35 protein-coding genes and 1 pseudogene are annotated in these 41,075 nt (G+C 43.8%); 23 read left to right on the forward strand and 13 right to left on the reverse strand.

The window, feature by feature from the left end; genetic code table 11:
* Positions 1-183: 183 nt before the first annotated feature.
* Entirely contained in the window at positions 184-498 is a 315-nt protein-coding gene (locus tag K5R16_RS18505; RefSeq protein WP_259649927.1) for a hypothetical protein, read from the reverse strand.
* A 502-nt stretch (positions 499-1,000) separates the two neighbouring features.
* Positions 1,001-1,975 carry a methylenetetrahydrofolate reductase gene (locus K5R16_RS18510; protein ID WP_220739383.1) on the reverse strand — a complete coding sequence of 325 codons (975 nt, stop codon included), beginning with the start codon at positions 1,973-1,975 and terminating at the stop codon, positions 1,001-1,003.
* Positions 1,976-2,326: 351 nt separating this feature from the next.
* On the opposite strand from K5R16_RS18510, the gene K5R16_RS18515 reads away from it, so the two are divergent.
* From K5R16_RS18515 to K5R16_RS18525, 3 genes are all read left to right on the forward strand, one after another.
* Entirely contained in the window at positions 2,327-3,475 is a 1,149-nt protein-coding gene (locus K5R16_RS18515; protein ID WP_220739385.1) for a serine hydrolase, read from the forward strand.
* Positions 3,476-3,595: 120 nt separating this feature from the next.
* Positions 3,596-4,261 (forward strand): SDR family oxidoreductase, encoded by a 666-nt coding sequence (locus K5R16_RS18520; RefSeq protein ID WP_220739386.1) that lies wholly within the window; start codon positions 3,596-3,598, stop codon positions 4,259-4,261.
* A gap of 434 nt (positions 4,262-4,695) precedes the next feature.
* A complete protein-coding gene (locus K5R16_RS18525) occupies positions 4,696-6,924 on the forward strand; it encodes a TonB-dependent receptor domain-containing protein (RefSeq protein ID WP_259649928.1) in 2,229 nt (742 codons plus the stop codon).
* A gap of 61 nt (positions 6,925-6,985) precedes the next feature.
* On the opposite strand, the gene K5R16_RS18530 is transcribed toward K5R16_RS18525, so the two are convergent.
* Positions 6,986-7,429: a dCMP deaminase family protein gene (locus K5R16_RS18530; RefSeq protein WP_220739390.1), complete on the reverse strand. Its 444-nt coding sequence runs from the start codon at positions 7,427-7,429 to the stop codon at positions 6,986-6,988.
* Between the two features lie 585 nt (positions 7,430-8,014).
* On the opposite strand from K5R16_RS18530, the gene K5R16_RS18535 reads away from it, so the two are divergent.
* Positions 8,015-8,740: a hypothetical protein gene (locus K5R16_RS18535; protein WP_220739392.1), complete on the forward strand. Its 726-nt coding sequence runs from the start codon at positions 8,015-8,017 to the stop codon at positions 8,738-8,740.
* Positions 8,741-8,952: 212 nt separating this feature from the next.
* On the opposite strand, the gene K5R16_RS22700 is transcribed toward K5R16_RS18535, so the two are convergent.
* Complete coding sequence (locus K5R16_RS22700) at positions 8,953-9,135, reverse strand: MBL fold metallo-hydrolase (protein ID WP_374758411.1); 183 nt, start codon at positions 9,133-9,135, stop codon at positions 8,953-8,955.
* 356 nt (positions 9,136-9,491) lie between these two features.
* Positions 9,492-10,052: a CBS domain-containing protein gene (locus tag K5R16_RS18545; RefSeq protein WP_220739396.1), complete on the reverse strand. Its 561-nt coding sequence runs from the start codon at positions 10,050-10,052 to the stop codon at positions 9,492-9,494.
* Between the two features lie 372 nt (positions 10,053-10,424).
* On the opposite strand from K5R16_RS18545, the pseudogene K5R16_RS18550 reads away from it, so the two are divergent.
* The 6 genes and pseudogenes from K5R16_RS18550 to K5R16_RS18575 all read left to right on the forward strand — a co-directional run.
* A pseudogene (locus K5R16_RS18550) lies at positions 10,425-10,547 on the forward strand (IS6 family transposase); the annotation flags it as partial.
* Between the two features lie 241 nt (positions 10,548-10,788).
* Positions 10,789-11,037: a DUF3297 family protein gene (locus tag K5R16_RS18555; RefSeq protein WP_220739398.1), complete on the forward strand. Its 249-nt coding sequence runs from the start codon at positions 10,789-10,791 to the stop codon at positions 11,035-11,037.
* 348 nt (positions 11,038-11,385) lie between these two features.
* Positions 11,386-11,652, forward strand: a complete 267-nt coding sequence (locus K5R16_RS18560) for a DUF3081 family protein (protein WP_220739399.1) — start codon at positions 11,386-11,388, stop codon at positions 11,650-11,652.
* 155 nt (positions 11,653-11,807) lie between these two features.
* A complete protein-coding gene (locus tag K5R16_RS18565) occupies positions 11,808-11,960 on the forward strand; it encodes a DUF2256 domain-containing protein (RefSeq protein ID WP_220739401.1) in 153 nt (50 codons plus the stop codon).
* The gene (locus tag K5R16_RS18570) at positions 11,957-13,564 is read left to right on the forward strand and encodes a cryptochrome/photolyase family protein (protein WP_220739403.1); all 1,608 of its coding nucleotides are present in this window, start codon (positions 11,957-11,959) and stop codon (positions 13,562-13,564) included. The genes K5R16_RS18565 and K5R16_RS18570 overlap by 4 nt, the downstream gene beginning before the upstream one ends.
* 59 nt (positions 13,565-13,623) lie before the next feature.
* Positions 13,624-14,301: a flavin reductase family protein gene (locus K5R16_RS18575; protein ID WP_220739405.1), complete on the forward strand. Its 678-nt coding sequence runs from the start codon at positions 13,624-13,626 to the stop codon at positions 14,299-14,301.
* Between the two features lie 335 nt (positions 14,302-14,636).
* Here the strand turns inward: K5R16_RS18575 and K5R16_RS18580 are convergent, their stop codons facing one another.
* The gene (locus K5R16_RS18580) at positions 14,637-15,833 is read right to left on the reverse strand and encodes a serine hydrolase domain-containing protein (protein ID WP_220739407.1); all 1,197 of its coding nucleotides are present in this window, start codon (positions 15,831-15,833) and stop codon (positions 14,637-14,639) included.
* A gap of 122 nt (positions 15,834-15,955) precedes the next feature.
* Between K5R16_RS18580 and K5R16_RS18585 the strand changes: the two genes are divergently transcribed.
* Entirely contained in the window at positions 15,956-16,831 is an 876-nt protein-coding gene (locus K5R16_RS18585) for a LysR family transcriptional regulator (RefSeq protein ID WP_220739409.1), read from the forward strand.
* Between the two features lie 297 nt (positions 16,832-17,128).
* Positions 17,129-18,214, forward strand: a complete 1,086-nt coding sequence (locus K5R16_RS18590; protein WP_220739411.1) for a DUF3083 family protein — start codon at positions 17,129-17,131, stop codon at positions 18,212-18,214.
* A gap of 196 nt (positions 18,215-18,410) precedes the next feature.
* On the opposite strand, the gene K5R16_RS18595 is transcribed toward K5R16_RS18590, so the two are convergent.
* Positions 18,411-19,346, reverse strand: a complete 936-nt coding sequence (locus K5R16_RS18595; protein WP_220739413.1) for a LysR family transcriptional regulator — start codon at positions 19,344-19,346, stop codon at positions 18,411-18,413.
* A gap of 177 nt (positions 19,347-19,523) precedes the next feature.
* Here K5R16_RS18595 and K5R16_RS18600 point away from each other — a divergent pair, with 177 nt between their 5' ends.
* From K5R16_RS18600 to K5R16_RS18625, 6 genes are all read left to right on the forward strand, one after another.
* Complete coding sequence (locus K5R16_RS18600; protein WP_220739415.1) at positions 19,524-20,981, forward strand: NAD-dependent succinate-semialdehyde dehydrogenase; 1,458 nt, start codon at positions 19,524-19,526, stop codon at positions 20,979-20,981.
* A gap of 90 nt (positions 20,982-21,071) precedes the next feature.
* Positions 21,072-22,355: a 4-aminobutyrate--2-oxoglutarate transaminase gene (gabT, locus tag K5R16_RS18605; protein WP_220739417.1), complete on the forward strand. Its 1,284-nt coding sequence runs from the start codon at positions 21,072-21,074 to the stop codon at positions 22,353-22,355.
* Between the two features lie 127 nt (positions 22,356-22,482).
* Positions 22,483-24,021, forward strand: a complete 1,539-nt coding sequence (locus tag K5R16_RS18610; RefSeq protein WP_220739419.1) for a glutamate synthase-related protein — start codon at positions 22,483-22,485, stop codon at positions 24,019-24,021.
* Positions 24,022-24,307: 286 nt separating this feature from the next.
* Positions 24,308-24,928, forward strand: coding sequence for a DUF1295 domain-containing protein (locus K5R16_RS18615; protein WP_220739421.1), 621 nt, complete (start codon positions 24,308-24,310; stop codon positions 24,926-24,928).
* Positions 24,929-24,940: 12 nt separating this feature from the next.
* Positions 24,941-25,351 carry a DUF2141 domain-containing protein gene (locus K5R16_RS18620; protein WP_220739423.1) on the forward strand — a complete coding sequence of 137 codons (411 nt, stop codon included), beginning with the start codon at positions 24,941-24,943 and terminating at the stop codon, positions 25,349-25,351.
* 240 nt (positions 25,352-25,591) lie between these two features.
* Positions 25,592-26,920, forward strand: coding sequence for an aspartate aminotransferase family protein (locus tag K5R16_RS18625; RefSeq protein ID WP_220739425.1), 1,329 nt, complete (start codon positions 25,592-25,594; stop codon positions 26,918-26,920).
* A gap of 120 nt (positions 26,921-27,040) precedes the next feature.
* Here K5R16_RS18625 and K5R16_RS18630 read toward each other — a convergent pair whose 3' ends face one another.
* Positions 27,041-28,093 (reverse strand): alkene reductase, encoded by a 1,053-nt coding sequence (locus tag K5R16_RS18630; RefSeq protein WP_220739427.1) that lies wholly within the window; start codon positions 28,091-28,093, stop codon positions 27,041-27,043.
* A 141-nt stretch (positions 28,094-28,234) separates the two neighbouring features.
* Here K5R16_RS18630 and K5R16_RS18635 point away from each other — a divergent pair, with 141 nt between their 5' ends.
* The 3 genes from K5R16_RS18635 (at position 28,235) to rihA (ending at position 33,174) form a co-directional block, all read left to right on the forward strand.
* Entirely contained in the window at positions 28,235-28,816 is a 582-nt protein-coding gene (locus K5R16_RS18635) for a TetR/AcrR family transcriptional regulator (RefSeq protein WP_220739429.1), read from the forward strand.
* A gap of 218 nt (positions 28,817-29,034) precedes the next feature.
* Positions 29,035-31,641, forward strand: coding sequence for a [protein-PII] uridylyltransferase (gene glnD, locus K5R16_RS18640; RefSeq protein ID WP_220739431.1), 2,607 nt, complete (start codon positions 29,035-29,037; stop codon positions 31,639-31,641).
* Positions 31,642-32,217: 576 nt separating this feature from the next.
* Entirely contained in the window at positions 32,218-33,174 is a 957-nt protein-coding gene (gene rihA, locus K5R16_RS18645; RefSeq protein WP_220739433.1) for a pyrimidine-specific ribonucleoside hydrolase RihA, read from the forward strand.
* Between the two features lie 365 nt (positions 33,175-33,539).
* On the opposite strand, the gene K5R16_RS18650 is transcribed toward rihA, so the two are convergent.
* Both K5R16_RS18650 and K5R16_RS18655 read right to left on the reverse strand, forming a co-directional pair.
* On the reverse strand, positions 33,540-34,604 hold the full coding sequence (locus tag K5R16_RS18650) for an alcohol dehydrogenase family protein (protein ID WP_220739435.1): 1,065 nt from the start codon (positions 34,602-34,604) through the stop codon (positions 33,540-33,542).
* Positions 34,604-35,119: a TetR/AcrR family transcriptional regulator gene (locus K5R16_RS18655; protein WP_220739437.1), complete on the reverse strand. Its 516-nt coding sequence runs from the start codon at positions 35,117-35,119 to the stop codon at positions 34,604-34,606. Before K5R16_RS18655 ends, K5R16_RS18650 begins: the two co-directional genes overlap by 1 nt.
* Before the next feature lie 136 nt (positions 35,120-35,255).
* On the opposite strand from K5R16_RS18655, the gene K5R16_RS18660 reads away from it, so the two are divergent.
* Complete coding sequence (locus K5R16_RS18660; RefSeq protein ID WP_220739438.1) at positions 35,256-35,645, forward strand: ribosome recycling factor family protein; 390 nt, start codon at positions 35,256-35,258, stop codon at positions 35,643-35,645.
* 46 nt (positions 35,646-35,691) lie between these two features.
* Here K5R16_RS18660 and K5R16_RS18665 read toward each other — a convergent pair whose 3' ends face one another.
* On the reverse strand, positions 35,692-36,141 hold the full coding sequence (locus K5R16_RS18665) for a PACE efflux transporter (RefSeq protein WP_220739440.1): 450 nt from the start codon (positions 36,139-36,141) through the stop codon (positions 35,692-35,694).
* 361 nt (positions 36,142-36,502) lie between these two features.
* Here K5R16_RS18665 and K5R16_RS18670 point away from each other — a divergent pair, with 361 nt between their 5' ends.
* Positions 36,503-37,381 (forward strand): LysR family transcriptional regulator, encoded by an 879-nt coding sequence (locus K5R16_RS18670; RefSeq protein ID WP_220739442.1) that lies wholly within the window; start codon positions 36,503-36,505, stop codon positions 37,379-37,381.
* A gap of 76 nt (positions 37,382-37,457) precedes the next feature.
* Here K5R16_RS18670 and K5R16_RS18675 read toward each other — a convergent pair whose 3' ends face one another.
* Positions 37,458-38,729 (reverse strand): YibE/F family protein, encoded by a 1,272-nt coding sequence (locus K5R16_RS18675; RefSeq protein ID WP_259649929.1) that lies wholly within the window; start codon positions 38,727-38,729, stop codon positions 37,458-37,460.
* A gap of 116 nt (positions 38,730-38,845) precedes the next feature.
* Positions 38,846-40,978, reverse strand: a complete 2,133-nt coding sequence (locus K5R16_RS18680) for a bifunctional UDP-sugar hydrolase/5'-nucleotidase (RefSeq protein WP_220739444.1) — start codon at positions 40,976-40,978, stop codon at positions 38,846-38,848.
* Positions 40,979-41,075: the final 97 nt, after the last annotated feature.

Below are 41,075 nucleotides of genomic sequence, written 5' to 3' on the forward strand. Positions count from 1 at the left end.
ATATACATAAATCTAGATACAGTAAAGGGAACGGTTAAAGCCGTTCCCTTTTTGTTTTAACCGTTTAAACAACATACACAAATAAAATAGGCTGCCACTATTAACTCCACGTGTTGGGCGCGGCCACAAAAAAGCGCAGCTTGTGCCGCGCTTAAGTTTCAATTTGGTTAGCTTGAGCAATCATTAATTCTTCAGTGAAAGCATTTGTTTGATCTGGGCTTGTTCTGCATCGGTAAGCATCGTCTCGTGGGCGACCTGCATGTTAGTTGGGCAACGGCTTTCATTGTCTAAGGCCTTGTCAAACACTTGGAAGTGGCTACCTGATACTGTTTGATATTGGCAAACTAACAAGTTCTGATCCGTTTTTGATTTGACTAAATCAGCGGTTACCGCAGTATTGGGTGAGGCATGCACGCTGCCAATTGAGACAAATAAAGTCAGCGCGATAGTGGTTACTGTTTTCACTGCTGTAGTTAACATATTGGTTAAATTTTTCATCTGTCGCCTCTGCTTAATCATCCTAATTCGATAATTAATATAGCTGCAGAATGCTGTACCGTAACTTAACGATTGATTAACTAGGGCTGTTGACCTTTCACGGTTGTTTTTGCCGCAGTTTATTGGCTATTTTGACAAAGCGGAGGCCATGTCGTTTAGTCATTCTCCACAAATAACCTACAACACAGTCAAAATAGCCAAGAAGTGCGGCCCTTCGGGTTCGTTTCAATGCTTTTATTCTTTTATGACTAGAATGCGTTACGAGATTTTCGCTTAGCCAGCTAAGCAGCATCGCTCAAGTCTGGTACTAAAATAATTATTCCTTACGGTAAAGAATCGAACAAAAACTAAGCTCGAAAGAACAACAGCCCCTGACTAAAAAATAGCAATCAGTAACGCTGTGCTTGTGTCCCTCCGGGCAAGCTTTAGCTGTGATGTAAATCGGGGCGTATGATGCCCCACGGGCAACGAACACCGCAGGGCTTTAACTTTATAGAAGCCGTTATCTGTTCAGCACAAATTGATCAATTTGATTTTGGGCTAAGGCTTGATTCATTGTGCCCTTAAGTAGCTTGTACATTAAAATAGAGGCATCAATCTCAGCTTTACGATTGGTTAAACTTTCAATATTAAGCCCCAATGGGATATTGAGCGGAAGTACCGCCGCCAAAATTTTCAGTAGGTTACTGTGGTTGACCTTGATTGATTCATACAGAGGATCGTCGGCTGACAAAATACGTTCGCGGGTGGCTTCGGGAACTGACACACCTAACCAGTTGATAAACTCTAAGGTTTTAGCGCTACCGCAAGGGGAGAATGTCAGAATGACCCGATTTGGCTTTATATTATTGAGCGCACATTCCTCAGCGTAGCTGGTTAACATATCGATAGTTGCTTGGGCGTTATACACAGCTTGAGTGATGTAGTACTCACAGCCTAGAGTCGACTTACCCAATAGACGAATATGTTCATTCTTCTTACTTAAATGACGCTCCGCAATTGCAATGCCACCAAGATAGAACTTTTGCGAGTGTGCGGCTAACACGCGGTAAGCGTCATTTAAAGGCAATGAACTTGCAGCTTGAGTCGATGGTGAGCCGACTAATACTAAATCTCTTACATTATTTTGATACCAAGCACGCGACAACCATTCATTAAAGCTCTGCTCGTCAAGGCCTGCGACACTTTTATAGGCGATAACAGGTTTAGCCGACTTTTGATTGAGTAGCTGAGCATAGGTGCCAGAATCATATGTGGCCTTAAACGGAAAAGGCCGCGGGGTATCAATGCGGCTGGTTTCATCTTGAATATCGTAAATGATTAAGCCATCGAAACTTATCTCATCAAGACGGGCTAACAACTTATCAGCAATGGTACTGACCGATTCAAAATCAGTATCGATTTTGGGTGGGGTTGTACCAATAAAGTAGATCCCACGGTGGTGATCGGACGAACGCTGTTTCAATGATTTTTTCATGTTTAGCCGTCTAGATGGATATTAGCCCCATTGTGTCCTAAATCGCAACGATTGTTAAGGCTCAATAAGATAAAATTTTTTAATGCAGAATGTAGTGCTACATATGTGGTGATTTACCTTGGAGGATAGCACCTCGTTGCGCCGCTAATATCATGCATGTCTCATGGTTGAGTTCGCTGATACACCGTCCACATGCATAGCGTCAGATATAACATTGGATTACCTTTTGTTACAGAGTTGTATCTTTGGGGATGAGTTTTTATGTTAGTTTGTCGCTGTTTTTAGCAGGTGAAAGACCTATCACCTGATTATCAACAGTCCTAACATAATAATTAAAATAGGAAATTATTCTTGAAACTCAAAATCGTATTGTTTTTTTTGCTTAACCTTGTGACCTCTGTTGTTTTTGCAAATGAAAACGCCGCTAAGCTGGATATCGAACAGCAAGTTAAGCAGTTTATGGCCAAAGAGAATATTCCGGCGCTCGCGGTTGCTATTATTCAAAATCGGAAAATCAATTTCACAGCGGGCTATGGTGTATTAGATAGGGAAAGCAGCTCAGAGATCGATCAGCATACGATATTTCAAATTGGCTCACAGTCAAAAATGTTAACCAGTATGATTGCGCTCGAGCTCGTTAAAGAGGGCAAGCTAGCGTTGTCCGACAGGCTCGTTGAGCTTCTACCAGGTGTATTCCCTGAAGCGTCTATTGCAGAGTTTCAGACATTAACGTTAGAGCACCTAATGGTGCATCGCTCTGGATTACCTAACTACCCTAAGAATGTTTCTCGAATCGATGGTGATGCCTTCTTGGGTGGCTACAATAAAGAGATGTTGCTAAGTGCACTTAAAAGTATTGAGCTGTCTTTTAAACCCAATGAGAAATGGCAATACTCAAACTTTAATTATGCTGTTCTTGGATATGTACTGAGTCAAGTGAGTAACAAAAGCTATGCCGAGTTAGTTCAGTATTATATATCTGATAAATATGACCTTTCGAATACTGTTGTAGCATTAACCGAGCAGCAGAAAACGCAACTGGCAACACCTTACAGAAAAGATAATCGAGCAGTCGCGACCCAACCTTGGGATATGGGCTTGCTAGCACCTCACGGTGGTGTTTATTCGAGTATTAATGATTTGGCCCACCTGATGGAGTTACAGCTGGCAGCCTACTTGGAATACGGTCAAAGTGGGGTGGCAACACCATTGGTTTCTACCCAAATCAAATATGACACAGAGTTTACTCAGGCGGAAACAATCTACCCCGGCCTTATTTATGGACTCGGTATGTTTGAAGCATCTGAAGAGTTCCCTATGTTCTCTAGCACTGTGTTGTTTCATGGCGGCGATCTTGATGGTTTTGGCTGTGAGTATTTGTTCTCTGCTGAGCATGGCGTTGGTGTCGTATTGTTGACCTCAAGCGGAGGTCGGGAGTTTGTCAGTTTTGCTCGAAAATTGATGGAACAGTTACTGCCCAAGCCTGCTAATAAAAACTAGTATTACTTTCATCTTAGTTAGCAAAGTTTTCGATAAAATGTGAGTCATTATCGGCGTTAATTGTGCAACTAACGCTATAATGCGATTTTCAATTCTTCTATTTAGCTTGCAGGAGCAAACATGTCTCACACTGTTGTTATTACTGGTGCCAACCGTGGCATTGGCTTGGCGCTAGCCAGTCTTTATTCTGCTCAAGGTCAAAATGTTTTCGCTTTATGCCGCCACTCTTCTGCAGAGTTAGCTGCATTAAACGTTAACGTAGTGACCGATATTGATGTGGCAACCGATACGGGGATTGCCAACATGAAGCAGGGCTTAGCTAATGCCGACATTGATCTGTTGATCTGTAATGCAGGTATATTGCGTGATGAGAGCTTAGCTAATCTCAACCTTGATACTATTCGTGCTCAGTTTGAAGTAAATGCCGTGGCGCCACTGCGTGTCGTTGAGGCATTACAAAACCAACTGACTCACGGCGCTAAAGTGGCGATGATCACCTCAAGAATGGGCTCCATTGAAGATAATACTTCCGGCGGACGTTACGGTTATCGGATGTCGAAAGCGGCGTTAAATGCAGCTTCAATGTCATTGAGTCATGACTTAGCCCCTAAAGAGGTGGCAGTGGGAATTTATCATCCAGGTTATGTGCAAACGGATATGGTCAATCATGGTGGAGATATTTCTGCTAATGAGTCTGCTAGCCGTATTGTCGGTTTAATCGAACAACTTGATATGAACCAGTCTGGTGTATTTAGGCATTCCAATGGTCAGGTTTTACCTTGGTAGTTGCTAGGTAAAACTAGGCAAATAAAGCTGAGCTAATCTTCAAATTATTAAGATTAGCTGCAGTTTTAGTTCATCTTGTTCCTAATCACTATTAGACAAACTAAAATTTGTAGACATAGCGATTAAATTCGTACTCTATATTTGTTTTCTCCCTGCTCGTCTGTCTACCTGATTTGAGTTTACAATCTTTAACTTTGATTCGTTATTGTAATTTCCATAGGCTAATCAAGCCCTCTTTGTAACAGTCCATTTTCATATGTAAATTATGAATGATAATCATTATCACTTAGTTGTTTTTTCTTTATACTCGCGGCCATCTTTTCTTATCCTTGAGAATACATCCGGTGATATCACGTTCTATAAAATTGTTTTCATTATCATTTTTAGCACTTTCCATACAGTCTCATGTTTATGCACAAACAGAAGTGGAGCCAGTGATTCAGCATGAACAGTCAGTTGTAGATGCTCAAAATAAGGTGTTAGGCGAACCAAAAGTTGAAGCCATTGAGGTCATTGAGGTTACAGGTAGAGCTTATCGCCGCGGGCTAAAGTTAGCGCCTCCTGGCACGGCTGTTATTACCATGAAAGAGGTTGAAGAGCAGCAATCAACCCAGTTTGCTGAGTTGGTTGATCAGCTGCCTGGGATCAATATTGATGGTGGGACGCGCGTAGGTGGCGAGCGCATCAATGTTTGGGGCTTTGGTGATGAAGAAGATCTCAATTTGTACTTAGACAATGCTCCTCTTGGCTTTGAGCAATATCGTTATGGTTCATTCTTTGTCGATCCGGACTTGATTAAACAGATCCAGGTAATAAAAGGTGCCCATGATGTTCGCTCTGGAAATGGGGGCTTCGGCGGTTCAATGTACGTCACTAGCAAGAGCGCTGAAGACTTTTTAGATGCTGGAGAGCATTTTGGCGCTCGTCTTAAAGCTGGTTACAGTGATAATGATGACGAGAAACGCAGTTTAATGAGTGTTTATGGCAAGTTTAACCGCCACCTTTCAGCTATTGTGAATTACACCTATCGTGATGCTAATGATACAACGTTAGGTGATGGTATATGGGGTGACAATATTGCTGAAGAGGTTGAGCCGGTAGCGCTAGATACTGGTAGCGAAGCTAAGCTGCGCTATTCTGGTTATCGTCAGAATAGCCTGTTGGCTAAAGTGGATTTTGACTACGGCGCTCATTTGATGTCCTTGTCGATGACTGACTATAAAGATGAAGGACAAAAACCTTGGGCAAACCGCCGGGGGCAAATGCCAACAATTAGCGATTACAATATTAAGAAGTATGGTGATTATGAAACCGCACTGTATGCGACTACGGCTCATAACACCTATAAAGACACCAACTACTCATTAAATTACCGCTACACCCCAAGTAATGACTGGATCGATACCCAGCTAGTGCTTTCTACCAGCGATAATCAGCGTCATTGGGTACGCCCAGATATTGCGTGGGAAAAGATGTATGTCTCAGTGGGTAACTTTGGTCATGAGTCCTGGCTTGATTACAAACGTTCATTTGTAGATATCAATAATACCAGCTGGTTTGGTGATAATAGCCTGCTGTTAGGACTGCAATACCTAAGTTCAGACCGTGACTCCTTGGTGTACAACAAAACTTATGAAAAGAAAGAAGCCAAAAATTTTGGTTTATACACGCCTTATTATCAACCAAGTGGTAAACAACAAACATCTAGCGCTTATGCTGAGTTCAACTACCAAATAAGTGATCAGTTATCAGTGAAACCTTCGCTTAGGTACGATTACATTCGAAGTGAAGGTAAAGAAAACTTAGCCGCTGATTATAATGATATTTCCGCCGGACATGATTACTCTGCAGTTTCACACTCTGGGCTTTCGCCTCGCTTAGGCATTCATTATGAATTGAGTCAACAAACTCAGTTTTATTTTGATTACGCTTATACGTTACAGGCTCCGGTTATTGATGATATTTACACTGTACAGTATGCAAAAGCGAGCAAAGCAATTACGTCGAGCCGCGATTTGGACATGGAACGATTACAAGCTTATAAGCTTGGAATGACTCAAGTTAATAATGGGGTGTTTGCCAATGACGATACCCTATCGACGCAGATTACCTTGTATTACCATAAAGGCGAAGGTGATATCGCGAAACGCTCAGGAGCAAATTCAGTTGAGCAAGCTCAGGGCTATAATACCAATCTAGAGGGCTACAATAATAAAGGGGCAGATTTAGTTGTTAACTACCGATATCAAGATCTGTTTGCAGATTTGGATGCGTCATACATTACAGGTAAACATGATGGTAGCTTAAAAGACGCTACTGGCGACGATGAATACCTTGCCGATCTTGCTCCAACTAATATCGGATTGAAGCTGGGTTATTACCTAACAAGTGACTTAATGTTTGCTTGGCGAGGCAAGTGGTACGACAGTAAATCAGAAGATGAAATGCCTACGGCAAGTAGTTTTAGAACGGATCAGCCGACTGATGCTTATTTCGTACAGGATCTCTATGTAGCCTTTACTGGAGAGTCTGGTGCGTTAGATAATTGGGAAGCTTATTTAACCGTGAAGAATATAACGAATCAATACTATAAACCTTACATGGCTGATGGCATTGCGGCTGCTGGCCGAGATGTAAGAGTGAGCGTTGCTTACAAGTTTTAGGGGAAGTGACATAAAAAAGGCCACTGATGTGGCCTTTAAATGTCTAAATTAATAATGAGTTTTACTCAGTATCTTCTACCTGCATCCAGTCAACGGTTACGCCCGCTTGGTCGAACATATCTTGGCTTATTTTAATCTTTTCGCCCCAACGAGACAGGAAGTCTTGGCTCGGTTGAGGGCTGTGCACTGTGCTCAATCCTGTTTGGATGATCTTGGCTGCGCAGTTAGGGCAGGGGAAATGGGTCACCCAGATCTCACAACCACTAAGATCTCGTTTGGCATAGAGTATTGCGTTCTCTTCTGCATGCAATGTCTTAAGTAGTTTCATCTCGCGATTGTCGGTTTCAGCGCTGTCGGAGACCCCATGTGGGTAACCATTGAACCCTAAAGAGACTATGCGGTTATTTTCGGTGATCACTGCGCCTACTTGAGTAGAGGGATCCTTACTCCAAGATGCAACGAGTTCGGCCATTTGTAAAAATCGTGTCGCCCATTTTGTCATCATCTATCAAGCACTCCTAAATCTATACGATTGAATAAACCACTCTAACTAGCCGCTATTCTCTATGGAGAACAATGATAAAGCAACCTATAGCCAAGCTACTTTAGATAATCAATGTCTATTGAGTGAATGAATACTCACGTTGGACAGGGTCTTGTTAGTGTTGTTGAAGATGTCGTTTTTACATTGCCTAAAATAGACCATCTATCGATGGTGCAGATACAAAAGAAATGATCCGCTAGTTCATTTATCTGATATTCCAGTCCTTAGTCTGTGCTAATGAGTCTTTAAGGCTGTGATTTAGATCACGAAACAGAAGTCGATGCTTTGTGATGTATTGAACTGTTATTGGGACTGGTTTTATACTCCGGCGAAATTGTGATATCTTAATCTTAATCTTAATTTTTATCGATACATTTAGTCAGGGATTAAGGATATTCCCCATCATCAGTAGTTAAGTTTATGAGTGTGAAATTGTCCAAAAATTTGATTTTTAGAGAAAAAATAACACAGCCTGTATGTGACTCTGTTTTCATGCAATATCACATTGTAGATACCAATAAGCCGCTTGTTATAACGTTTGAAGCCATGAGTAGTGGCATAAGCACTGATAAGTTTGAACAGTGGAATGACACAATTGCTACGTTTAGTTTTATTGAGAATCTAGGCTATAACGTTATCTCTTTTATACACAAAGAAAACACTTACTATCGATCAAAAGAGTTTGTTAATTTTATTCAAAAGCTAGCGGGAAAACTTGATATTTTTGGCACTAAAATTGGTTATGGTATTAGCCTCGGTGGCTTTGCATCAGCCCTATTTGCTAATGATTTAAAGTTGGATACTTGCTTGCTATTAATGCCGCAAAGTTCGTTTAGCAACAACATTGCACCGTGGGAACCCAAAAGCCGTTCATCATCTAAGCATGAAGAGTGGAATGATGGTTTCTACAATGATGCAACGACCTGTTGTTGCCCAGTGACGATAATTTACGATCCCTTATATCCAGTGGATGTTAGCCATGTAAAACGGTTTTCTTGTGATATAACTCATGTTTATCTTTACGGCGTTGGTCATAGAATACCTCGCGCGTTAAATCATATGGGGATCCTTTCAACGGTGGTTAGCTCTTTTTTATTAACGGGTAAAGTACCTAGCGATTACTATAAGCTTATTCGCAGACGAAGATATCTAAAATACTATTTAAAACACCTGATTAAAAACCCAACCGGTAAGCTCAGTGTTAAAAGGCGGTGGGTGTTTATGCAGTTGTATTTGAAATTATCTATTTCTAAGACATTTCTAGCGACTTAATGCGGTGGTTGCTTTTACAGATCATAGACGCCCATCATGGTTTTGCATTTTGGAAAATAGAGCATGAATTCTGATGGTGCTTCATAGTTCTGTGCCATCAGAACTTCAAGGTTTACTCTATCTATGGCCACCTTTTGACCTGAATGGTTAGCAATACTGGTTAGGTTAATAATTTGTGGGTTACCCGAAGAGGTGGTTTTACCTAACCCGCGTCAATATCTGCTTGTGATGTGACAACCGCCAAAGTGGTCAATATGTGAGTGGGTAAAAATCACCCCGGTTATAGGTAGGTTCTCAACATTTACCTTTAGCAACTTTAGCCCAGCAACTGAGGCCTCAGGAGAGAGCAACGGATCGATAACTGTCCAACTATCTTCGCCATGAATAAAAGTCATCACTGAAAGGTCAAAACCACGTACTTGATAGATACCGTCAGTGACTTTGAATAAAGCAATTTATATTGTTTAGCTTTGCTTGACGGACTAGTGAGGGATTAATGGTTTGGCTGTCTTTGTCTTTATCTATAAAACTGAATTTACCGAAACCCCTGATCACTCCGCCTTTATTGTCTTTAATGGTTTTTCGGACTAAGTGGCAATGAAACCACGAGATGAATTTTTTATATCATTAAAAATGACTTGCGAGCATGAAAGGTGCGAGAGGAGGGCAAACGGTTAGGTTTTACTTGTTCCGTTTGCCAGTCTCAGTTTACTACTTGGTGAGTTAGTCGGTGGTTGTTAGTGCTTAGTTCTTAATGTGCACTGCTAAATATTTGGCTGAAAGAGGGACGTTGGTGGATCTCTATCGGCATACTCAGTTTTTTTGCTAAATCACTGGCGGCAATTAAGCCACGTATATGGTGCTGTTGGTGATCAATCACTAGCATATGGTGCAAACTGTTCTCTTTTAGAATACGCACTATGTCGCTGACTTTTGCTGTAGTTATTTGCTCGTAATCAAATGCTTGCAGATCTTCTCTATTTACCATGACATCGGTAACAAGCAGTTCTTCGATTGTATGATTTAACTTTTTGGCAGTGAGCAGCATGTTGAGTTCAGATAACTCATGCAGTGTTATCACCCCAAGGAACTTATCATTCTTATCGACCACAAGACGCATATTTGCATGAGTTTTCTCCATGATCTCACCTGTTTCTAATGCACTGGTAGAAGCGTCAACCACAATAGGGCGAGCGACATCAAAATCGGTAAAGACGTCTAATGCTGGCGAGTCCAGGTAGGCATTCTCTTCTTGACTAGACCATAGTAGATGGTCGATTGAGGCTGTGCTAAACAGTTGTAGGTTTCTCATGAGTTAACTCCATTGCATTAAAAGGTACGATTCAGGCTTTTCATCTCGTGTTCTATTTCGTGTCTTCAATAAAACCAAACTTTCAAATTTCAGAATGCGCCGCTTAAACATGCAATTCAAGAAGATGAATAACAATTAACCTTGGTTAAGCAATTGCTGAAATTGTTGGTGCTAATGTTAAAAACGAAAGAGTTAGCGACGGTTAAAGCTATTATGGAGGAGCATTTTTTAAGCAAGTAGAAGGCTTTTAGGTGGTTCTGTCGCAAAGTTGACGACATGAGCTTCGGTGTTGATGATATTAGAATATTAATTTAGAGCATCCACAGTATGACACTCAACTTCTCAGGCGGGCATTAGCCACCTGATAGCATCATGCAAGCGCTTCGCCCTTATCTGGCTTATAAACTCAGTTACTGTGAGATTGAGATAATGTTCGCTGAACGTAATATCCATTTTGTCTGTTCAACTGTGGGCAGTTGGGTTATCAAATATAGCCGCAATACCTCAGTCTGCGATATAAGCTTTAGGGGACATTTCTGATACATAAGCACTGTCTCATGGCTTCAGCAGTGATGAAGTCTGAGTATTCTTTTGTGGATATTGGTGAAGATCATGCTCGTTTTCAGTTTAGTTTTATCTGTTAGGGTGCATTTCGTATCTCACTATTGAGCATAGGAGCGCTATTGCCTACAATAGCGCACAATATATTTATTACTTTTGATTACAGGCCAAGACCATGACCGACACCACGTCAAAACCCGCTTTACCAGATCGCCTATCCGTTAACCCACGTAGCAAGCACCATGTGAAAGCTATTTTTGAGCATGACATTGGTATTAAGCTTAATGACAAAGAGCGTTTTGATGTTGAAGAGTATTGCATCAGCGAAGGTTGGGTAAAAGTGCCATCACATAAGGCGTTAGACCGTCGCGGCCAACCACTTATGATAACAGTTAAAGGAACGGTTGAAGCCTTCTATAAGTAGATATCGTGGCTTGAATCGATAAGCTAAGCACTAGCTAAAAAAGCGGACCACAAGGTCCGCTTTTTTGTACATGGAAGTACTTATCCCAGATCGCCGTGATCCGCTAAGGGTAGCGAAAGAAGGGATTTGTACATGGAAGTACTTATCCCTCAAGTTTCAGCCACTGGATGCAATTTCATTACAGCTATCTGATCGATGTCCTTTTTATAAAACCTCCCCAAATCAGCCATAACTCTATTATTTTGTTGAACCCTTTTGCGCTTTTATTCGTAGTTAATCTGTAGCTATAGCGTTTGAATCTCCGCTACAGCCAATATTATTTAAAGCCAATGCTTTTAAAGGGGAATTATGTCCTTATCCAAACACCTTGTAGTGTTCAACCATGTAGTTTCCAAAGGGAAAATGTACGATAACAAATACCATCTTGACGGATTAACGGCATGGCATGACTTTGATGGTTACACCTGTTATTTGGGATATCAGGAATTAGTGATGACCTTGCAATTTCACGGACGATTTTCCTATGAGTATAAGGATCGTCTTGCCTACAACGAGTTTAATGCTTTGGTTATCGCCATCGCTAGACGGCTAAATCAGCGCTCGGTAAGCAATTAGTGTTAGAAATTAGCCAATATTGACAACTAATAATCGAACTCGCTTGCGATAGATTCTAGATTTTAGATCTAGCTTAACAACGTTACTCATTTCAGTTTTCAATACCGCTGCTCATTTCGCTTGGCTTAAAAGCGTTCTAACAGGAGGTTCCTAAGATGAAGAAATCTCAGCTACCAAGTAAAGTTTGCATCGTCTGTTTACGGCCTTTTCTGTGGCGAAAGAAATGGCAGAAAAACTGGCTTGAGGTTAAGTATTGCTCTAAGCGCTGCGCCGGAAATAAGCAACAGATATCAGGGAGTACTAAATGAGCCCTCAACATCATTCATCAACAGTTCAACCAGCGTCAACGCTGAGGTTAATTTTGGGCGACCAACTCAACGCATCGCACTCTTGGTACCAAGAGCAAAACCCTAATACCTTGTATGTGATTGCCGAGCTTCACCAAGAGGCAAGCTATACACGCCATCATGTGCAGAAAGTGTGTGCATTTTTTGCTGCAATGTCAGCCTTTGCTCAAACGCTCGAATATGCGGGTCACCGGGTACTGCACCTGACTCTTGACGATACGGCGTGCTATCAAGATTTACCCGCGCTGTTAACTGCACTTTTTGAACGTTATCAGGTGGATCAGTTTGAATATCAATTAGCGGATGAATACCGTTTACGGCAGCAATTATCTGAGTTTTCACAAGCTTCGCCAGTTAAGGTACAAGCTTATGAAACGGAGCATTTCTACCTGTCAGACTCTGAGCTAGATGACTACTTTAGCAAAGGTAAAAAACACCGTTTGGAACATTTTTATCGTAAGTTGAGAGTACGATTTCAACTGTTAATGGACGGTGCACAACCCGCTGGTGGGCAATGGAACTTTGATGCTGATAACCGCCAAAAACTCAAAGTCAGCGATTTTGGTGATGTGCCAGAGCCTTTGTTGTTTGCCAACAATGTTACCTCGATTTTACAGCGGTTACAGCGACATAATATCGATACCATTGGCGTTGCTCACTCTCAATTGCTTTGGCCTGTGACTCACCAACAAGCAAACGAGTTACTTCAATTTTTCTGTCAGCACTGCTTGATCAGATTTGGGCGATTTCAAGATGCAATGACCGACAAACTTGATGCTAACCAAGGCGAGCTGTTCCAGAGTAAGCAGTGGTCGCTGTACCATTCACGGCTATCGTTTGCCCTCAATGCCAAGATCCTTAGCCCTCAGCAAGTAGTAAATAGCGCCATTGCTTTTTATCACTCGGGTGATTGTGAGGTGAGTTTGTCGCAGATTGAAGGGTTTGTTAGGCAGATTTTAGGCTGGAGAGAGTTCGTTCGAGGTGTGTATTGGGCAAACATGCCAGAATATGGCCAGCTCAATACTTTGGCTGCACATGCTGACTTGCCTCGCTGGTTTTGGAATGGTGAAACCAAAATGAACTGCCTACATCACGCCATTAAGCAGTCATTGGATTATGCCTATGCCCACCATATTCAACGCTTGATGGTCACGGGCAATTTTTGTTTGATTACAGGCATAGATCCCAATCAAGTTGATGATTGGTACTTAGGCGTTTATATCGATGCCATTGAATGGGTTGAGATGCCCAATACTCGTGGCATGAGTCAGTTTGCCGATGGCGGCATTGTGGGTTCTAAAGCATATGCGGCAAGTGGCAACTACATAAAAAAAATGAGTGACTATTGTAAAGGATGCCATTACCAAGTTAGCGAGAGTTACACTGATAATGCATGCCCTTTAAATGCACTTTACTGGCATTTCATGGCGCAACATATTGATGATTTTAAAGCGAATCCTCGCACCAAAATGGTCTACAGCAATTGGCTAAAAAAGCCAACGCGAGATAAAGAATTGGTGCTCAAGCGTGCCAAACATCTATTAGCTCATATTGAAGAGCTATAGCCTGAGTCAAGCTCATTGGATGATCATTCAAGCCACTATCATCGAAGGATTAAAGATTGATGAAACATATTAGTTCAAGCGACATTATACAGATGGAGCAGCGCAGCCGGGCAAGGTTGATCAACAGTTTGTCTGGGTTTAAAAGTGCCAACCTAGTGGCGACAAAGGATAACCGTGGGTGCAGTAATCTGGCCATTGTCAGTTCTGTATTTCATCTAGGGGCGAGTCCAGCGCTAATGGGAATGATTATCCGCCCCGATGGTGTACCTAGAGATACGCTAAGCAATATCAAGCAAACGGATAGCTATACCATCAATCATGTGTCGACGTTAATCTATCGCCGAGCTCATCAAACATCTGCCCGCTATGACGCCGATGTGTCAGAGTTTAAAGCTGTGGGGTTAACTGAACAGTATATTGAAGGCATTTTTGCGCCGTTCGTTGAACAAAGTCAGCTCAAATTTTCCTTGCAGCTAAGGCAAGTTACCCCGCTGGCGATCAATGGCACAGTACTTGTTATTGGCGAAGTCGAACATATTATTGTTGATCAGCACAGTATTAAAGCTGATGGTTATTTGGATATTGAGTCTTTAGAGAGCGTGGCAATTTCTGGTCTTGATAGTTACCACCAAACCCAAAGGCTAGATAGGCTTAGTTATGCAAAGCCAGATAAACCTCTATCCTCTTTGTCAGTTGATGGAATGAGTTTATCGAATCAAAATAAATCGCACCGTTAATCGATTTATGGCAGCCACCTAGCTAATACCAATCAGTATAAAGATTTGATCGCTCAGCGAGAGTTTAGCGGCTTTGAAGCAAGGCGATGAATGAAGAGCATAGTTATTCTACGCTCAAGTTCATTAACGCAGTATCAGAGCCGCTAAAACTCGCCTGTAGGAGTGTTTTGGGCTTGCTACTTCTACGTTGAATAAACTCATAAGGGAATAACCATTATGTCATTTATCACTTTGAATTAGCCTGCCTTGAATTAGCTTGCCAAAAACGCTCTGAGTAGATCAACTTCTTATACTGATTGGTATAAGTAGCTGGCTTAGGGCTTTAGTCGAAAGGCCTACTGCGCTTTTGCTCGCATCAGTTTTATCACATCGAAGACAGCTTGGTATTCTTTGTTAAAGTGCTCAAAGGGTGCAGGCAGTTCTGACTGAACCATACTGTTTATGGCGATAATAGTGCCAGATTCTGGGTCAGCCCAAATGAGCTGGCCTGCCCAGCCACTGTGACCAACACCATACTCATTTATGATGGCAGACTTATAGTAATGGCTGTCGATATGGGTCAGCTGCGCTGGAACGGGTTGACCTGCTTTGGCTGCATCTTTGATATCTTTAGTGACTTGGGCTTTATCGCTAATGAGTAAGCGACCGTAGCGTGCAAAGTCGATAGTTGAAGACATCATTGAGGCGCCAACCACTGGTGTGCCTGCAAAGTCGGTACCCATGAACATGGTATTTTCACCACCGACCTCGTGGAACAAGTCACGCACCTGTTTAGCTAAAGGCTCTCCTGTCGCGGCTTCGACTAACCAACCAACAACACTGGTATTAATGGTGGCGTAATTGGCAATTTCACCTTGCCATTCGTTGCTGTCACCCATCGCTGTAATTGATTCTATCCATTCACGTAACTCCATGCGGTCATCATTACGTTGCATACCGATAACGCTTTCATCTTTGTCGAAGTTAGCAAGTGCTTCTTTATCACCGGTGTAAGCAGCAAGCTCTGCCACAGAGTGGTTAACATTCATAGCGGCAACGTCACCGACTGTTCTGCCTCTAAAACCACTACCTATGGTTGGGATATACTTTTCAACTTTGTCAGTTAGCTTAATCTTGCCATCTGCAATCGCCTTATTGAGCAGGATATAGCCAATAGACTTAGTTGATGACTGGTCTGAGAAAGTCGTATTGCGGTCGTGACCATTTCTATATTGTTCAAGTAGCACATCACCATCGCTATTCATGATAACAACAGAGCCGGTGGCTGGATGATTCAATATGCGAGCGAGTGACGGGATCTCATGAAGATCATAATCTCGTTTTTGATGATTAACCTGAAAGAGATCTTGTGCATTAACCGCCAGCATATTGGGGTAAAAATCTTTCATCTGTGCTTGGCCTACGTGGCGTTGCTGCTGCCAAGTATCAATGTTGACAGGTACTTGATTTGACGGCACGTTGTTAGCATGTGCTAACCCCATAGTTGTTGCTAAAGACATAGCTATAACCAGTGTTTTAATTGAGTTTCTCATAACGGTATCCTCGTTGTATCAATAGTGTGATTGCTGAAAACAAGGTTATTATCTATAATTATTTCAATATCTGTTAATAGGTTTCCTATGGTTTTGTCATAGGTAAAAAGAGAGTTAACACCATGATTAAGCCTGATTTACTCAAATGCTTTATTGCCGCCGCTGATACTGGTTCATTTTCTGCCGCGGGTCGATTGATAGGTAAACACCTCGCGACGGTTAGCGGTAATATTGCACGTTTAGAAGATGAGCTCGGGGTGCTCTTATTTGACCGTGATGGTAAGTATCCGCAACTGACAGAGGCTGGCCTAAACCTTTATGATGGCGCTAAGGTCGTGGTTGATAGTGTTGAGCGTTTTACCCGTAATGCCAACCAACTCTCTGCTGGAGTGCCCGCCACTTTTACATTAGCGATTGATGAAAATGTCGATTTTCAGCCGATAGCTCTGCTGCTAAAGCAAGCGCAACAACAATGGCCGCACCTACGTTTCAAGATATTGTGTCATTGCGTCAGTGACATTTTTGATTCGGTAAGGGAGGGCGAGGTTGATTTAGCTTTGACCCCCAGCCTTGAAGGAAACAGCCAGTTTTATGAATTTCAGGCGATTGGTCATTGCGACATAATGATAGCTTGTAGCAAGCTGCATCCGCTGGCGAAAAAGCGCCAAGTGACTAATGATGATTTAATGGCACATACACAAATATTAAGCAGCGCGCTAGATAAGCAAGATACTCTCTATAAAGTGACTAAAATGTCGCCTTCGGTGTGCTGTGTGAATGGTTACCAGAGTATGTTGCAACTGGTACAAGCTGGGGTAGGTTGGGCGATGCTTTCTTCCACACAAAAGCGAGTGCAAGATATTAAAATCTTAACGCCTGAGTTTATGCAAACTCAGATGCAGATCCAATATGATCTCATCTGGCCGAAAAATCAGCCGCTAAATGAGGTGCATCAATTCTTTATCAAAGGTATTAAGCCGATTTTTTCTAAGGCTTAATGCCTCTTTCAAGCGAGCTAATACGCTAAACACCGCGTTATTTGTGCTCCTGGATCATCGCAGGAGCATAACCTCAGCTCCTAGCCTTCCATTAATCATTCAATAAGAAGCTTTGCTGTTTTTATCGGCGATAGCAAATGTAAGCAATTTGTATTGCGAATTTAAGAAATAAATCATATTCGAGGCGTATTGTGTTGCTACTAGGTAAAAGTGTGGTCTACCGCAGCATTCTTAATATCGTTTATCGCTACCATTAGCATCGAATTATGCATGGTTAACTTATTTCAAGGAGTATTTATGTCCCTTAGCCATCAGCAAAAAGTGTACATTCCCAAGGACGTTAGAAGTAATCAGTACATCACGGCAGAAATTAAAGTCACAGATGCTTTGTTAGCTCATTTCCCAGATTACAAAACATGCTATCAAATGCTAAGCCGCAATATCTTCAAACTTGCAGATCAGACTGAGCTACATAATGTCCATGTGATCACCAACGATAAGTTACCTGTAGTCCGTTTTCATACTGAAGCCTATTGTTTCCCTACCGCCGAACAGATTGTCTTTTTCTATAACCCTGAATACCATGAAGCGCAAAGCTTGCATAGCCAAGATGATTACAAGGCGCGCAAGATCCGCATCGTATTCTTAGCGACGGGTGAAGACATTCGTGCAAACTCAGCGAGCTTCCATATCAAGGTTCAAGCTTTCCTTGCCAAGCTGGCACCGCAATTACCAGAGAAAGATCTGACGATTAAAATCCGTGATCACCAACATCTGTCTTATGATCTGTTTGCGGCGGCTAAAGGTAATAAGGCGAGCTACGGTTACAAATTGCGATCTATTAGTAATCGCTACGCGGCAAGAAGTTGTCCAGTGCCTGAAGGTCATGGCTCATTGTGCTATGTCACGGTAAAACTGCCGTTAAGTCGTAAGTTAAAGCAGGCGACATTGGCTGAAGGGGCTGATGACTTCACGCCTTTATATCAAAAGCTGGAAGATGCCTTTGTACAAGCAACGGCCGCCAAGCAACTTAATCGAGTGGCTATGGTGGCTAACGGATTAACTCCGCTGGTACGCAATAGTAAGTATGATCAAGTTGATGGTACTGACGAAGTGCAAATGCTTGGCTTTGACCCTAATATCGAAGAGCAACAGTTTATTAGCCACTGGGATGGCAACCGCTTAGTTGAGATGGTGAGCTTTACCATTGTGGCTGGTGCACAAGATTCAAAAGATGGCGCTCTTGGCCGTTATTTGAATCGCGTTGAAGAAGCCCTTAAGCGTTTAACCTCAGAACTTGAATTAGACAGATCACGCGATGACCTTATCGTGAGATTCCATCAGCATATTAGTTATCATGTGCCTGAGCAGTTGATTAGCTAATCTGTAATTACAAAGTAAGTGGGAGCGCTTTTCCCACTTACTTTGTGCTTGATATTACTGTCATTTTAGCTGTTCATTGCAGCGCGATTTATTATCTTCTACATCTAAATCTAAATCTAAATCTAAATCTAAATCTAAATCTAAATCTACATCTACATCTACATCTACATCTACATCTACATCTACATTGCCATCGCTATTGACTAAATACTTCGTTAAAAATGCTTCTAAGCAATTCAACTTTGCTGGTTTCCCGTGGATTATGCTTACACACCATCGACAGATTAAATTGATAACTGGCGCGGTGTTGATGGATAATTTTTAGCTGCTTAGACGCCAGTTCGTGCTGGATATAGCTAAGGGGCAGATAACCGATATAGCAGCCTGACAGGATTAAGGTTTTACGGGTATCAAACTGATAAGCTTTAGCGGAGAGATTTAAGCGTTTTAATTGCTCCCTGCCATCAATATCAATATCAACACCAGGATGAACCGCTGGAACTTGAGCAAGCATATCGGCGCTTATTTCATCATCTTCTAGGCTGAAAAAGGGGTGTGAATGGCCGCAACAAAGATAGATGGGTTCATTGTAAATGGTCTGATAATCGAGCCCTTCAACTTGCTGATAGCTTGGCAGTAGTCCGATATGTGCTTTCTCTTTTAGTAGACATTTCTCGATATGCTTAAGCGCTTCGTTATCGAGTACTAGGTGCAGTTGTGGTTGAGTGCGATGTACTTTCTCAATCACTTGAGCCAGCTTTAACTGCATGCGAGTATCGAGCTGATCGGCACAAAGTATAATGAGTTCACCGCTTAACTCTTCACCTAAGTTATTAACTAATCTTGAAAAATCGTTGAGTGAATCAAATAGCTCAATGCAAGCATGATAAACCGCTTGGCCATCTTCAGTTAGTGCAAACCCTCCTCGGCCACGGCTACACAGTTTTAGTTTCATACGGCTTTCTAGATTAGACATGTGTACGCTAATGGTAGAGCGAGTAACGCCAAGTTCAGCTTCTGATGCAGAGAAGCCGCCATTTTCAACAACGGTGCGAAAGATCCGCAGTAAACGTAGATCATATTCCGTTACTGCTTTGGGGATGATAGAGCTTTTGCTACCCGTTTTTATCATCTTGTTATTTTCCAATTAGAGATATAGTTTTACGGCGGTAAAACATAAGGTTTATTGTTTTGTATTTAACCCGAGTTACTTTTACGATTCAATAGCAATATGAATTTTTAAAGCCTGTTTTAGTTTTGCCAAAGAAACGGGCGCCATCATTAGATGAAATGACGCGCTGGAGTGATTATGCAACAAGTGAATGATTCAGGATTAGTGAAGCTGAGCTCTTACATTGATGGTCAATGGATTGAAGGGCAAGAGCGCTTCGAGGTGATTAACCCCGCCAATTACCAAGTTGTCGCGCAGGTCGTTAACGCGGGCACTGCTGAAACAGAAGCTGCAATCGTTGCCGCTAAGCGTGCTTTACCTGCTTGGTCAAAGCGCTCCGCTAACGATCGCGCTGCAATTATGCGTCGCTGGTTTGAGTTAATGATGGCCAGCCAAGATGACTTAGGTCGTATTTTAACGCTAGAGCAGGGCAAGCCGCTGGCTGAAGCCAAAGGCGAGATAGCTTATGGTGCAGCCTTTATTGACTGGTTTGCTGAAGAGGGTAAACGAGTATATGGCGATACGATTCCAGCCCCCTCAGGCGACAAACGTATTGTGGTAATCAAGCAACCTGTAGGCGTAGTTGCATCAATCACCCCTTGGAACTTTCCTAACGCCATGATTGCTCGTAAAGCCGCTGCGGCATTAGCTGCTGGCTGTACTTTTGTGGTTCGTCCATCTCCGCTAACACCGCTTTCAGCACTGGCAATGGCTGAGCTTGCAGCGCGAGCAGGTGTCCCTGCAGGAGTGCTAAATGTGGTGGTCGGTGAAGATGCTATAGGCATGGGCAAGGTACTGACCGAGCATCCTGATGTGGCCAAATTTACCTTCACTGGCTCAACGGCAGTGGGCAAAATATTAATGAAACAAACCGCTAGCAGTGTGAAAAAAATATCAATGGAACTTGGCGGTAATGCACCTTTCATCGTCTTTGATGACGCGGATATTGATGCTGCGGTGCAGGGCGCGGTTATCTCAAAGTATCGCAATGCTGGTCAAACTTGTGTTTGTACTAATCGCATTTTAGTGCAGCAGGGGATCGCTCAAGAGTTTACTGATAAGTTTGCCGCTGCAGTTGCCGAATTACAGGTTGGTGATGGTTTTACCGAAGGGGTTAATGTAGGCCCGATGATCAGTGCTCAGGCAGTTGCTGGAGTCAATAAGTTGGTGCAAGACACACTTGCGGCAGGGGCTAGTTTGCTTAGTGGCGGTAAGGTCAGTAGCGCTGGTAGTCACTTTTATGAACCTACCATAGTGACAGGTGTGACTAATGATATGCCACTGGCCAGTAATGAGATTTTTGGACCTGTAGCCCCGATCATCAGTTTCGAAACAGAGGAGCAAGCTCTGGCACTGGCTAATGACACTGAGTATGGCTTAGCTGCGTACTTTTATTCTCGTGATATTGGCCGAGTTTGGCGTGTTGGTGAAGGGTTAGAGTACGGCATGGTCGGCGTCAACGAAGGTATTATCTCAAATGCCGCAGCACCATTTGGTGGGGTGAAACAATCGGGTAATGGCCGTGAAGGCTCCAAGTATGGTCTAGATGATTATATGGAAATTAAGTATCTGTGTATGGGCGGTCTAGATCGTTAATAACATATCGTTAATAACATGGAAGTTAAGTATCTGTTTATGTTCGCGTTAGAAAGTTAATTACCGGTCAGTATCAATAGGAATTTTGTAATGACAAACATCAGCTTGCAAGAGAGAAAGGTTAAGGTGATCGCTCGCGGTCAAGGCAATGTGTATCCGGTATATGTTGATAGAGCCGATAACGCCGAGCTTTGGGATGTTGATGGCAATCGTTATATCGATTTTGGTACGGGGATCGCCGTATGTAATACCGGTCATAGTCACCCAAAAGTGGTGGCTGCAGTTAAAGATCAGCTTGATAAGTTTAGCCACACTTGCGTGATGGTGAACCCTTATGAATCAGCGGTTGAGCTGGCGGAAAAATTGACCGAACTGGCGCCTGGCGATAGTGACAAAAAAGCTATTTTCGTTACTACGGGCGCCGAGGCGGTGGAGAACTGCGTCAAGATCGCACGGGCTCATACTGGGCGTCGTGGGGTGATTGCCTTTAACGGCGGTTTTCATGGCCGAACCAATCTGACAATGGCGTTGACGGGAAAAATTAGCCCTTATAAACACTTATTTGGCCCTTTCCCCGGTGACATCTATCACGCCCCCTTTCCAACTGAGCTACACGATGTATCAGTGAAAGCATCGCTGAAAGCACTCGAGAACCTGTTTAAAGTGGATATAGCACCCATGGATGTTGCAGCCATTATTGTCGAACCCGTGCAGGGAGAAGGCGGTTTTTACGCTGCACCTGCAGAGTTCTTGCAAGCGCTACGAGCACTGTGTGATAGGCACGGTATTGTGCTGATTGCCGATGAGATCCAAACTGGCTTTGGCCGCACAGGCAAGATGTTTAGTTTCGAACATGCCGTAGTAGAGCCTGATCTCATCACTATGGCTAAAGGGATCGCTGGTGGATTTCCTATCGCAGCAGTGGTGGGTAAAAGTGACATCATGGATGCGCCGCTGCCCGGTGGCCTTGGCGGTACTTATGGTGGCTCGCCAGTAGGCTGCGTTGCAGCCCTTGCCGTGCTTGAAGTGATTAAAGAACAGGGGCTAGTAAAACGTGCAGACCAGATAGGCCAAATCTTTAATGAGCAGCTTTCACTGTTGCAATCTCGTTATCCGAAGGTGATTGCAGAAGTTAGAAATCAAGGCGCGATGATCGCTATAGAGCTCGTCAACCAGGGCGACAGCGAACAGCCTAATACAGCGCTGACTCAAGCTATTATCGCCAATGCGGCCAAGTATGGGCTTATTCTGTTGGCTTGTGGTTTTTACGGTAATGTCATCCGCTTCCTGCCCGCGTTAACCATATCTGATGAGTTGATTTATGAAGGTTTAGATAAGTTTAATCAACTATTTGACTCGTTATCTGACGCTTAACCGTTAGCTGAAATCATAAGGCTTGGTAGCATAACGCTAGCAAGCCTTTTTTATGCGCCAAATACATAATTTTGCCTATGCTTATTTTATTGGAACGCAAGTCGAATAAAATCATAAAGGAATAGCAATGGCAAACCCAATTGTGGCAGCAATAGCACCTAAAAAAGTCAGTCTTAACAAGGGAGATGAGTATTACTTTTGTACGTGTGGTCGCTCTAAAAGCCAGCCTTTTTGCGATGGCTCCCATGCTGGAACAGAGTTTACCCCAAAAGCGTTTACCGCTGAGCAAAGCGGGGATGCCTATTTGTGCCAGTGTAAGCATACGGCTAATAGCCCTTATTGTGACGGTACTCACCAGAAGTTTAGTCAAGATCAAATAGGACAAGAGGGACCGGGTGTGCAGGTCCAAGCCGGCGCTATCCCCGTAGCGACAGCTACCAAGGAGGAGCCAACGGTTGAATTTATCCATCAACTGGCGCGAGATGGCCTGTCTAAAATGGGGCATCATGGGCCGATGACATCGATGGGCGTGCCTCGTTATCAACTCCCCCATTGGGATGAGTTACAGATAATGGCTGCACAGATGGCCCGTAAACCATTGATGGAAGATGTTGCGGTTACAACAGAGTTGGTGATCGGTCCCAAAGCCAGAAAGCCGCTCAAATTGAGTATTCCACTGTTCGTATCAGACATGAGTTTTGGTGCTTTGTCTGAAGAGGCAAAAATCGCATTAGCCAAGGGGGCGGAGCTTGCTGGCACTGGAATTTGCTCCGGCGAAGGTGGCATGTTGCCTGAAGAACAAGCGGCAAATTCACGTTATTTTTATGAACTGGCGAGCGCGGAGTTTGGCTATGATGAAGCTAAACTGAGGAATGTGCAGGCATTTCATTTTAAAGGTGGGCAAGGGGCTAAAACGGGCACCGGAGGTCATCTACCTGGCAATAAAAATGTTGGTAAGATCTCTAAGGTGCGAGGTATAGAGGCAGGTACTGACGCTGTATCACCGCCAACTTTTAAAGAGCTAGTATCGGTGGCTGACTTTAAACGTTTTGCTGACCGTGTCCGTGATGTAACCGGCGGGATCCCGATTGGATTTAAACTCAGTGCTAACCATATTGAAGCCGATATTCAGTTCGCACTCGATGCCAGCGCGGATTACATTATTCTAGATGGCCGCGGTGGTGGCACCGGCGCCGCGCCGGAGATGTTTAGAGATCATATAAGTGTACCGACGATCCCTGCCTTGGCACGAGCGCGAAAGTACCTCGACCAACAAGGAGCGAGTGACAGAGTCACCTTGATTATTACAGGCGGGCTGCGAGTCCCCATCGACTTTGTTAAAGCGCTTGCGCTTGGCGCTGACGGCGTTGCGGTGTCAAACAGTGCTATGCAATCAATTGGCTGCGTCGCTGCGCGTATGTGCAATACCAATAATTGCCCTGCTGGCATTGCCACTCAGAGACAAGATCTGCGCCAGCGGTTAAATGTTGAAAAGTCAGCAACTCAGTTGCAGAACTTTTTCCACGCCTCCACTGAGCTAATGTCGGTGATGGCCAGAGCTTGTGGTCACGACTCATTGGCAAAATTTAATCGTGATGATCTCGCCACCTGGCACAAGACGATGGCTGAACTATCTGGGGTTAAATACTCGGGAGTTGGCTCTTAGGGGGACGTTATCAACATAAAGTGAGTATAAATGGAGCGACCTAATTCATTATTTATTGGGGCGCTCTTAATCCAAAGCTTCAAAGGTTCTGCTGTACAAATTAAACCGATAACTTAAATCTGCTCTGTTGATGTATTTACAATACGAATACTTACTGATTAAAGATATTTGGTTGCTGCGTAGATAATAGCGACAGATACACACTAAGTCGCTAGTTCTCGTTCGAGTCATCTATTTCTGCTCGTAACCGGTTTAGCCCCTATTTAATTCAGTCAGGACAGAAATAATGACAACCCAAGTTAGGCATTTTATCAATGCCCACAAGATCATGACGCCTTTTGTCATATTGGCGATGATGCTTCATTTTGATTTTTATGGCGTAACCGCTTGGTTGTACCTTTCACTGCATGGCGCTTATTGTGGCTTGTGGATGATTAAAGAGTACTGCTTTAGAGATAAGCGTTTCGAGAAGCCCATTCACCCTGTTGCTGGCTGTATATTCGTGTTCGGCATGTTAGGTATGTATTGGTTTGCACCCTATTTGATTATTAGTAATGCACAGTCTGCTCCCGTTTCTTTGATGGTTGTTGCTATTGCGCTGGTTGTGGTTGGTGTGTTCTTTCATTTTGTTAGTGACGCACATAAACATGCGGTACTGCAGATTAAGAAAGGGCTAATTACTAATGGTTTGTTTAAGCGTAGCCGTAACCCTAATTATTTGGGTGAAATGCTAATTTATCTTGGATTTGCACTGCTCGCTCAACATTGGCTGCCATTCGTTGCGCTTGCCTATTGGTGGACCTTCTTTGTTAGAAATATGATTAATAAAGACAAGTCTATGGCGCGTCATGCTGGTTTTGCTCAATGGAAGCAGCAAACTGGTTTATTCATTCCCAAATTGGGCTAATTGGAGTTCGACATGTTTAAAAAATTATCTTTCGCTGTGGCTCTTTCTTTAATGAGTCAGATGGTTGCAGCCCATAGCTTAACAATTCAACTTGAGAATGTTGTCCCCGATACTGGTGATATACGTGTTGCTATCTTTGATGATGAAAAACAGTTTCCTAATGGCGAGTTTGCTTATAGCGCAACCGTTGCAGCTGATACTTCATTGATGACGATTACGGTTGATGGGTTACCTACGGGGGATTTTGCTATATCTCTGTTTCAAGATTTAAATCAAAATACTGAGCTAGACACTGGTTTTTTTGGGATCCCTAAAGAGCCATATGGTTTTAGCGGAGATTGGAAGAAAGGCAAAGCCACCTTTGAAGAAGCTGTTATTACTATAAATGGAGATACAGAGATTAGTATTAATATGTATGACTAACTATAATAATATTAATCACTTATTTCATATTTTATTAATAAGCGATACAAGGGGATGTTGAGCTTTTCACTTAGCTAGCTAAGCATCATCGCTCAAGCCTTGCCCTAAAAGCATGGCGTTCGAACAAAAACTAAGCTCGAAAGATCAACAGCCCCTAGCTAATGTGGATGCCTAATCTAGTCAAGTGTTAATGTGATCTGTATCATACGCGCCAGATGATTTCATATTAAGACTGACAAGATGAGCAAAATTAATAAACCTGCAACCAGTGCACTGCTAAAGCAAGCCCATAACAACATGCCTTTAGGGGTTGCTGATAGCTACCGCTACTGGGGCGAAGACAACACTGTATTTGTGAAAAGTAGCTTGGGCTGCACCATTACAGACGCTGATGATCAGCAGTTTATTGATTTTCGTCTCGCTTATGGTCCAATCATTTTGGGTTACCGTGATAGCCGTGTCGATCAAGAGGTTGTTGCGGCGATAACTGAACGTGGCACTATTTCTGGTTTCTCAACCGATTTAGACTCACAAGTGGTCGAGTTGATTAAGCTGATGTGCCCAAATATAGACAAGATGCGTTTTGCAAACTCGGGCACCGAAGCTGTTATTGGCGCCGTGCGCACCGCACGTGGTTTTACTGGTCGTAACAAAATTGTTGTTGTAGAAGGTGGCTTTCATGGCCTATACGACGAGATGATGTGGAAATCAGATGTAGATAACTGGGATAACACCACCGAAGCTGCACCTAAGATTGCCTCTTTTGGTGGCGGAATTCCAGAGGCGAGCCGTGAGCATTTAGAGACGGTACCGCTAAATGATTTTGCTGCTATTGATGAAGTGTTTGCCCGCGTGGGTGAAGACATTGCAGCTATCGTCATAGAGCCGATTTTGGGTAACTGTGGCAGTATCGCTTCAAGCCAAGAGTACATGCAGAAGTTACGTGACATCTGTGATGCTAACGGCAGCTTGTTGATTATGGATGAAGTTAAGACAGGTTTTCGCGTCGCAAAAGGTGGTGCTCAAGAGCTTTATGGTATCCATGCAGATTTAACTACCTATGCTAAAGCAATGGGCAATGGTTACCCAGTTGCCGCTTTTGGCGGTCGAGCCGATGTGATGGACGTGATTAGCTTTAACAAAAAGGGGGTCACTCATGGCGGTACTTATACTGCTAACATGATTGCTCTTAGTGCAGCCAAAGCCACTCTGACTATTTTGAATGAAAGCGATGCCTATGCCAGCATCAATAAAGCGGGGGCAGATATTCAGCAAGTATTGTCACGCGTATTTAGTAAGCACGGCATCGAGCATAAGTTTGCAGGCCCTGATGCGATGTTTGGTATCCATTTTGGCAGCCAAGTGCCGCAAAACTACCGTGATTGGAAGCAAACGGATAGCGAGCTATATACTGAGTTTGCGATGAAGCTGATTGAGAGCGGTATTATGCTAGAGCCAGATTCACGTGAGCCTTGGTTTATTTGTGAAGCCCATAAAGATATCGACTTGGCCAAGCTAGAGCTGATTGCTGATGCCGCCATGGCAAAGGCGATTGCCGAGCGCAGTTAAGTTTTGCACTGTTAACTTGCAGTTGGTATAAGAGATAAAAAAAGAGGTTAACCATAGGGTTAACCTCTTCTGTCTCAAAAGTACCTAAAGACACAGGTTGATGATTTTTACGTAAAACTTTTATACCAAGCTGGTTAGCATCTCATCTGAATATGACACTAGTTCGTTGCCTTGCCTTACTCTGGCTACATAATCTGGGTTAGCGATAAATGGTCTACCAATAGCAAGCAGGTCAAATTGGTTGTTACTAATTGCCGCGCTGCCCGTTTCGGCGCTATAACTGCCAACTCCCACCAAGGTTTTACTGTAAACACCACGCACGTAACTTGATGCGCTGCCGCCTAGATAGTCAAACTGCATCGCGTCGTCGAAAATACCGATATGTAAGAAAGCTAAATCACGCTGCTCTAGCTCTGTTAAGAAATAGTCAAATACGGCGCGATCTCTATCGTCGCTAGCCATATTAAAGTAGGCCCCCGGTGATACTCGAAGAGCGGTTCTGTCACTGCCAATACGGGCGCAGATTGCATCGACCACAGCCAATGGGAAGCGCGCCATATTTTCTGGGCTTTGACCATATTCATCGCTGCGACGATTACTGTCGTGATGTAAAAACTGATCGATGAGGTAACCATTTGCACCATGGATCTCAACGCCGTCAAAACCAGCATCAATAGCATTAGCTGCCGCTTGGGCGTAATCGGCAATGAGCTTAGTCATGTCGTCATGACTAACCGCTTTTGGCACTTGGTAGCTTAGCTCGCGCATTCTCGACAGGTTACCTTCAAGACCTACTGCCGATGGAGCCAATACGTCAGTGGTGCCTGACTTTTCGAAAAAGTATGGGTGAGCGACTCGACCTGTATGCCACAGCTGGGCAAATATTTTGCCGCCTGCTTGATGCACGGCATCGGTAACTGTGCGCCAGCCATCTATTTGTGCCGGGGTAAATAAGCCGGGAGTATTGGGGTAGCCCTGTCCGTCGGGGCGAATAATCACCGCTTCAGAGATAATAAGCCCAGCTTCTGCACGGCGGGCGTAGTAATCAGCCATGGCCTGAGTCGGTACTAATTCATCATCTGCCATACAACGAGTTAACGGCGCCATAAGAATGCGATTGTTTAAGGTAATGGTGTCGTTGAGTGCAAATGGTTGAAATAGATTGTCAGTCATGGTGATCTCCGTTTCTTGAATGAACATTCAAGATATTCTTATTTGAATAATCATTCAAGTATTATTTTGAACAAACATTCAAAATTAAGTACACTCAGATTATCGCGTTTAGTTAAGTTAACCTTTGGAGGCTCAGGCCGCATGCGCAATGCCGAATTTGATAGAGAAAAAGTATTGAGATCTGCCATGACCGCTTTTATGGACAAAGGTTATGGCAAGACCAGTATGCAAGATTTGACCAAAGCCACAGGTCTACACCCAGGCTCTATCTACTGCGCATTTGATAATAAACGTGGCCTGCTGATCGCAGCATTAGAGCAATACAAAACCGATAGAAGCGCCGAATTCCAGCAGTTCTTTGCAAGCAATCAAGCCGTACTTGTCGAGCTAAAAGCCTATTTGGATAACATCGTACAGGAGTGCATCAGCTGCGAAGCTGCGAGAGCCTGTTTACTGACGAAAGCGCTTAATGAGATGGCGCAACAAGATGAAGATGTGCAAATAATCATTACTGAGAATTTAGCTAATTGGCAGCAAGGTATCGCTGATGTGATTGCTAAGGCGCAAGCTAACGGTGAGCTTAGTACCGAGCGTGATAGTCAGCATCTAGCACGTTATTTGGTGATGGGTATTTATGGCTTAAGAACCTTTGCCCATACACACCCAGAGGCAGAGACGCTGCAACAGCTTGCGGAGCAACTCTTCGCTGACATTACAGCTTAACCTTCAATAAACCCGGCTTACTTTTGTAGCCTGCTGCGCTTGTAAAAGATCTTTAGCATGGCGCTAATTGGTGTTTAAGCAGCCGCTAGCCATTTGTTGATGGTTTGTAATTTAAGTTGGGATCATCTACCCTGTTTGTTCATTTTAAGGGCATTGCATAATGGTTTAATGAGTATAACGTGAGCGATTATACTCAGTGCAGTAGCTACAGGAGAAACATGTCAGACTCTGATATATCACCTCAATTCAATGCAAAAATGGCGATTACTGATTATAAGAAAGTAATCCAAGATGCCGACAACTACTTCAATAAAAACTTTACTCACGTTGCTATCGACGAAATTGTAAAGCTGCGCGCTGATTTTTTTGACTCCCTTTTGCAACACCTCTGGGCTTGCGCCGATCTCCATAATGAAAATATCTCCCTAAATGCTGTTGGTGGTTATGGCCGTCAAACACTACATCTGCATTCCGATATCGATATTTGCGTATTGTTTGATGAAAAGCTTACAGCAGAGCAAGAGGAACATATTGGCCAGTTTTTCACGCAGTTGTGGGACATAGGTTTAGAGCTCGGCCACAGTGTTTTAGCATTGAGTGAGACAGATAAGGCTTGTAAGGACGATATTACCGTTGCCACCTCATTGTTTGAAATCCGCCACCTAAGTGGCCCCGACTCCCATGCCAAGCAGGTTTTAGGACGATTATATGGTGATGATCTTTGGAGCAGTGAAGCCTTTTTTAAAGCTAAGTTCAGTGAGCAAGATGAACGTCATCAAAAGGCCCAAGGCAGCGCCTTTAGCTTAGAGCCTAACCTTAAAAATAGCCCCGGTGGTATGCGTGATATTCAGACCCTTATTTGGGTTACCCGCAAATACTTTGCCGCGCAAGATATGGCGGCCCTTAGACGATTTGGCTTCTTTACTGCTGACGAGCACGCTGAACTTTTAGAGTCGCAGCACTTTATTTGGCGAGTTCGTTGGGCACTGCATGCAGCGGCGCAGCGCTCTGAAAACCGTCTGCTCATAGCGCTTCAAAGTGATGTGGCAAGCTTGATGGGCTTTGGTGATAATAGTCACCTTGCCATTGAAAAGATGATGCGCCAGCTTTACCGAGCAATGAGGCGTATTAGTGAGCTTAATCAAATGCTGCTGCAGTATTTTAAAGATGAAATACTGGTACAGATCGATAAAAAATCCACCCCGATAAACCAACATTTTGAGATTAATGGCCGCATGATAAACGCGCGTCATGAAGATGTATTTGTTGACCGTAAGCAGCTTATCGCGCTGTTTATTCATATTGCTGAGAATGCCAATGATATTGATGGTATTTCGCCGCAAACTATTCGACTGATCCGTCAGGTCCGTCGTCGCTTGTTGGGCGACTTGCAAGATTTTCATCGTTGCCGCAAAGAGTTCCTCGCGCTGTTTAGGCATCCACAAGGGATGGGACTTGCGCTGTCATTGATGCATAAACACGGCATTTTGGCCTCCTACTTGCCGCAGTGGCGTGAGATCTGTGGTCAGATGCAGTTTGACCTTTATCATGTCTACCCGGTCGATGAGCATACCCATAAACTGCTGAAAAACTTATATGCGTTAAGTGGTAAACCAGAGAACCCATCGCTTGTACAGCCGGCGGCAGTATACAAGTCGATAGAGAATAAAGAGGTGCTGCTGTTAGCGGCATTATTCCACGACTTAGCTAAAGGGCGCGGCGGCGATCACAGTGAATTAGGCGCGGTCGATGCGCTGCAGTTTGCTAAGTTTCATGAACTAAAACCTTCGCAAGCTAAGGTGATAGCTTGGTTAGTTGAAAACCATCTATTGCTGTCGCTCTCTTCGCAGCGACTCGATATTTATGACCCGTCAGAAGTGAAAAACCTCGCTAAAGCGATAGGTACTAAAGCTAGACTCGATGCACTGTATTGTTTAACGGTTGCCGATATTAAGGCAACTAATGACGATTTGTGGACTAACTGGAAAGCCACCTTGCTTAGAGATCTCTATCTGTCGATAAGTTATGCCCTGCGAAACGGTTTAGAGAATGTGCTAGAGCAGCGAACCATCGTTCGTGAGCATAAAAACGAAGCGTTAGAATTGATGGGAGTCAGCGAAACGCCGGAGGCGATTAAGCAGCTTTGGAAGCGACTCCCGTTGTCGTTTTTCAGTAATGCCCAGCCTAGTGAAATCGCGCGTTACTCGCAGGCGATGACAAAATATCCAGCCGATAGAGCACTTATCCTGCTTGATGAGAACACCACGAAAGGCAGTAGTGATCTGTTTGTGTATATGAAGGATAAGCCTGGGTTGTTTGTGACGTTATTTAATACCTTAGCCTCGCTACAGATCTCAGTGCAGCAAGCTCATATCTCCAAAACAAAAGATGGTTATGTGGTGGAGTCATTAAAGATCCTCGACTACGACCATCACCCGATCCGAACCGCAGGACGGCGTGAACGTATTAAGCAGAAATTGAAGCAGGTACTGTTTGAAAACAGAAAGCTGTCGAAGAAGCGCCAGAACAGTAATCTGGGCTCTTTTGCCAGTGAACCTAAAGTGGAGTTTTTGCATTCTCGTAAAAAAGACAGAACGCTGATCAGTGTGACTGCGCTAGATAACCCCCAGTTTATGAGTCATTTCTGCAGCGGGTTTAGACGCTTTGAACTTAATATCCATTCAGCAAAAATCACCACAGTGGGTGAGCAAGTGGATAATGTGTTCTTAGTTTCTGACAAAGATGGACAATCTTTAGATGAAGAAAACAAGCAGGCGCTAAAATCCTTCTTTGTTGATTTTATTAAAGAACAGATCCCCGCTTAATCCTCAGTAAATTAACTAAGCTTTTAGCGTGGTATTACGCCAGCTAAAAGCTTAGTTATTCTTTATTATTGAATCACCAAATAGCAGTAACTTCTCTGTTTCTTGTGATTGATATGCTTGATTTGAAACGAACCGTTTGGGTCGCTATTCAATTAATACCAATTGCATTAAAAGTTTGACCATTCAGCGGGAATTCAAAACGCTGTAGGCAAGTAGTGGAATTTGAGCTAATAGTTATTCTCGGCTCTGGCATCCTGCTTCGCTCTACCTCCTAAATCCATTTAGTCGTATATCCAAATACCCATAGCGAAGCATACAGCGTTTTGCCAATTTTTTACCTCGGCCGCACTACGTGAGCCCCTCAGTCTTTCCACTTCTGCTTTGCATTGGCTTAAAAGGGAATAACCATTTCTTTACCAATGCGCTTTGAATTGAAAAGGCTGAGGGGCTCTGAACGGGTCAAATACTTAATGCAATTGGTATAAAACCCCTTAATAGCTCACAGTTTTTATACTCGCTAGACTCTAGGATGTTGAGCACTAGTCCTAGTAATAGTAACCGTGATGGAGTTTACCCATGTCTAATGCCGTTCATTCCCCAAGACCGATCATTCTTGATTGCGACCCAGGTCATGATGATGCAATTTCTCTTATTCTTGCTCTGAGCTGTAAGCAGTTGAACCCGCTAGCGGTGACCACCAGTGCAGGTAACCAAACTCCCGATAAAACCTTAAACAATGCGCTGCGAGTGCTGACTATGTTAGGCCGCAAAGACATTCCAGTTGCTGGTGGTGCCATTAAGCCGTTAGCTCGTGAACTGATTATTGCTGATAACGTGCATGGTGAGAGCGGGCTAGATGGTCCTGAGCTACCCGATCCTAACTTTGAGCCATTAGCATGTTCAGGTATCGAGTTAATAGCACAGCAAGTGCGCGCAAGTACTGAGCCTGTGACGTTGGTGCCATCGGGGCCGCTTACCAATATCGCACTGTTTTTATCGACCTACCCAGAGCTGCATAGCAAAGTTGAACGCATTGTGTTGATGGGCGGCGCTGCTGGTGCTGGAAACTGGACACCCGCTGCTGAATTCAACATCTTTGTCGATCCAGAGGCTGCTGATATGGTGTTTAAAGCGGGGATCCCAATCACCATGTGTGGTTTGGATGTGACTCATCAAGCGCAAATTATGGATGAGGATATTGAGCGTATAAGAAAGATTCCTAACCATGTAGCCAAGTGCGTTGCTGAGCTGTTGGACTTTTTCATGATCTATCATCGCGATCCGAAATGGGGCTTTGAAGGGGCGCCTTTGCATGATCCTTGTACCATCGCTTTCTTACTTAAACCTGAGCTGTTTAGCACTTACGATTGCTGGGTTGGTGTGGAAACCAAAGGCGAACATACCCAAGGGATGACAGTTGTTGATCGCTATCAGTTGACGCAACATCCACACAATACTCAGGTACTTTGCGATTTAGATAGAGAGGGTTTTGTTGATCTGATTGTTGAGTGTTTAAACGCTTACACTGACTAGGATTGGTATAATACCAATTGCATTAAAAGTTTGACCATTCAGCGGGAATTCAAAGCGCTGTAGGCAAGTAGTGGGATTTGAGCTAATAGTTATTCTATATCCAAATCTCATAGCGAAGCATAAAGTGTTTTGAAACCCGCACTACGTGAGCCCCTCAGTCTTTCCACTTCTGCTTTGCATTGGCTTAAAAGGGAATAACCATTTCTTTACCAATGCGCTTTGAATTGAAAAGACTGAGGGGCTCTGAACTGGTCAAATACTTAATGCAATTGGTATAAAAGCAGTAGGAGCGAGCTCCTACTGCTATGCGACTTGCCATGACTGTAACGTAACCATGGCCACGACAAAAGTAAGCACTACGACTATTACTTGATGTCGATGACAATTTTGCCTACATGCTGTTTTTGGCTAAATGAAGCTTGTGCAGCAGGGATCTCTTTTAAAGCATAAACCTCTGCAACTAACGGTTTTATGTTGCTCTGTTCGATATGCTTAATCAGTGCTTGAAACACCCCCGCTTGCAACACAGTACAACCCAATAAACTAAGATCTTTAAGATATAGAGTTCTTACATCTAAGTTCACCATAGCTCCGCCAATGGCACCTGCAACGGCGTAGCGTCCGCCCGGGCGAAGTAGCTCTAGTAGTTGTGGCCATTGTTTACCTGCAACGAGGTCAATAACCACGTCAACACTGTTGCTGGCCAACACTGTCAGCAGATTATCGCTGCGATCAATGACTTGATCTGCGCCAATGCTCAATAGCTGTTCTCGTTTTTCCCTGCTAGTGATAGCAATGACAAATGCACCGCGCGCTTTTGCAAGCTGCACCGCCGCAGAACCAACACCACCGGACGCGCCAGTAATAAGCACTCGTTCTTGCTGTGAAACATTAGCCTTAGTCAGCATATTCTCTGCTGTAGAGTATGAGCAAGGAAAGGAAGCCAGTTCGATATCTGAAAGAGCGGAGTTGATTGCGTATGCATGCACTGCGTCCACGGTAGTGTACTGCGCAAAGCCACCATCGCACTCAGAGCCAAAGTACCAAGGCGAGGCTAATTGCTTGCCATTGGCGTGAGTAATACAAGGCTCAATTAATACACGTTGGCCGATACGTTGTGGATTAACATGTTTGCCTACCGCAACGATTTCACCGCAGACATCGGCGCCTTGAATGCGTGGAAATGTGAGGGCTTGTCCTGACCAACTGGCATCTTTGCTGTCTGCTGTGCTTTTTGAATACCAAGCGGTACGGGTATTGATATCGGTATTGTTCACACCTGCGGCAGAGACCTTGATTAATACTTGGTAGTCTAGTGGTGTTGGCACCGGGGTATCTAACGTAAGCTTTAACATATCGACATCGCCATGACCCACTAACGTCATCGCCTGCATGGTGCTCGGAATTGAACTGGACGCTGTTATCTGCATTATTTTTGCTCCAAAAGAGTTTGAGTGAGTTTGAGGGCGCTATTAATCGTCGCTTCACCCATTAGTGGCCAAGCGCTCGCTATTCCCTCATGCACTAAAAACAGCGCCGCGGCGCAATCTGGACGTTGGCTTTGCTTTGCTAAAAACTGTTGCACAGCTTGTTTGTGACTATTCACAACGTGACTGATTTGCTGGTTCTCTGGAAATGCGGCAATAGCTTGCATCGACATACAGCCGTTAGGTGCCGATATTTTCATCCATTGTTGCAGCTGTTTAAAGGCGTGGATAACAGCATCCAATCCTGGTGTTGGTGCTCCTTGGGTTAAGAATGCAAGGTAGCGTTGTTGGCGGTGCTCCAACGCAGCAATAATCATCTGCTCTTTCGAAGGATAATATTTGTATAGGGTGCGCAGACTCACTCCGCTGGCTTTTTGCAAAATAGCTACGCTGGGTTGCGCAAAGCCGTGTTGGGCGAAAGCAGCTTCAAGATTGGCAGCGATCTGTTGATCTGGCATGGTGTACACCTTTAAGGTAGAGCAAGTATTCTACCTAGGGTAGAGTGTTCACTCTACCCATGTCAACTCCAGCTATGTTTTTTGTATGCTTGCTCACTTATATCATTTCATTGGACGCCGGGTATAGAATAGAGCGATGAATGAAAATGTCACCATCTCACTTCCTGCGCTTATTCATCGAATAGGTAGAGACTCAGCTAACCGGGCTAAAGCACTTGCTCGGCTACATAGTTGTGAGCTAAAGCGTGTGCGTCGCTCTCGTAACTGGGCGATAACGGGGGAGGCGATGAGCATTCAATCATTTAATGAACAGTTAAAATCTCAAACCAGTAGCGAGTGGCACTATTTAATTAAAAAGCTTGAAACCGCACTGCTAAACCACGCTGATAAATTAGAACCTTTACCTGCCAAGCTGGCTCGCTTAATTAGTGAGAACACTAATATCACGCTTGCTGAACTTATGCATCTCACCGATTGCACCCTAAGTGAAGCTAGAACTGCACGCTTTAATGCTGAGACTTGGTAGGGCATTGCAGGACTCAGCCTTTTAGCTGAGTCCTTATTCTCGAGGTCTAATTGATTGGTTGGGCAATGGTATTACTGTTCGCTACGCGGCTTGAAAAGAAGCGCTCACGAATCACATCATAAGCCCAGTTATAGATAATCGCGTACACCAGAAAGAAGATAACCACGCCTAAATCCATAATGAATACGGTCCAGAAATCCAGTTGTAGCACCCACATCATCAAGGGGAGTGTGGCGACAATCATGCCAAGTTCAAACCCTAGTCCATGGCCTAAGCGCATCTTTATAGAACGCTTGATGCGGTTTTGACCAAAGATGCGGTCAAAGCCTAAGTTATAGATGTAGTTCCATACCATGGCAATTAACGACAAGCCGACAGCCAAGCCGGTTGCTGATTTTGCTTCTGTATCGGTAAAGACTATCGCCGCAGTGATAACGAAAACCAAGGCAATCGCTTCAAATAGTACGCTGTGTAAAATACGCTCTTTAACATTCATAATCAGTCTCACTTTAGCTTGTTCAGTAGTTCTTAGGCGGATATACCCGTTCTACCTCAAGACGCTTGATTTCAGTGGGAATTAACAGTGATTTAGACAAGGCTTTGGCCGCGGTGCAATAGCTAGTCTATTGCCAAGGTCAGTCACGCAGACTAAATCACTGTTAAACCCACCCAATGGGAGCGCCTGAGCAAACCCACTTCGACGTTGCAAAGCCTAAAAAGGGAGCGACCATTACTGCGACTTTGCGCCTTGAATTAGTTTCGCTCAGGTTGCTCTGAAACATGCACTTTGAGGTAGTACGGGTATAATCATCAATATTGGAGAAAGAATCTAGTTAGTTACTATCAGGAAAAGTGATATGTATAACTTGGAACAGTTAAGAATGTTTGTTGAAACTGCTGAATCGGGTTCATTTTCGGCGTGTGCTAGACGGCTCGGCAAGGTGCAATCAGCAGTGAGTCAGGGAATCGCAAACCTTGAGATAGAGCTCAACACTAATTTGTTTGACCGCACTAGTCGTAAGCCCTCTTTAACGGCACATGGTGAAAGGTTGCTGCCTTTTGCACAGGCCATTCTACGGCAAACCTACGAGTTAGACTCTGTGACTAATGCGCTTAATCTTTCCCATGAAACCGAGATTAAGCTAGCAATCGATGATGCGTTGCTACCGATGATGGCACGTATATTAGATTCTTTTGCAGAGCATTTTCCGGGTACCAATCTTGAGCTGTATGCAGTAGCCACTCCAGATGTATTAAGCTTGGTTGATGGTGGAAAAGTTGATTTGGGCTTAATGTTTGCCAGCAGTGAGTTTCCGCAGAAAGTCGATGTTTGTTATGTTGGAAACATGCCATTTAATGGTGTGGTCAGTCCCGGGCATCCTTTGGCTGAGCTTAAGATGGTGTCGGTTGCTGATCTAATCCCCCACCGCCAGCTGTTGATCCGTAGCCTTGATGGACAAGCGTTAGCACACAGCCCAAACGTCTCTTCACATATCTGGTGGGGCAGCAGTTTTAATGCAATCAACGCCTTGGTTAAACAAGGGTTAGGCTGGGGATATATTCCGGCTTACATGGCAGAGCAATATGAGCGTCAAGGTGAGATGGTACGCTTGCAACTTAGCTTTGATCATAAACCATGGCGTGTGCCCATTGATCGCGTGATTGCTAAGCAAAAAGCCAAAGGGCCGGCACTAAGCTGGTTGGCTGATGCTGTGACAGATCTACTTGACGATTAATGAGAAAAGTCAGCTGTTAGCCTGACCCCATATCGCAATATGTCTTTGCTACATGAGGCCAGTTTTGCGATTCCATTTAGCTCAACACTGGGTCTCTGCAGTTAACGTTGCTGTAGACTGGTTTTCTGGTTTTCTGGTTTTCTGGTTTTCTGGTTTTCTGGTTTTCTGGTTTTCTGGTTTTCTGGTTTTCTGGTGCTGGTGTTGCTAATGGACGGTTTATTTCGCTTGTATCGATCGTATCGTTGAGCATATACCTTGCTAACCAAGCCGTTAGAGGAATGGTTAGCACGATACCCACACTGCCAGCTAGCGCATGAATAATGCTTAAGGCGATAACGGGAGTATTGATAAACTGCGTAAGCGGCATATCTAAACCCCAAACCATCATAATGGTGGTTAAAGAGCTGCCGGCAAAGGCAAGAATGAGCGTGTTAGTCATGGTGCCCATAATATCTCGTCCGATATTCATACTGGCTTTCATCAGCTGTTTGGGGCTGAGTTTTGGGTCGGTGATCTTTAACTCGTTATAGGCAGATGCAATAGAGATCGCGACATCCATGACTGCGCCCAATGCTGAAATCATGATGGCAACAAACATTAACCAGCGGATCTGAATAGGCTGGGTAGCAAGGTAGATCACATCCTCGCCTTTATCTAAGTAGATGCCAGAAAGGTTGGCAAACTCACCAAACACCTGCGCCATAATACCGGCCGCAATGACCCCGAGTAAGGTGCCACCCATGGCGCAAAAACTTTTGCGATTATAGCCGGAGACTAATATGAAATTGACGACGATTTTCAGTCCCATCAGGATGATGGTAATGACAACTGGATTCCAGCCTGCAAAAATTGCAGGGATTAACACGCCGACAATCAGCGCGGCGGTAAAATAGAGTGAGATAACTGAATTCAACCCCTCTTTCTTGCCAAATGACAGCAGTAATAATAGAAAGGCAAAGCACATCCAGTAGATCGCGGTGGAGCGTTTGTGGTTATAGGCCCAATACACCGCGCCGTTTGGTGTCTCTCTAATCATCATGATAAAGGTGTCTCCTTCAGCAACGAGCACATTATGCTGTCGGCTGAGAGGATTCTGAACCTCGACGATTTTTCCAGTTTCATCGCCTTGTAAGATCTCTGCGGTGATAACCTGTAAGCCCGTTAATATAGAGGGGACACGGGGATCTGGAGCAAGATTATTAGAGATAACTGAGACTACACTAGCCTCTACGAACTGCTGTTGTAGCGGTGTCTTTGGTTTTAAACTGTCGCTTAAGCTTGGAGAAACATAAAAGATAAGTGTTGAAACCAAAGCAATAAATAGGGTGAATCGATAGTTTTTTAGCATAGGGTATCAGTCACTCGTTGCCACTAATATTGTTAAATTAACGGCGAATTTGTCGGTAGGAATTCGCCATTAACTTAAACAGAAGAGGCCTGCGAACAGGCCTTTTTTACTGCGATTTACTCAGTAATACAACCGGCATAATCTTGGGTTGGATTGACTGTGTATGAGTTTACGTCATTGACATTAATCGCATCCAAAATACCTGGGTATTTAGGGTTGTCTGGATCAATGTTGACACAAATTTCTTTGTTAATCAGTCTATTCCATAGAGCCTGACCTGAACCATTATCGGTGCGAAGTAGGGTAATAGCACCGTTATCTTGGTACTGCTTAATTTCCCAGTTCGGGTTAGTGAAATCACTGGCATTTACGCCTTTGTTGTCTGCCACGTACTCAGTCAACATATCGCGGATAGCGTAAACAGGTTCATTCACTGAATCATAGAAAACATCTTCACCGCTTGCCCAGCCAAACTTCTTAATGTTTGAACCCCAGCGGTAGCTGTTTAGCGCAACCTTGTAGGTAGCCGTTGCATCGAATGGCTTACCATCAATTTCGATGATCTCGATGCGATTACCTTCATTAGTGACGGTATAGTTGTCATCCATTGCGAATGAATCACCAGTCAAGTCAACCACGAAGTCAATTTTGCCATCGAACTGATCGTACATGTACGCTTTAGCACCTTTGCGGAACGATACGGTAATGTCACCGTCTTTATAGGTATTAAAGTAAGTGTAAGACCACTCCATATAACGCTTAAGATTGGCGCCTGTCATGTTGATACCGATAAGGGTATTGTCATACTTATACAGGTTAGTTGAATCTTTCTTAGCGTACTCTTGACCGTCAATGAGATTAGAGCTGTCTGAGAACAAAGACGCGGCAGAGACAACTGCTCCAGATTTCTCTAGCTGGATTTGGTTAATGAAATCCATTAACGCAGTATCCATTACTTTAGCGGTATGAATGGTTGAATACAGACGGCCTGATTCATGGTCGTAATCTTCATGTACCGCTTCGTCAGCACCAGTGCCCGGTGTAAAGTCGCCACCGACAAGGCCTAGAACTAATTGAGCGTCCGCTTTGGAGATGTCATGAACATACTGGAACTGTGAAGTGGTAATTTGGCTTTCTTCGATATTCTTTGAGGTGATATTGCTAAGAGTGGTATCGACCATTTCCCACTTACCATCGTTCTTCTTAAGCTTAATATCGGCCTTAGCTAGCGCCCAGCCCCACTTGCCAGGTTCAATGATTTTAACGCTCTGAGCACGATTGCTTTCATCATAAGTGCCAGACAAGGTTTTATCTTCAGTGGTATCAGCACCTTCAATTGAGATATCTGTAGAAGCTATCTCTGCACCCTCTGCAGCTTTTTGGATACTTTCAATATAAGTAGCGTGCTCATGTCCTGCTAAAATCACATCAAACTTATCGGCCATTTCTGCAGCAATCTTATGCACGCCAGCGCCGCCTTCTGAACTACGTCCGATATGGAAAGCGCCGATGATGACATCAGGACTGAATTTCTCGATCAACTCATCTACTGCAGCACGCGTTGAGGCAAGTTCTTCATCAAACTTAAGACCTGCAAAGTGGCCTGGCGCAGAGGCTTCCCAGTTAGGTACGTTTGATGGGCTCACACCCACGATTGCGACTTTGGCACCATCAACTTCGAAAACTTGGAAGGCACGGATGTAGTTGGCATCGTTCTCTTCCCATTTGATGTTGTTTGATACAACAGCACCATTGAAATGGTTTAGGTTACGATCGATGAAGCTTCGCTCGAAGTTAAACTCATGGTTACCTGGAACCCAAAGATCATAATCAAGTGAATTTAAGGTTGCAACGACAGGGTGAGTAGGATCGTCGTTGAAAAGTTGTGCTGAGTTGCCTTGAACGGTATCACCGATATCAATCAAGATCATGTTTGGATTGTCCGCTTTTGCTGTTTCAAGCAAAGTGGAAATACGTGTTAAACCTGCATCTGAATCTACTGCATCTAGCGCATAGTCATAGCCAAAAATTCGGCCGTGAAGATCTGACGTTGCCCCAATAGTAATGGTGACTTCGTCGACTTCATTTTGACTCTTTACGATGATGTCTGGTGTATTGGTTAGTGTTTTTCCCTGCGTAACAACAGGTGCATAGCCGCTATCGGTATTAATAATTGTTTCATCATCCGAACAGCCAGCTAAAGCCGCTAGTACTGCTAAGCACAATACACTGCGAGTAGTTTTTTTCATGTTCAACCCCGTATTATTTTAAATAGCGCATTATTTGCACCAATATGACTAAGGCTAATTCTTATGGTTTAAAATATTAGGATTAATGGGTAATCCT

Origin of the sequence: Shewanella sp. c952 (assembly GCF_019654975.1) — a bacterium.
GTDB lineage: Bacteria > Pseudomonadota > Gammaproteobacteria > Enterobacterales > Shewanellaceae > Shewanella.

Excerpts from the sequence above, each read along its gene's own strand:
- K5R16_RS18505 (WP_259649927.1), bottom strand. The coding sequence starts at position 498 with ATGAAAAATTTAACCAATATGTTAACTACAGCAGTGAAAACAGTAACC.
- K5R16_RS18510 (WP_220739383.1), bottom strand. The coding sequence starts at position 1,975 with ATGAAAAAATCATTGAAACAGCGTTCGTCCGATCACCACCGTGGGATC.
- K5R16_RS18520 (WP_220739386.1), top strand. The coding sequence starts at position 3,596 with ATGTCTCACACTGTTGTTATTACTGGTGCCAACCGTGGCATTGGCTTG.
- K5R16_RS18530 (WP_220739390.1), bottom strand. The coding sequence starts at position 7,429 with ATGATGACAAAATGGGCGACACGATTTTTACAAATGGCCGAACTCGTT.
- K5R16_RS18535 (WP_220739392.1), top strand. The coding sequence starts at position 8,015 with ATGAGTAGTGGCATAAGCACTGATAAGTTTGAACAGTGGAATGACACA.
- K5R16_RS22700 (WP_374758411.1), bottom strand. The coding sequence starts at position 9,135 with ATGACTTTTATTCATGGCGAAGATAGTTGGACAGTTATCGATCCGTTG.
- K5R16_RS18545 (WP_220739396.1), bottom strand. The coding sequence starts at position 10,052 with ATGAGAAACCTACAACTGTTTAGCACAGCCTCAATCGACCATCTACTA.
- K5R16_RS18555 (WP_220739398.1), top strand. The coding sequence starts at position 10,789 with ATGACCGACACCACGTCAAAACCCGCTTTACCAGATCGCCTATCCGTT.
- K5R16_RS18560 (WP_220739399.1), top strand. The coding sequence starts at position 11,386 with ATGTCCTTATCCAAACACCTTGTAGTGTTCAACCATGTAGTTTCCAAA.
- K5R16_RS18565 (WP_220739401.1), top strand. The coding sequence starts at position 11,808 with ATGAAGAAATCTCAGCTACCAAGTAAAGTTTGCATCGTCTGTTTACGG.
- K5R16_RS18570 (WP_220739403.1), top strand. The coding sequence starts at position 11,957 with ATGAGCCCTCAACATCATTCATCAACAGTTCAACCAGCGTCAACGCTG.
- K5R16_RS18575 (WP_220739405.1), top strand. The coding sequence starts at position 13,624 with ATGAAACATATTAGTTCAAGCGACATTATACAGATGGAGCAGCGCAGC.
- K5R16_RS18580 (WP_220739407.1), bottom strand. The coding sequence starts at position 15,833 with ATGAGAAACTCAATTAAAACACTGGTTATAGCTATGTCTTTAGCAACA.
- K5R16_RS18585 (WP_220739409.1), top strand. The coding sequence starts at position 15,956 with ATGATTAAGCCTGATTTACTCAAATGCTTTATTGCCGCCGCTGATACT.
- K5R16_RS18590 (WP_220739411.1), top strand. The coding sequence starts at position 17,129 with ATGTCCCTTAGCCATCAGCAAAAAGTGTACATTCCCAAGGACGTTAGA.
- K5R16_RS18595 (WP_220739413.1), bottom strand. The coding sequence starts at position 19,346 with ATGATAAAAACGGGTAGCAAAAGCTCTATCATCCCCAAAGCAGTAACG.
- K5R16_RS18600 (WP_220739415.1), top strand. The coding sequence starts at position 19,524 with ATGCAACAAGTGAATGATTCAGGATTAGTGAAGCTGAGCTCTTACATT.
- gabT (WP_220739417.1), top strand. The coding sequence starts at position 21,072 with ATGACAAACATCAGCTTGCAAGAGAGAAAGGTTAAGGTGATCGCTCGC.
- K5R16_RS18610 (WP_220739419.1), top strand. The coding sequence starts at position 22,483 with ATGGCAAACCCAATTGTGGCAGCAATAGCACCTAAAAAAGTCAGTCTT.
- K5R16_RS18615 (WP_220739421.1), top strand. The coding sequence starts at position 24,308 with ATGACAACCCAAGTTAGGCATTTTATCAATGCCCACAAGATCATGACG.
- K5R16_RS18620 (WP_220739423.1), top strand. The coding sequence starts at position 24,941 with ATGTTTAAAAAATTATCTTTCGCTGTGGCTCTTTCTTTAATGAGTCAG.
- K5R16_RS18625 (WP_220739425.1), top strand. The coding sequence starts at position 25,592 with ATGAGCAAAATTAATAAACCTGCAACCAGTGCACTGCTAAAGCAAGCC.
- K5R16_RS18630 (WP_220739427.1), bottom strand. The coding sequence starts at position 28,093 with ATGACTGACAATCTATTTCAACCATTTGCACTCAACGACACCATTACC.
- K5R16_RS18635 (WP_220739429.1), top strand. The coding sequence starts at position 28,235 with ATGCGCAATGCCGAATTTGATAGAGAAAAAGTATTGAGATCTGCCATG.
- glnD (WP_220739431.1), top strand. The coding sequence starts at position 29,035 with ATGTCAGACTCTGATATATCACCTCAATTCAATGCAAAAATGGCGATT.
- rihA (WP_220739433.1), top strand. The coding sequence starts at position 32,218 with ATGTCTAATGCCGTTCATTCCCCAAGACCGATCATTCTTGATTGCGAC.
- K5R16_RS18650 (WP_220739435.1), bottom strand. The coding sequence starts at position 34,604 with ATGCAGATAACAGCGTCCAGTTCAATTCCGAGCACCATGCAGGCGATG.
- K5R16_RS18655 (WP_220739437.1), bottom strand. The coding sequence starts at position 35,119 with ATGCCAGATCAACAGATCGCTGCCAATCTTGAAGCTGCTTTCGCCCAA.
- K5R16_RS18660 (WP_220739438.1), top strand. The coding sequence starts at position 35,256 with ATGAATGAAAATGTCACCATCTCACTTCCTGCGCTTATTCATCGAATA.
- K5R16_RS18665 (WP_220739440.1), bottom strand. The coding sequence starts at position 36,141 with ATGAATGTTAAAGAGCGTATTTTACACAGCGTACTATTTGAAGCGATT.
- K5R16_RS18670 (WP_220739442.1), top strand. The coding sequence starts at position 36,503 with ATGTATAACTTGGAACAGTTAAGAATGTTTGTTGAAACTGCTGAATCG.
- K5R16_RS18675 (WP_259649929.1), bottom strand. The coding sequence starts at position 38,729 with ATGCTAAAAAACTATCGATTCACCCTATTTATTGCTTTGGTTTCAACA.
- K5R16_RS18680 (WP_220739444.1), bottom strand. The coding sequence starts at position 40,978 with ATGAAAAAAACTACTCGCAGTGTATTGTGCTTAGCAGTACTAGCGGCT.